Origin of the sequence: Silanimonas sp., from assembly GCF_027530345.1 — a bacterium.
Lineage (GTDB): Bacteria > Pseudomonadota > Gammaproteobacteria > Xanthomonadales > Xanthomonadaceae > Silanimonas.
Genome location: NZ_JAPZQK010000023.1, coordinates 57,672 through 107,579 on the forward strand (window position 1 = coordinate 57,672; position 49,908 = coordinate 107,579).

Sequence of the window (49,908 nt, forward strand, 5' to 3'; positions counted from 1 at the left end):
ACTACGTCGGCGGCTACACCGACTGGCTGCGGCAGCGCCCGGCGGCGAGCGTCGCCGCGACCTCGGGGGCCGTGGCCAAGTCCGCACCGCCAGCACCCGCGGCACGACCGGTGCCGGCACCTGAACCCGCCAAGCCCGCTGCACCGAAGCGCAAGCTCGGGTTCAAGGAGCAGCGCGAACTCGAAGCCTTGCCGGGGCGCATCGACGCCCTCGAGAACGAGATGGCGTCGCTCACTGATGCCCTGACAGCGCCGGGTTTCTACGCGAAGGATAGTGCGGCCCAAGCCGCCCACCATTCGCGGATGGCCGCCGCGCAGGCGGAACTTGATGCCGCGTTCGCCCGCTGGAGCGAACTCGACGGCTGAGGCTGCCGCCGCCGTCGAGGCGGCGACGCGGGTTCAGGCCACGCGCTCGAGCACGAGACCAATTGAACGCGGCGGTTCGCCGCGATTGCGCAGGGCGTCGCCAAGCGAGGCCTGTTCCGAGTAGGCGTTCGCAGCGGCTTCGCGGCGGGCCAGCTCGGCCCGCGCCCGCTGCTCGATCCGGGCGCCCAGCTTGGCGATGGCCAGGTCGGCCCCCGAAGGTTCGGCTGGAGCGAGCGCGGCGGCTTGGATCCGCTCGCCTTTTTCGAGATTCGCTTCTGGATCGTCACTGGTCTCGCTGGTGTCGATCTCGACGCTGCCGCCCACCGCGTAGCGCTTGCCGTCCGGGCCGGTGATGTAGCTGTAGCTGGGGCCGGACTTCAGCAGGCCGCCGGCGGCCGCCATGTGGGCCTGTTCGTGCTGGCGCACTTCGCGGTCGCGGGCCTGGAGCTGCTGGATGGCCACCCGCGTGCGTGCGTCCTCGAGCGGGTTCCGCGGGCTGCCGGCAGTCACCGGGACGGCGGCACGAAGGGTCTGCGGCTGGGTCGATGCCGGCGCCAAGGCCACCGCCGGCAATGGCGCAGCCACCGCCTCCGTCTTGGACGGGGCGGACGCGGGGGCCGAAGGAGCGATGGACGGGCCGATCAGCATGGGCAGTCCGGTGCGCGGAACACCGGCACCTTACGCCCGCCGGAGCCCCCGTGTCGTGATGCGGCGCACGATCGGCCCGGGTCAGCCCCCGACCATGCAGAACGCGTTGAACTTGTTGCCGTCGAGGTCGCGGAAGTAGGCGGCGTAGAAGCCGCCGCCGCGGGGGCCGGGGGCCCCCTCGTCCGTGCCGCCGAGCGCCAGGGCCTTGGCGTGGACCGCGTCGACGTGGGCCGGATCGCGGCAGGCCAGGGCGAGCATGCTGCCGTTGCCGACCGTCGCCGGCTGGCCATCGAAGGGGTAGAGCACGCCGAAGCCGGTGCCGCCGTCCTTGCCCTCCCATGCCTTGAACTTGCCGGGCTCCTCCATGAACACCTTGGCCTCCATCAGGACGAGCAGGGCATCGAAGAAAGCGACGGCGCGATGGATGTCGCGTGTTCCGAGGGTGGCGTAACCGATCATCGCGAGTCACCGGGCGTGGGGAGAAAGGCAGCCTAGCGCCCCGGCTTGCAGGGCACCACCGCGCGGCGCAGCATCGGGGCATCTTCCCGGGAGAGCGACGATGGCGAAACGAGCGGCCAGCGCGGCGATGTGGATCGGATGGGCCCTCGTGGCGGCAGGCGCGGCCTCGGCCGCCGAAGCGTCGAATCCGCGTCGATGGGTGATCACCGTTGACAACGGCACCGTGGCCGGTGAACAGACGCTTGCCTGCGACGCCACCGGCGAATGCCGCGGACGCTTCATCTTCAAGGACAACGGCCGCGGCCCGGAGCTGGACGAGGTGTTCCGGATCGCCGACGACGGTAGCCTGCTCAGCTACCGCGCCACTGGGGCGACGACCTTCGGTTCGAAGGTGGACGAGCGCTTCGAAGTGCTGGGCCAAAAGGCGAGCTGGTCGAGCAGCACGGAGCAGGGCGAAAGCGACGCGCCGGGTGGACGCCTGTACGTGCCGTTCAGCCAAAGCGTGGCGCTCGCCGAAGTGATGTTCCAGGCCGCGGCGAGGCGCGGGAACACCCTCGACCTGCTGCCCTCGGGGCGGATGACCCAGCGAGAGATCACGCGCACCACGGTCGGCGAAGGGGCGAGCCGTCGCGAGGTCGCACTGATCGCCCAGAGCGGCTTGGGGCTCACGCCCTCGTTCGGCTGGGTCACCACCGGGGACGAACCGACCTTTTTCGGGTTCATCGTCCCGGGTTATCTCGCCGCGCTACCCGAGGGCTACCAGGCCGACGAGAAGCGCCTCGGCGAACTCCAGCTGGCCGCGGAGGCCGAGATCCTCGGCGGATTGAACCAGCGGCTCGCGACCCCGATGCCCGGTCTCTCGGTGATTCGAAACGCGCGGGTGTTCGACAGCGAGTCGGCCACCTTGGGCGAGGGGCTGAGCGACGTTTATGTGCTGCGCGGCCGCATCGCCGCCGTGCTGCCCGCCGGCAGCGATGGCCGTGGCGCCGCGCGCACACTCGATGCCGAGGGGCGCGTCCTGCTGCCCGGCCTGTTTGACATGCATGGCCACGTCGGTCGCTGGGAAGGTGGCCTCAACCTCGCCGCTGGCGTCACGACGGTGCGCGACATGGGCAACGACAACGCCACGGTGCAACGCATCATCGACGAGACCGCGCGTGGCGAGGTGTTCGGACCGCAGGTCGTACCGGCCGGTTTCCTCGAGGGCGAGAGCCCGTACTCGGCGCGGAACGGCTTCGTGGTGAGCACGCTGGAGGAAGCGAAGTCCGCCGTCGACTGGTACGCCGCCCGCGGCTATCCGCAGATCAAGGTCTACAACAGCTTCCCGCGCCAGCACCTGCGCGAAACCGTGGCTTACGCCCACTCGCGCGGCCTGCGCGTCAGCGGCCATGTGCCGGCCTTCCTGCGCGCACGCACCGTCGTCGAGTACGGCTTCGACGAGCTGAACCACGTCAACCAGGTGCTGCTCAACTTCCTCGTCAACGACAAGACCGACACGCGCACGCTGGAGCGCTTCTACCTTCCGGCGGCGCGCACTGGCGAGATCGACTTCGACAGCGCGCCGGTCCAGGACTTCATCCGGCTGCTCGTCGAGAAAAAGACCGTCGTCGATCCGACCCTCGCCACCTTCGATTTCCTGCGGCAGAAGGACGGTACGGTGTCGCCGGCCTACGCTGCGGTGGCCGACCACTTCCCGCCGAGCGTGCAGCGCGGCTTCCGCAGCGGCGGCATGGAGATTCCCGACGACGCAACGCAACAGCGCTACGAGAAGAGCTATCTGGCGATGATCGATTTCATCGGCCGCCTGCACCGGGCCGGCGTGCCGCTCGTGGCCGGCACCGACGCCATGGCCGGGTTCACCCTGCAGCGCGAGCTCGAGCTGTACACGATGGCTGGCATCCCCGCGAACGAAGTGCTGCAGATCGCCACGCGCAACGCCGCCCGCTACAGCGGACTCGCCAGCGAGCGTGGCCGCATCGCGAAAGGCTTCGTCGCCGACCTCGCCCTCGTCGACGGCGACCCGACCGCGGACATCACCGCACTCCGGCGTATGGTGACGGTGGTGACGCAGGGCAAGCACATCGACCCGACCGCCGTCTACCGAGAATTGGGCATCAAACCCTTCGTCGATGGCGGCCCGCGATGGGTGGAAACCGGCCCTGCGACGCCGTCGGGAGCATCGAGCGGCCGTTGAGACCGCGTACACTTCGAGCTTTCACTCAGTCGCTGGACCGACCGACCCCATGAGCGCCTCGAACGCCGCCCCCAACCCCGAACTTTCCGCCCTGGCCACGGCTGCAGCGAACTCGGGACCTGACGGGGCGGCGCTGTCGCGCTTCGTCGAACGGTTCTACGCCCGCGTGCCGCAGGAAGATCTCGTGCTGCGCCAAGCCGAGGCCTGGTTGGCGGTAGCCCGGGACATGCTGGCCTTCGCCGAGGGTCGCGCCGCCGGCGCGCCGAAGCTCCGGATGCTGAATCCGGAGACCTCGCCGCAGGGCTTCGGCAGCTCGCCCACCGTGCTGCAGATCGCCAACGACGACATGCCCTTCCTCGTCGATTCGGTGAGCATGGCGCTGGCCGAGCGTGGCATCGGCATCCACCTGCTGGTGCACCCGGTGATCGACGGTGAATCGTTGATGCACATCGAGATTGACCGCCAGGCGACGGAGGACTTCGCCGGCATCCAGCAGGGCATCGAAGGCGCCCTCGCCGACGTGCGCGCCTGCGTGCAGGATTGGGCGGCGATGCGCGACATCATGGTGCGTGCCGCCGACGAGATGTCGACCCGCGCGCTGCCGGTCAACGACGTCATCCGCGCGGAGTCGCAGGATTTCCTCCGCTGGGCCACGGACAACCACTTCACCTTCCTCGGCTACCGCGAATACCGCGTGTCGGGCGACGGCGCGGAGCGCATGCTCGCCCCGGTGGAGGGCAGCGGCCTCGGCCTGATGCGCCACGCCTCCGCCCAGCGCCCGCGTGCGGTCAGCGAGTTCGTTGCGCCCCGCCAGGCGGGCGAGCGCGACGTGCTGATCCTGACCAAGACGAACGCCCGCGCGACGGTCCATCGCCCGGGTTACATGGATTACATCGGCGTGCTGGTCTACGACGAGAACGGCGTCGCCGTGGCCGAGCAGCGGTTCCTCGGCCTGTACACCTCGGGTGCCTACAACCGCCGCCCGTGGGAGATCCCGCTGGTGCGCCGCCGGCACGACCAGATCATGGAGCGTTCGGGTCTCTCCGCCGCCAGCCACAGCGGCAAGGCCCTCCGCCATATCCTCGACACGCTGCCGCGCGACGAACTGTTCCAGAGTTCGGCGGATGAGCTCTTCACCACGGTGATGGGCATCCTCGCGCTGCAGGAGCGGGTGCGCAGCCGCCTCTTCTTGCGCCGCGACCGCTACGGTCGTTTCTTCTCGGCGTTGGTGTACATCCCGCGCGACCGCTTCAGTGGCGAGGTGCGCAACCGCATCGAGACACTGCTGCGCGACGCGTTGCAGGGCGAGCGTCTCGATTCCGGCATCAGCATCGGCGAGTCCCCGCTGGCGCAGATGTACCTCGTCATCCGACCGAAGGCGGGCGCCACGGTCGCCGCCGACGCGGCCGCCCTCGAGCAGCGCATCGCCGCCATCGTCCGCAACTGGCAGGACGGCCTGCGCGATGCGCTGGTACGGGCCAAGGGCGAGAGCGACGGCCTGCGCCTGGCCCGGCGTTTCGCCAAGGGCCTGCCGCCCGGCTACATCGATGCGGTCACGCCGGAGATGGCGGCGCAGGACCTCGTCCGCGCCGACCAGCTCGCGACCGAGAAGGACCTCGCCCTCTCGCTGTACCAGGGCGATGACGGGCTCCGCTTCAAGGCCATGCGCCTCGACCGCGTGATTGCCCTCTCCGACGCGCTGCCGATGCTCGAGAACCTCGGCCTGCGCATCCTGTCCGAACACCCCTACGAGCTCGAAGCCGACGGTCGCCTGGTGGCGATCCAGGATTTCGTGGTGCAGGCCCAGCGCCCGCTTGGCGACCTCGCCGCGGCGCGCGCCGATTTCGAACAGGCGTTCGCGCGCATCTGGTCCGGCGACGCCGAGAACGACGGCTTCAACAAGCTGGTGCTTGCCGCCGGCCTCACCTGGCGCCAGGTGGCGATGCTGCGCGGCTACGCCAAGTACCTGCTGCAGACCGGCGTGCCGTTCTCGCAGACCTACATGGAAGAGACGCTGGTGCGCTACCCGCTGGTGGCCCGTCTTCTCGCGGAGCTCTTCGAGGCGCGCTTCAACCCGGCACGCGGCGGCGCCGATGCCACCCGCAGCGCTGCAACGCGCGATTCGCTCGGCCGCGTGCTGGCCGGGCTCGCCGAGGCCGACCGCACCGCGCTCACTGCCGCCGTCGATGCCGCAGCACAGGCCACCGGACTCGATCGCAACGCCGCGATGGCGGGGATCGAAGAAGCGATGGGCGCCGTGCTGGAGAAGGTGTCGAGCCTTGACGAGGACCGCATCCTGCGCAGCCTCAAGGCGGTCATCCAAGCCACGCTGCGCACCAGCTTCCACCAGACGAAGGGCCGCGACTACATCAGCTTCAAGTTCGACCCGTCGAAGGTGCCGGACCTGCCGAAGCCCAAGCCCTACCGCGAGATCTTCGTCTATTCGCCGTGGGTCGAAGGCGTGCACCTGCGTTTCGGTCCGGTGGCGCGTGGCGGCCTACGCTGGTCGGACCGCCGCGAGGACTTCCGCACGGAAGTGCTCGGCCTCGTCAAGGCGCAGATGGTGAAGAACACGGTCATCGTGCCGGTCGGCTCGAAGGGCGGCTTCTTCCCGAAGCGCCTGCCGTCGAGCGCTGATCGCGACGCTTGGATGGCCGAGGGCATCGCCAGCTACAAGCGCTTCATCAACGGCCTGCTGGACATCACCGACAACATCGTCGAAGGCAAGATCGTCCCGCCGGTTGACGTCGTGCGTCATGACGCGGACGACCCGTACCTCGTCGTCGCCGCCGACAAGGGCACGGCCACGTTCTCCGACATCGCCAACGGCATCAGTGCCGAGCACGGCTTCTGGCTGGGCGACGCCTTCGCCTCGGGCGGCTCGGTCGGCTACGACCACAAGGGCATGGGCATCACCGCACGCGGTGGCTGGGAGTCGGTGAAGCGCCACTTCCGCGCCATGGGCCGCGACTCGCAGACGCAGGACTTCACCTGCGTGGGCGTGGGCGATATGTCGGGCGACGTATTCGGCAACGGCATGCTGCTCTCGAAGCACATCCGCCTGCTGGCGGCCTTCGACCACCGCCACATCTTCCTCGACCCGAACCCGGATTCGGCGAGGTCCTTCATCGAGCGCGACCGCCTGTTCAAACTGCCGCGTTCGAGCTGGGACGACTACGACAAGGCGCTGATCTCGGCCGGTGGCGGCATCTATCCGCGCTCTGCGAAGCACATTCCGGTCAGCCCGGAAGTTCGCGCCGCGCTCGGCATCGAGGGCGACATCGAGCAGATGACGCCCGCCCAGCTGATGAACGCCATCCTCAAGGCGCCTGTGGACCTGCTGTGGAACGGCGGCATCGGCACCTACGTCAAGGCCAGCACCGAGACCCACGCCGACGCCGGCGACCGCGCCAACAACGTCCTCCGCGTGGACGGCCGCGAGCTGCGCTGCAAGGTGGTGGGCGAGGGCGGCAACCTCGGCATGACGCAGAAGGGCCGCATCGAGGCCTGCCTCGCCGCCGGCGTGCTGCTCAACACCGACTTCATCGACAACTCGGCCGGCGTCGACACCTCGGACCACGAGGTCAACATCAAGATCCTGCTGGGCGGAGTGATGGCGCGCGGTGGCCTGACGCTCGAGCAGCGCAACACGCTGCTGGCCGAGATGACCGACGAGGTCGGCGATCTGGTGCTGAACGACAACTACCGGCAGAACCAGGCCATCAGCCTGATGGAGCGGATGAGCATCCCGCGCCTCGGCAGCTTCCAGCACCTGATCCGCACGCTGGAATCGCAGGGCCTGCTGGACCGCGCCATCGAGTTCCTGCCGTCCGACGCGGAGTTCAGCGACCGTCGCTCGCGCGGCCTCGGCCTGACGCGGCCGGAGCTGTCGATCCTTCTCAGCTACGACAAGATCGTGATCTTCAACCAGTTGCTCGACAGCGACGTCCCGGAAGATCCCTACCTGTCGCGCGAGCTGCAGCGCTATTTCCCGAAGGCGCTGCAGGAGCGCTACGCGGCCGACATGGAAGGCCACCGCCTGCGGCGCGAGATCATCGCCACGGCGGTGACCAACTCGATGGTGAACCGCATGGGTTCCACCTTCGTGCTGCGCATGCAGGAAGACACCGGCGAGCAGCCCGCGCAGATCGCCAAGGCCTACACCATCGCCCGCGAGATCCTCGACGCGCGCCAGTGGTGGTCGGCGATCGACGCGGCGGACCTCAAGGTGCCGGAATCCGCCCAGATCGACGCGCTGATGGCGGTTTGGAACCTGCTACGCCAGTACACCCGCTGGATGCTCAACCTGCCGGGCGAGCACCTCGTGATCGCCTCGATGGTCGATCGCTATTCGGCCAGCCTCGGCGAACTGCGCGCGGTGCTGCCGAAGTCGCTGCCGGGCGAAGCCAAGGCGCAATACGACGCCAGCATCGACGCCTGGATCCGCAAGGGCTTCGCGCCGGCACTGGCGGCTGATTTCGCGGCGCTGCCCTTCCTCGCCTACGGCCTCGACATCGTGCAGATCGCCTTGCAGCGCAAGCTGCCGGTCGCCGACGTCGCCCGCGTGTATTTCTCGCTCTCCGACGCGCTGCACACCAAGTGGTTGATGGACCAGGTGGAGCTGCTGCCGGTCGAAGGCCGCTGGCACGCCCAGGCCCGTGGTGCGCTGCGCGACGAACTGCAGCAGCAGCAGAGCACGCTGGTCGGCCAGGTGCTGGCCGGCAAGGGCGCCGCCGATGCCGTCGGTGCGTGGCTCTCGCGGGAGGATTCGACGCTGCGCTACACGCTGGCCATGTTCGCCGACATGCGCAACCTGCGCGGTATGGACTACGCGACGTTGCTGGTCGCGGTACGCCGCCTCGGCCAGATCGCCGCGGCCGGCGGCCGGGTCGGCTGACGGGGCCGGTCGGGATGGCGTTCTCCCGCATCGCGTTCCTGGCGAGCCCCACGGCGGAAGCCGAGGCGGCACGCCAGGCGCTCGAGGCCGTGCACGGTCCCTGCGCGCCGGCCGACGCCGAAGTGCTCGTGGCGCTGGGCGGCGATGGCTTCATGCTGCAGACCCTGCATCGGCACGGCGGGTTGGGCCTGCCGGTCTATGGCATGAAGCTCGGTACGGTCGGGTTCCTGATGAACCAGTACCGCGCTGACGGCCTGCATGAGCGATTGGCCCGCGCCCGCCACAACGTACTGCGTCCGCTCGAGATGGAGGCGGTGACCGAAGGCGGGCAGACCATCAACTCCTTGGCCTACAACGAAGTTTCGCTGTTGCGGCAGACGCGCCAGACGGCGCACCTTCGCATCGCCGTGAATGGCCAGCGCAAGCTCGACGAACTGGTGTGCGACGGCATGCTGGTGGCGACGCCGGCCGGCTCCACGGCCTACAACTACTCCGCGCACGGCCCCATCCTGCCGCTCGGCTCGGAGGTGATCGCGATGACGCCGATCGCCGCGTTCCGCCCACGCCGTTGGCGTGGTGCGTTGCTGCGCTCCGACGCCGAGATCGGCATCGAGGTGCTCGACGCGCTGAAGCGTCCAGTCAGCGCCACCGCCGATTCGCATGAGGTCCGCAACGTGGTCGAAGTGCGGATCCGCGAATCGCGCACGCACACCGTGAACCTGCTGTTCGACCCCGAGCACGACCTCGCGGACCGCATCCTCAACGAGCAGTTCGAGAGCTGATGCGTCCTCTGGTCGTCGCCATCACCGCGCGGGCGCTGTTCGACCTCGAGGACGGCCATGCGCTGTTCGAACGCGAGGGCCTCAAGGCCTATGCGGCCTATCAGCGCGAGCGTGAGGACCAACCGCTACAGCCGGGCATCGCCTTCCCGCTGGTGCGAAAGCTGCTGGCGCTGAACGCGCTGCTGCCGGCGGGCGTGCCGCCGGTCGAAGTGATCCTGCTGTCGCGAAATTCCGCCGACACCGGCCTGCGCATCTTCAACGCCATCGAGTTTTACGGTCTCGGGATCGTGCGCGCGGTGTTCACCAGCGGTGCCGACACGCACCCCTACATCCAGCCGTTCGGCGCACAGCTGTTCCTCAGCGCGAACCCCGCCAGCGTGCGCAGCGCGCTGGAACATGGCGTGGCTGCGGCGACCATCCTGCCGACCGGCCTCCCGCCGGTGGACCGCCATCCGCAGTTGCGCATCGCCTTCGACGGCGACGCCGTGATCTTCGGCGACGAGAGCGAGCGCGTCTCGCAGGAGGAAGGGCTGCAGGCCTTCCACGACCATGAGACGGAACGGGCGCTTGAACCGCTGTCAGGCGGCCCGTTCCGTGGGTTTCTTTCGGCGCTGCATACCTTGCAACAGGCCCTGCCGGCCGCCGATCCGCCGATCCGCATCGCCCTGGTCACAGCGCGTTCGGCACCGGCGCACAAGCGCGTGATCCTCACGCTGCGCGAGTGGGGCATCCGCCTCGACGAGGCCTTGTTCCTCGGGGGACGCCCGAAAGGGCCATTCCTCGACACCTTCGGTGCCGATATCTTCTTTGACGATTCGATGCACAACATCGAGAGCGCGATGCAGCACGTCGCCGCCGGCCACGTGCCGCACGGTGTCTCGAACGAGTAACGCCCGCAGCACCCCACGCGCCGACGCTGGATGCGACGGCGAACCACAGGAGGGCGCGAATGGACGGGGCAGAGGGCAAGCAACCGGACATCGCTCACCTGGCGGAGCAGCGGCTTGTCGGCCACCAGGTCGATCGCCTGTACGCCGGACTGCCCGCCATCCTGGTCAACCTCGCGGTCATGCCCGTCGTCGTCGGCGTCGCGTTCTGGGGCAGCGTGTCCCCGACGATACTCCTGCCGTGGGTGGTGGCGTCGCTGGTGGTGCTCGCGCTGCGCTATGCACTGATGAAGGCCTACCAGCGTCGGCCGCCGGGCGCGCAGGACGCGCTGCGCTAGGCGCACCGGTTCACGTTCACGTCGCTGGTCTCCGGCCTGCTCTGGGGAACCGCGGGCTGGGCCTTCTTCACCCCGGACAGCGCAGCACTGCAGGTCTTCCTCTACACCAGCCTGGTCGGGCTGGCGGCCGGCTCCATCATCGTGACGTCGTACTGGCTGCCGGCCTATTTCGCTTTCGCCGTGCCGGCCGTCGGTATCTCGGCCCTCCGCCTGCTGATGCAGGGCGGGGTCGAGTACACCAGCCTCGCCGCGCTGATGGCCATGTTCCTCGTCATCATCACCCGCGTGGCGCGCGTCCAGCACGCCGCGGGCCAATCGCTGGTTCGTCTCCGCGACGAGAACGTCGATCTCGTCGAGCGTCTCAGCGCCGAGAAATCGGCTGTGGAAGCGGCCAACCATGAGCTCGACCAACGCGTCCGCGAGCGGACTGCCGAACTGCTCGAAGAAGTCGAAGTCCGAAAGGCGGCCGAGCAGCGCCTCGAGCACCTCGCGCACCACGACCCGCTGACCGGCCTGCCCAATCGTCTGGCCTTCGGTCACCAGCTCGACCGCGCCATTGCCCAAGCCTCGCGCCGCCAGCGCCGGCTGGCCTTGCTGTTCATCGACCTCGACCGCTTCAAGGAGGTCAACGACAGCGCCGGACACAATGTCGGCGACCGGCTGCTGCAGTCCGTCGCGGAGCGACTCGCCTACAACCTCCGGCTGAGCGACAGCTTGTCGCGGCTCGGAGGCGACGAGTTCGTCTGCCTGCTCGAGGACGTGGTGGATGGCCGCGAGGCGATGCGCGTGGCGGACAAGATGCTCGCGCTGCTGGCCAGCACCTTCGACGTGGCTGGGCACGAAGTGCACCTCTCGGGCAGCATCGGCATCTGCGTCTTCCCGGAGGACGGCACCGACCGCGAGACCCTCGTGCGCAACGCCGACACGGCCATGTTCCGTGCCAAGGCGGAAGGCCGCGGCCGGGCGCACTTCTACACACCGGCGATGACCGAGGCCGCACGCCGCCGCCTGCAGATGGACGCCGCGCTGCGGCGCGCGCGCGAGGCTGGCGAACTGTCCCTCCACTACCAGATCAAGGTGGATCGCGAGGGGAGGCCGGCCGGCGCCGAGGCGCTGCTGCGCTGGAACAGCGCCGAATTCGGTCCGGTTCCGCCGTCGCAGTTCATTCCATTGGCCGAGGACACCGGCCTCATCGTCCGCCTCGGGGAATGGGTGCTTCGGGAGGCTTGCCTGCAATCCATGCGCTGGCGCGAACACGGGCTCGACCTGCCGTCGATCGCGGTGAACCTCTCGGTGAAGCAGCTGGAGCATCCGGAATTCATGGGTCAGCTCGCCGCCGTGGTCGAAGACAGTGGCTGGCCCACCGACCGGCTCGAACTCGAAATCACCGAGTCGATGATCATGGATGGCGAGCGTGCCATCGATTCGTTGAAGCTGCTGCGCGAAGCCGGCTTCGGCATTGCCATCGACGATTTCGGCACGGGCTATTCCTCGCTGGCCTACCTCAAGCGGCTGCCGGTGACCGCACTGAAGATCGATCGCTCGTTCGTGGACGGGATCGGCCGCGGCGGCGGCGATGAGGCGATCATCCGCACCGTCGTCGCGCTGGCGCAGCGCCCTGGCTGCACCACGGTGGCGGAAGGCGTGGAGACGGAAGAACAGCGCCGCGTGCTTCTGGATGAGGGCGTCGACCTGCTGCAGGGTTATGGCCTTGGGCGCCCCATGGGAGCCGAGGCCTTCGCTGACGACTGGCGTGCCCGTCTCGCCGCTTCAGGCCGGATGTCCTGACCCCGTCACTCTCGCTTGGTGGAGCACCAGCGCCGACGCGGTGAGTGCCGCGCCCCCCAGGAAAGCCGCGACGCCGCCCTGCCACTCCCACAGCACGGCTGCGAGCAGCGCGCCGATAACGCCGCCGAGACCAGACGAGAAGCCATACAGCAGGCCTTGGCCGGCACTGGCTTCGTGGCCGGGGAACAGCGCGGCCATGCGTTGCATCAAGCAGGCATGGAAAAGCGCGAAGCCGAGGGCATGCGTCAGTTGCGCCGCGACCATCAGGGCCATCGATGCCGGGAACAGCGCGACCACGATCCAGCGGGCGACGGTCAGCCCGAGGCACAGCGCCATCAATGCATGGACACCATGGCGGCGGATCAGGCCCGGGGCCCACCAGAACAGCACGATCTCGGCGAACACCCCGACCATCCAGAGCAGGCCGACCGCGAGACCGTCATGGCCGTTGGCCCGCAGGTGCAGGGTATAGAACACATAGAACGCACCGAACCCGGCTTGGACCAGCAAGGCGAGCAGCAGCAGAGGCCGCGTGCCGGGACGATTCCACAACTCGCGCATGGCAACGCGCACGGTTCCCGTGGCAGCGCCCGAGCGTGCTTCATTCCGGAAGGGCCAGGCCGCCCAGACCATCAACGCGAACCACGGCAACGTGGCCCCCACGAACCAGGCCTCGCCCCAAGCGTCGAGCAGGGCGCCGTAGCTCCCGGCGACGACGAGGAAGCCGACCGATCCCCACACGCGCAGTCGGCCATAGCCCTCCGTCTCGCCGGCGATCGCCCCGAGGGTCATGGCTTCGAACTGCGGCATCACTGCGTTGTAGAACGCGCCGAAAAACAGCATGGCAGCGAACAAGCCGGTGACGCTCGCCACCGCGCCGAACGATGCGAAGCCCAGGCTGGCCAGCACGCAGCCGGCCAAGAGCCAAAGACCCGGCCTCGGGCTTTGCGCCACCAACCGCGACCACAGCGGGGGCGCCACGATACGCGACGCGTACCACAGGCCCAACATGCCGCCCGCCACGAGACCGCTGAAGCCGAGGTAGTCCACGAACCGAGCCACGTAGGGCGTGTACGCGCCGAGGGCCGCGTAGAAGCAGAAATAGAAGACGGCGTAGCGACGGAGCGGGGAGGGCATGGGCGGCGGGAGGACGACGGCCCGGGGATGATCGCACCGTCGGCCATGCCGCGGCGCGCCTTCCGCTCCCGACGGTCGCGCAGGCTTGAATATACTTCCATGGTTCTGGAATCATGGAAGCAATGAAAGCCCCCGCCGCCCTCGAGACCCTTGACGCACTGGCCCATGCCACGAGGCTGGCTGCCTTCCGCGCCCTCGTCGTGGCCGGGCCCGAGGGCTTGGCGGTCGGCGAGCTGCGCGAGGCACTGCGTGTGCCGCCCGCCACGTTGACGGCGCACCTCAACGTGTTGCGTGCGGCGAAGCTCGTGCTCGACCGCCGCGAGGGGCGAAGCATCGTGGTTCGCGCCAACTTCGCGCGGATGAACGACCTGGTCGCCTACCTCACCGAGAACTGCTGCGCCGGTGCCACTTCCTGTGGTCCCGGTGTGATCTGTCCACCAGCCCCGAGATCGTCCCCATGAAGAAGCGCGTGCTGTTCGTCTGCGTCGAAAACGCCAATCGCAGCCAGATGGCCGAGGCGTTCGCCCACATCCATGGCGGTGACGCTGTTGAAGCCCTGAGCGCCGGCTCGAAGCCTTCGGGCGTCATCAACCCGAAAGCCATCCGCTTCATGGCCGAACTGGGCTACGACCTCGCCAGCCACGATTCGAAGTCCCTCGACGAGATCGACGGCGAGTTCGATGCGGTGATCACCATGGGCTGCGGCGACAACTGCCCGTGGATCCCCGCCAAGATCAGGGAGGACTGGGGCCTGCCGGATCCGAAGCACATGGACGACCCGGAGTACCGCGTGGTCCGCGACGAGATTTCCTCGCGGGTGAAGGCCCTGCTGGATTCGCTGTGATCCTGCTGCCTCAGCGGCTTCTGGCCGAAAGCCTCGGAACGGCGCTGCTGCTCGCGACCGTGGTCGGGTCCGGGGTGATGGGCGTGGCGCTCGCCGACGGCAACGACGCCGTGGCGCTGCTGGCGAATGCCGGAGCGACGGCGGGGATGCTGTATGTGTTGATCACGACTCTCGGGCCGATCTCGGGGGCGCACTTCAACCCCGCGGTGACCCTGGCGATGGCGTTCCGCGGCGAATTGCCTGTGCGCGAGGCTGCGGCCTACGTGCCCTTCCAGTTGATTGGTGCGCTTGCCGGCGTGGTGCTCGCCCACGCCATGTTCGATCTCGACCTGCTGCAGCCGGGAACGCGGGTGCGCACCGGCGCCTCGCAATGGTTGAGCGAAGGCGTGGCCACCTTCGGCCTGCTGCTCACCATCCTCCTCGGGGCACGACACCGTCTGGCGGCACTGCCCGTGCTCGTCGCCGCCTACATCTTCGCGGCCTACTGGTTCACGTCCAGCACGTCCTTCGCGAATCCCGCCGTGACGCTCGCACGCGCCCTGACGACGACCTTCGCCGGCATCCGCCCGGAGGATGTCCTCGGGTTCGTGCTGGCGCAGTTCGGCGGCGTGGTGGCGGCCTTGGCCGTGGCTCGGGTCTTGGACACCGAGGCGCAGCAAGCCGACTGAGCGCTTGGCAGGGCGGAGTCGGAAAGCGAGACTGTCGGTCCCGGATTTCCCCACCGCGTCCCTCCGATGTCACTCCAAGCCTTCGCCCAACGCGTCGTCCAGGCCACGTCGTTCCATCACTTCATCACCGGCGTCATCCTGTTCGCGGCCGTCCTTGTCGGCGTGGAAACCGACAAGGCGATGGTGGCCGCACACGGCGACCTCCTGCATGCGCTCGACCGCATCGTGTTGGCGATCTTCTGCGCGGAGATCGTGCTCAAGATGGTCGCCCTCTCGCCGAAGCCATGGCACTACTTCCGCGACCCGTGGAACGTGTTCGACTTCGCCATCGTCGTGGCCTGCCTGCTGCCGCTCGGATCGCAATCGGCCACCGTCCTCAGGCTGCTTCGCCTGCTGCGCGTACTGCGCTTGGTGCACGCTCTGCCGCGACTGCAGGTGCTGGTCGGAACGCTGCTGAAGTCGCTGCCCAGCATGGGCTACGTGGGCCTGTTCCTCGCCATGCATTTCTATGTGTACGGCGTGGCCGCGGTCTTCCTGTTCGGCGAGAACGACCCGCGGAATTTCGGCAGTCTGCCGATGGCAGTGCTCACCCTGTTCATCGTCGTCACCGGCGAGAACTGGTCGACCACCCTGTACACGCAGATGTACGGCTGCGAGAACTTCGGCTACGAGGGGATGGAAGCCCTGTGCACCGCATCCAACGCACAGCCGGTGGTGGCATCACTGTTCTTCGTCTCGTTCATCGTGCTGGGCACCATGGTGATCCTCAACCTCGTCATCGGCGTGGTGATGAACTCGATGCAGGAAGCGCAGATCGAGAACGAGCGCATGGACGAGGCCAAGCGGGGCGGCGACGAGCGCCATCCCAGCCTTGAGCACGAGCTTTTCGAACTTCGCCAGTCGATGGCCGCCACCTTGGAGCGGATGGAACGGCTCACCGAACGGGCGAAGGCGGAAGAGCGCTGAGCTCGGCTCCCTGCATCGGGGCCACGCGGGAATCACGGGTTCAGGGGAGGCGGGCGATCGCGTCGAAATCGAGGGGGCGATGGAAGAGGAAGCCTTGGAACTCCGGGGCCCCCAGCGCCACCAGCCGCGCGAACTGGCCTTCGGTTTCGACCCCTTCGGCTACCACCTGCATGTCGAGGGCCGAGCAAAGGTCGACGACGCCGGCGATGAGTCGTGCAGCGCGCGCGTCGTCGGTGACGTCCTTCACGAAACTGCGGTCCAGTTTCACTTTGTGGAAGGGCAGGGTCTGGAGGTAGCTCAAGGACGAGTACCCCGTGCCGAAGTCATCGAGCGCCAGCGTGAATCCTTCGCTGCGCAGCTGGGTGAGTAGCCGGTGGGCACTTTCGATGTCCTGCACCAGGCCGGATTCGGTCACTTCGAGCTCGATGTCTTCCGGCCTGGCGCCTCCGGCCGCCAGCTCGGAGCGCAGGATTTCGCTGAGCATCGGGTCCTGAAGTTGCTTGGCCGCGAGGTTGACGCTGACGAGGGCCTGTCGCCCGGATCGATGCAACTGCGCAGCCAGCGTGACCGCGGCGCGGATCGCAGCGCGACCAATGCGATCGATGAGCCCGTTCTCTTCCGCCAGGGGAATGAACTGCACCGGGCTGACCCAGCCCAGTTCCGGGGAGTGCCAACGCACCAGCACTTCGTACCCGACGATACGACGTTCGGCATCGACGCGGGGCTGGGCGACGAAGCGGAAATCGTCGCGATCGCAAGCGCGACGGAGCAGGCTGACCATCGTGAGGCGCTGCAGTCCATGCTCATCGAGGCTGGGCTCGTAGGCCTCCAACCGCGCTCGTCCGCGGCGCTTGGCGTAGCGCAGCGCGGTCCCGGCGTTGAGCACCAGCACCTCCGCCGACTCACCGTCCTCGGGATACACCGCGAGGCCGGCGCTGGCAGTGAGTGACAGTGACGTGCCCGCTACCGCCAGTGGCTCGGCCAGCGCGGCAAGAAGGGCTCGGCCCACGGAGACGCCGTGCTGGGCATCCTGCCCCGGGGGGCCGATAGCCAGAAGTTCGTCGCCGCCCCAGCGCGCCAGCAGCCAGCCGGCGGGCATCATGCCCAGTGCGCGTTCGGCGCAGTGCGCCAGCACGCCGTCTGCTTCGCGCGCGCCTAGCCCGTCGTTCACGACCTTGAATTCATCGAGGTTGAGCCAGAGCGTCGGCACCGGTCGCTCGCCGGCCTCGGCGATCCTCACCGTCAGCGCGTCGGTGGCCGCCGCCCGGTTGATGAGACCGGTCAGCGCATCGATGCGTGATGCCGTCGCCAGCTCGATCTCCAGACGCTTCGCCTCGCGAAGGTCCTTGATCGACACGATCCATTGCGCGGATCGTTGGCCGGTTCCCGGCAGCATCGTGGCCGAGACATCGACCGGAATGCTGGCGCCCGGCAGCTGCAACCGACAATCGGGCACCCATAGGTGGGTCGCCGCCGAGCCCTCGCGAACGAAGGCCTCGACGAGCGCCGGAATAGCATGGGCGATCGCGACGCGCCGCGCCGAATCATGGGTGAATCCCGAAAGGGCGTGGAACGCCGCGTTGGATTCGAGCAAGCGCCAGGATCCGTCGCACAGGACCAGCGCGTCGCGCGAGTTGGCGAACGCGTGGCCCAGGACGCGAAGGGACTCGTCCTGTTCGCGTTGGCGGGTGATGTCCTTGGTGGTGCCCACCATGCGGCGGGCGATGCCGGACGCATCGCGTTCGATGACCCGGCCGCGGCTGCGGCGCCATGACTGGCCGTCGCGCAGCCGGTACTGCATGTCGTACTCGGCTGAACTGCCGGCAAGGTGGAGCCGCCATGCCAGCACCACCGATTCCACATCGGCCGGATGGATCGCATCCAGCACGTCGATCAGGAGGGCCGAGGTCTCCTGGGGCGGGGCATCGAGGGCGACGTAGCGCGCACTGCGCACGAGATCGGTCTCGGCCTCCCACTCCCAGATCGATTCGCCGCTCGCCCACAGCGCGAGTTCGAGCCGCCGCTGTGACCGCTCGGAGGCCTGCAGCGCCTCGAAGAGTTCGAGGCTCTTGCCCTCGAGCAGCCGTTCGGCCTCCTTCCGCGCAGCGCGCTCCCGCGCCAGACGGCGCTCGTGCAATTCGTCCGCCTTGCTGGCCTCCTCAGGGACGGGGACGGACATGGAACACCGAAACCGGGCGGCCTTCGTACGTTCCGTGTTCCCAATCCACCTGCAGCGACTCACCGAAGTGCCGGATGGCGCCAACGATGAGCCCCTGGGCCAGTGCTTCCATGCCACGCGGCGACTCGTACGCCAGATGGAGCGTGTCGCCCTCGCGGGACATCACGTGGAAGCGCGGCAACCGGGCTTCCGGATAGAGCTTTCGCACGGCGACGTGGATATCGCCATCCAACTGGCACAACAAATCGATCGTGCCGCGCCGTCCATCGATCAGGGACGCGTAGCCTTGGGTGAAGCGCCCGAAGAGATGCTCGCCGAAGGCCTGCACCAGCGCCCCGGCGGGAAGGCCGGTCTGCTCGGACAACGCGACCACGAGGGCGACGATCTCCTCGTGCGGGTAGTAACCCACGGCGGTGTAGGCGCCCTGGTTGGCCGGCGCCGCTTGTTCGATGATCCGATCGAGCACATCGGGCGAGAAGCGCTCTTCCACCATTTCCATGAATTCGGTGAACACGATCCCAAGCATCGACGCGCCTCCTCAGGCAAGGGTGTCGGGAATGTCGATCCCCACTTCGGCCAGTCTCTCGCGGACCCACTGATCGGCCGCACGAAGGGCGGCATTGTCACCGGTGCCAGCGAGCATCGCCTGCGCAGCTTCGCGTTCCGTGAGGTAGCTCGCAAGCGTGCCCTCGGCCGGCGCCGAAGCGTGAAACCGGTCACGGCGCCACGCGTCCCACGCGCGCCGCTGTTCCGTATCCAGAGACTCCGGCCAGTTCCGTGCCTGGTAGCGGAAGAGCAAGGCCTTGAGTCGGGGATCCTGCAGTTGGGCCTCGAACGCCGGCAGGCTGGCCGGTGCGGCGGTGCGGATCCGCGGAAACAGCCGGCGGTCCGCATCGCCGATGAAGCCGCCATAGAGATCGCCGTCGGCATCGGTCTCGCCGAAATCGCGCGACTCCGAGAACAGCGACACGCAGCGCGCAATGAACTGCGGGTGGGCGGCCAGCCATCCTGCGCGCTCCTGAGCCATCGAGGCGTCCAAGTGCAGGCGCTCGAGCTCCGCCGGCCGCACGTGGGCCAAGGGCAGCACTGCCGGGCAGCGGTTGGTGTGGATCTCCTTCAGGGGCAGGCGCTGGACGCCCTCGGGCAGCTGCGCCCGTGGCGTGAATAGGCGAGCCTTCAGCGTCGCGTCGTCCAGCAGCGCGAACCCGGCGGGATCGACCCCGAGGTCGTAGGCGATCACGCGCGTGCCGATCAACGGATGCACGGCGAGCGGCGCCACAAGCGCGGCGTGCCGCTGCCCGGGCGGGAAACGCCCCGAGACGTGCAGCAGGGGGGTGTGAGCCACGAGGTCGCAGAGGCCGCGCACGGTCTTCTTGTCGCGAAGCTTCAGCACGTAATCCCAGAAACGGGGCTGCGCGTCTTTCAACTTCCGGGCGAGGCCGATCAGCGCGCGGACGTCGCTGAGCGCCTCGTGGGCCAAGCCTTCGCGGACGCCATTGGCGTTGGCGAGTTCCTCGAGCTTGAAGCTCGCGTGCCCATCCTCGCGAAGCGGCCATTCGAGGCCTTCGGGCCGCAGCGCCCGGGCGAGACGCAGCACGTCCAGCAGGTCCCAACGGCTGTTGCCGTTTCGCCACTCGCGCTCGTAGGCGTCGTAGAAATTGCGATACAGCCCGAAACGGATGAATTCGTCGTCGAATCGAAGGCTGTTGTAGCCCACGGCGCAGGTGCCCGGTTCGGCCATCAGCTCGTGGACACGGGCGAAGAACTCGGCTTCGAGAAGGCCCTCCGCCATGGCGCGCTGCGGCGCGATGCCGGTGATCGCCGTGGCGACCGGTGAGGGCAGCACGTCGCCGGCCGGTTGGCAGAACAATGAAACGGGCGTATCGACCTCGCGGAGGTCGTCGTCGGTGCGGATCGCGGCGAACTGCGCGATGCGCGAGCGGCGCGGATCGCGGCCGAAGGTCTCGAGGTCGTACCAGAGGAAGCTCAACGCGCCAGCTCCAGCCAGTCCTCCGGCAAGGGGGCGAGGCCATCGACGATGCGCGCATCGAGCGCCGTGAGGTCGATCGAGGAAAGGTCGTCGATGCCGCGGGTTGCCTCCACCAGCAGCTCGCGCTGCCAGCGGCCGCGCTCCAGCGCAACGGCATAGGGCGTGCGGGTGAAGCTCACCATCGAGTAGCGCGGGACGAAGCGGCCGGGATGGCGCTCGGCGAGCTGCAGTTCCAGCGCCCGCTGGCGCCGCCAGTCCGGGTTGTCCACGGAATCGCGCATCTCGACGTAGTTTTCCAGCGCCATGGCCTGGATCGCCTCGGCATTCGGGCGACGGTCCGCCTCGAAGGCCGCGAAGGCATCGACGCTGTCCTCGTGCTCAGCCATCAGTCGGTCCAGCGCCGCCACGTCCTCGAAGGCGCAGTTCATGCCTTGGCCGTGGAAGGGCACCATGGCGTGGGCCGCATCGCCAATGAGCACGGCGCGCCCGTCGAGATGCCAGCGCCGCAAGCGCAACGTGGCGAGGCCACTGGTGGGGTTGTCGGCCCAATCGGCGGCCAGACCCGGCATCAGCGCCAGCGCATCAGGGAACTCGCGTTCGAAGAAATCCCGCGCTGCGGCCGCATCGGGCAGTTGCTCGAAGTTCGGGGTGCCGTCGCGGTGGGCGAGGAAGAGCGTCGCGGTGAACGTGCCCTCGGTGTTCGGCAGCGCGATCAGCATGTAGCCGCCGCGCGGCCAGATGTGCAGCGCGTCGCGGGCGATGCGGAAGCCGCCATCTTCGAGCGGCGGGATCTCCAGTTCCTTGTAGCCGTGGCCCAGCGGCTCGAAGTGCTCGTGGAGGTCGACATGGCGTTGCATCGCGGCGCGCAGCGCGCTGCCGGCGCCGTCGGCGCCGATCAGTGCATCGAAATCGATCCACTGCACGCTGCGGTCGTGGTCGTTGACCAGTTCGGCGCGACGTGCGGCGAAGTCGACGTAGTTCAAGCGCTGGTGGAAATGCAGGCGTGCTCCGGCACGTTCGGCCGCGTCGAGCAGCAGGAGGTTGAGATTGCCCCGATGCACCGACCAGATGCATTCGCGATCAACCCGGCCATACGGCTGGAAGTTGATCTGCCCTTCGCGCGGATGGACCATGCGACCGCGCATCGCCACCGCCTGCGCCAGCACGGCGTCACCAAGGCCGGCTTCGCGCAGTACGGCAAGGCCACGCGCCGCGAGCGCCAGGTTGATCGAGCGCCCGCCCTCGTAGCCGCGCAGCCGCGCGTCCGGCCGGCGCTCGAACACATCGACCCGGTGGCCGCGACGGGCGAGCAGGGCGGCGAGCAGCGCACCGGCCAGTCCGCCGCCAACGATCGTGTAGGCGCGGCTCATGACGGGCGCCAGTCGCGCACGGCGCGGACGAAGGCGAGGACGTCGGTGAAGCGGTTGTAGAGCGGCGCCGGGCTGATGCGGATGACGTCCGGCTCGCGCCAGTCGCCGAGCACGCCGTTCGCGGCCAGATGCTCGAACAGCGCCCGGCCCATGGCACGGCCCCCGACCACGCGCAGCGACAGCTGGCAGCCGCGGCGCGCGGGATTAGCAGGCGTGAGGATCTCGATGCGCCCTGCGAGATGCGCGTTGACCAGGGCTTCGAGGTAGCCCGTGAGCTTCAGCGACTTCGCCCGCAGGGCCGGCATCGTGGCCGCGTCGAACAGTTCGAGCGAGGCCCGGATCGGTGCCATCGCGAGGATCGGCGGGTTGCTCATCTGCCAGCCTTCGGCGCCCTCCGCGGGTTCGAACTGCGGCGCCATCAGGAATCGCGTGTCGGCGCGATGCCCCCACCAGCCCGCGAGTCGCGGCAGGTCGCTGCGGCGGCCGTGACGCTCGTGGACGAAGGCACCGGCGACCGCGCCCGGCCCGCTGTTGAGGTACTTGTAGGTGCACCAGGCCGCGAAATCGGCGCCGCTGTCGTGCAGGGCGAGCGGCAGGTTGCCAGCGGCATGGGCGAGGTCGAAACCCACGGCGCAGCCCTGCGCCTTGGCCAGGGCAGTGATCGCCGCGAGGTCGAAGGCTTGGCCCGTGCGGTACTGCACCCCCGGCCACAGCACCAGCGCGATGCGGGAGCCGTGCTCGGCCAGCACGCGCTCGATGGCCGCCATGCTGATCAGGCCGTTCGGCTCGTCGCCCTCGAGCTCGATCAGGTCGGTGGCGGGATCGAAGCCGTGGAAGCGGATCTGCGACTCGACGGCGTGGCGGTCCGACGGAAACGCGCCGGCTTCGATGAGGATGGCCGGCCGTTCGCGCGTGGGCCGGTAGAAGCTCGCCATCAACAGGTGCAGGTTGACGGTGAGGGTGTTCATCACCACCACTTCGGAGGGCAGCGCCCCGACGACGCGCGCCATCGGTTCGCGGAGCGTGGCGTGGTAATGCATCCACGGACGGTCCCCGCGGAAATGCCCTTCCACCGCATTCGTCGCCCAGCTCGCCAGTTCCTCGGCGATGGCCGTGGCCGCGGCGCGAGGCTGCAGTCCCAGCGAATTGCCGACGAAGTAGTGCAGGTCGCGCCCCTCGTGCTGGGGCACGTGGAAGGCCGCGCGATGTCGCGCCAAGGGGTCGGCGGCATCCTGGGCGAGGGCCCAGGCGTCGTGGTCGAGCGAAAGATCCATCGAAATCCTCAAGCGAATCGTGACGCCGGCAGGCCGAGCCAACGCAGGGCCGTGCCGTGGAAGAGTTGGGCCTGCTCGGCCTCGGAAAGCCCGAGCGCGGCGATGCCCGAGCCGGGCTCCTGCTCGCCGAGCGGGAAGGGGTAGTCGGTGCCCAGCATGACGGTGTCGGCACCGGCGACGTCGATCAGGTAGCGCAGCGCGCGCGGGTCGTGCACGCAGGAGTCGAAGAACAGGCGGCCGAAGTAGTCACGCGGATTCCGCGGGTTGTCGGTGGCGACGAGGTCGGGCCGCATGTGGAAGCCATGCTCGATGCGCCCGATCGTGTACGGGAAACTGCCGCCGCCGTGGGCGAGGCAGACGCGCAGGCGCGGATGGCGTTCGAGCACGCCGCCGAAGATCAGCGCACAGGCGGCGCGGGACTGCTCGGCCGGCATGCCCACCAGCCACGGCATCCAGTACTTGGGCATCGATTCCGCGCCCATCATGTCCCACGGGTGCACGAGGATCGCCGCGCCGAGGTCTTCGGCCGCCTGCCAGAACTCGGTGAGTTCCGGTGCATCGAGATTCCACTCGTTGATGTGGGAGCCGATCTGCACGCCTTGCAGGTCGAGGCCATCCATGCAGCGCTCCAGCTCGCGCACGGCGAGGCTGGGCGACTGCAGCGGCACCACGCCGAGCCCCGCGTAGTGGCGCGGATGCTCGCGGCAGGCCTCGGCGATGTGGTCGTTCAGCGCGACATGCAGCTCCAGCGCCTGGTGGCCCTTCGCCCAGTAGCTGAACATCACCGGCACCGTGCTGATCACCTGCACCTGCACGTCGAAGCGGGCGTAATCGGCGATGCGGATCGCCGGGTCCCAGGTCTTCGGCCAGATCTCGCGGAAGAACTTGCCGTCCTTGTAGATGCGGCAGCGCCCGTCGTCACCGTGGTGGATCACCGGGAAACGGGCATCGCCGTACTTGGCCGCGAGGTCGGGCCAGCGGTCCGGAAGGTAGTGCGCGTGGGTGTCGATCTTCAGCATGTCAGGCCCCGAGCCAGGCGGCGAACGCGAAGTAGATCGGAATGCCGATCGCAAGGTTGAACGGGAAGGTGATGCCGAGCGCCGCGGTGATGCAGCGCCCGACGTTGGCTTCCGGCAGCGAGGCGCGGACCGACGCCGGCGCGGCGATATAGGACGCGCTGGCCGTCATCGTGCCGAACACGGCCGCACCCGCGGGGGAAAGGCCCGCCCAGTGTCCGAGCGCGGTGCCGATGATCCCGTGCAGCAACGGCAGGGAAACCCCGTAGACCGCCAACCGGAAGGCGCCCCGGCCGATGCCGCGCAGCTGCGCGGCGGCCACCATGCCCATGTCGAGCATGAACAGCATCAGCGTGCCCTGGAACAGCTGGCCATACATCAGGTTCACCGCGTCCGTGCCGTGCTTGGTGGCGATGGCGCCGATGACCATGCCGCCGATCAGCAGCAGCGCCGTCTTGCCGACCAGCACCTCGCGCACCTGGTGCCACTGCAGGCCGGCGTCGCGTTTGGCCAGCGTCAGGCCGAGCAGGATGGCCGGGATCTCCAACGCCACGACCAGGGCCACTAGCACGCCTTCCGGGGCTTGGCCGCTGCGCTCGCCGAATTGCTGCGCGGCGATGAAGGTGACGGCCGAGACGGAGCCGAAATGCGCGGCGATGGCACCGGCTTCGAGCGGGCCGTCCTTCAACCACAGCCGCGCCATCGCGTAGGCCGACGCGCAGGTGACGATACCCGCGACGATGGTGACGCCGAGCAGGATCGCCACGTCGCCGAAGGAGGTGCTGCGCAGGGCCACGCCGCCCTTCAGGCCGATGGCCAGCAGCAGGAAGATCGACAGGTAGCTCTGGATCGCCGGAGGGATGGTGAGATCACTGCGCAACGCGCGGGCGATCAGGCCCAGCGCGAAGGCCAGCACCACCGGGGAGAGCAGGTTGCTGACGAGCAGTTCGGGGGAGAGGATCACGCCGCCTCCCCGCTGTAGCGCGCCGGCGCGGGGTTCACGTGGCCGCACTGGCCGCAGCTCCGATTCGCGAGGGAGCGGTAGTAGCGGTCGAAGACCGCGCCGAACTGCGTTTCGATGTTGTCCAGCACGAAGAACTCCTCGTAGACGGCGTGGTTGCAGGCGGCGCAATACCAGCGCAGCCCATCGAGTTCACCGGCCGTGCGCTTGCGCTCGATGACGAGGCCAACGGACCCGGGCTTGCGCTGCGGCGAGTGCGGCACGCGCGGCGGCAGGTAGAAGCACTCGCCAGCACGGATCGCGATGTCACGCACGCGGCCGTCCTCCTGCACGCGCAGCACCATCTCGCCCTCGAGCTGCTGGAACCACTCGGGGCCCTCCTCGATGTGGAAATCGTCGCGCTCGTTGGGCCCGCCGACGATCATCACGATGTAGTCCCCGGCGACGATGCACTTGTTGCCCACCGGCGGCTTCAGCAGGTGGCGGTGTTCGTCGATCCAGGCCTGGAGGTTGAAGGCGTTGCCGAGCATCGGGGCCTCGGGAAGGGAAGGGGATTCAGCGTCGAAGCGCGGCGACGCACTTCAGTTCGATGGCGATCGGCGTGGGCAGCGCGGTGATGCCGAGCGTCGTCCGGCAGGGCGCGGTGTCGACATCGGGGAAACACTCGGCCCACACCGCGTTGTAGGCCGGAAAGTCGCGCGCCATGTCGGTGAGGTAGACGGTGACATCGACGAGGTCCTCCCAGCGCGCCCCGCTGGCTTCGAGCACGGAACGCACATTCGCGAACACCGAGTGGCACTGGGCGACAATGTCGTACGTCACTAAGCGCCCATCCGCATCCAGCACGTTGCCTGGCACGCCGTTCGTGGCCGGATCGCGCGGCCCGATGCCGGAGAGGAACAGCAGGTCGCCCACGCGCCGCGCATGCGGATAGCGGCCGACGGCCTTCGGCGCCGCACTGGCGTGCACCGCCCCGCTCACGCCAGAACCTCGCGCTTCTGCAGGCGGGCGATGGCTTCGGCGTAGGTGGGCTCGACCGCGTCGCTGCTGCGCACGTCCATCGCGAGCTCGCGCACCCGGCCGTCATGGAGGCTGTACACCCAGCCGTGCACGGAGAGGTTCTGCCCGCGCGCCCAAGCGTCCTGAACGATCGTCGTCAGGCAGACGTTGCGGGTCTGCTCGATCACGTTCAGTTCGCAGAGCCGCGCATGGCGCAGGGATTCGAGCTCGCACTGGGCCAGGCTGCCCGCATGCTTGTCGGCGACGTCGCCGACATGGCGGATCCAGTTGTCCGCGAGCCCGAAACGCTGGCCCTTGAGCGCGGCATGCACGCCACCGCAGCCGTAGTGGCCGACGACGAGGATGCAGCGCACCTTCAGCACGTCGACGGCGAACTGGATCACCGACAGGCAGTTCAGGTCGGTGTGGACGACGACATTGGCGATGTTGCGATGGACGAACACCTCGCCGGGCAACAGGCCGCAGATCTGGTTGGCCGGCACGCGGGAATCGGAACAGCCGATCCAGAGGTACTCCGGCGCCTGCTGGCGGGAGAGCCGCTTGAAGAAATCGGGGTCCTCGGCCTTGACCTTGGCCGCCCACTCGCGATTGCTCTGGATCAGGTGGCCAGGCATACCGTCCTCGGTTCGGTGAAGAAACGCATCGCCTCCCAGCCGCCTTCGCGGCCGACGCCGGACTGGCGGTTGCCGCCGAAGGGCACGCGCAGATCGCGCTGCATCCAGGTGTTGATCCACACAAGGCCGACATCGAGCGAAGCGGCGACGCGGTGCGCGCGGGCGAGGTCGTTCGTGAGCACCGTTGCGGACAAGCCATAGGGCGTGGCATTCGCCATCGCCAGTGCCTCGGCCTCGTCCTCGAAGGCGTGCAGGGTGAGCACGGGGCCGAAGATCTCCTCGGTCGCGCAGCGGCTGCCGATGCCGACGCCGTCGACCACGGCCGGCGCCTGCCACCAGCCGGCGGGGTCAGCACTGTCGAGCACGCGACCCTGCACCAGCACGGCTCCGCCTTCTTGGGCGGCGAGTGCCAGGTAGGCGCGCACTTTCGTGGCCTGCACCGCCGATGCCAGGGGGCCGATCCGCGCCACGGCATCGGAAGGCGGCCCGGCCGTCCACGAGGGCAGCTCTGCCCGCAGGGCGTTCCGCCATTCATCCAGCCTCGAGCGCGGCACCAACAGCCGCGAGCCACACAGGCAGATCTGTCCGGCGTTCTGGAACGCGGCTCGCGCCACCAGCCCGACCGCCTCGCGCGGCTCGATGTCTTCGAAGGCGAGCGTCGCGTTCTTGCCGCCGAGCTCCAGCGAGACCTTCTTCAACTGCTCGCCGCAAAGCGCGCCGATGCGTCGGCCGACCGCCGTGCTCCCGGTGAAACTGACCGCCTTGACCGCCGGGTGCCGCACCAGCGCCTCGCCGACGACGGCGCCTTCGCCGTGCAGCACGTTCAGCACGCCTTTCGGCAGCCCCACGCGCGTCGCCAGCCGGGCAAAGGCCGTGGCCGTGGCCGGCGTGACCTCGGACGGTTTGGCGACCACGGTGCAGCCCGCCGCCAGGGCCGGCGCCAGCTTCCAGGTGAAAAGGTATAGCGGCAGGTTCCACGGGCTGATCGTCGCGACGACGCCGAGCGGCGGGCGCAGCACGATGTTCAGCCCCACCTCGCCGTGGTGCGATTCGCTGCCGAAGGTGCGCGCCGCTGCGGCGAAGAAGCGCAGGTTGGCGACCGCACGGGGAATCTCGATGTCGCGGCACAGCGCGAGGGGCTTGCCGGTATCGCGCGATTCGAGCGTGACGAAGGTCTCGGCGTCGGCCTCCAGCGCATCAGCGATGCGCTCCAGCCATCGGGCACGCTCGGAAGGCTTCTGCGCGGCCCACGCCGGAGCGGCGCGCTGCGCCGCAGCAACGGCAGCCTCGGCATCCGACGCATCAGCCGCCGCCACCTCGGCCCAGGCCGCGCCCGTGCAGGGATCGAACACCGGCAACCACGCGTCGCGCGCCGAGGCTCGGTCCTCGCCATCAGTGTGCAGGGCGAAACGCGGGGTCATCCGCGAAGCGTAGCCGCTACGCGGCCCGTACGGACAGGTTCGGGCCCCTCAGGCCTGGCAGCGCGGGCACCAGTACAGCCGACGCGTGCCGACCTCCTGCCGCTCGACCGTCGTGCCGCAGGCGATGCAGGGCTCGCCTTCGCGATCAAAGACCATGAAACGGAAGCCGCCCTTGGCGCTGTAGGCCTTCCCCCGGCGCCCGCGGGTGGCGTAGCTGAGGCGCGGGATGCGCAGGCAGGCGTCGGCCAAGCGCTGGCGCTCGTCGGCATCGAGGTCCTTCGGCCGACGCATCGGCAGCAGGCCGGCGTCGAACAGGATTTCCGAACGCAGGTAGTTCCCGAGACCGCCGAGGAAGGATTGGTCCAGCAGCAGCGCCCCGAGTTGGCGCCCGGCGAAGGCCGGCTCACCGAGGCGCCTCCGCACGGCCGCCACCGTCGTGTCGGCATCGAGCACGTCGGGACCGAGCTTGGCGAGAAAGGGATGCGCCGCGACGCCCGCATCGTCCAGCAGGGCGATATCGGAAGCCGAATAGAGCAGCAGGGCCTTCTGCGCCGACTCGAGAACGACACGCAGGCTGCGCGTGGTGTCCGGACGCTCGCCGGCGTTCGCGACGCGCCACACGCCGTAGAGCTGGTTGTGCGTGTACAGCGTCAGACCGTGGTCGAAACGCGTCAGCAGCGCCTTGCCGCGCGGCATGATCGACACCACGCGCTGCCCGACCAGCGACCCGGCGCGCTTCGAGAGCGTTGGCAGGTTCAGCTCGGCATGGACGATCGGCGCACCGACGATGGCCTCGGCCAACTCGTCGGCGGCACGGCGGATTTCCGGACCTTCAGGCATGCCCGCATCGTCGGGGATCGACGATGCAGACGACGTCGACGGGACTCAGCCGCGGGCGGCGGCCGGGGCCGTCGCGTGAAGCGAGGGCGGCACGGTCTGCTCGTCGTGGTATTCGAAGCCGACATCGCGCGGGCCCATACGCGCCACGCGTGCGCCAACACCCGGGCCCGGGCCGTTGCGGGTGAGGAAGTACAGGGTCACGACCGCGCCGATGTGCAGCTCGAAACCGGCCGGACGCAGCAAGGCGCAGCCGCCCGGGGAAAGGTCGAGCACCGCGCTGCGCCAGCCGCGGTCCGGGCAAGCCACCAGCACCTCGGCGGCGAAAGGCAGTCGTTCGTTGTCGCGTCGATTCTGGGCGTCCATGGCCTCGTCCCGGGGCATTGCGGTCACAGCGCCTTGGTCCGGCCGCCGTCGACCGCGAGCGTGGTGCCGGTAATGTAGCCGGCGGCGGGCGAGGCATAGAAGGCCACCGCCGCCGCCACTTCGGCGGGCTCGGCAAAGCGCCCGGCCGGAACCACCGACAGGAACTCCGCTTCGACCTCATCCAAGGTCCGGCCCGTCGCACGGGCCCGGTTCTCGAGGATCTGGGCCAGTCGCGCGGTCTTGGTGAAGCCCGGCAGCACCGAGTTCACGGTGATGCCGTCGGCGGCCACTTCCGTGGCGAGCGTCTTGGCCCAGGCAGCGACCGCGGCACGAACCGTGTTCGAGACTCCGAGGTTCGGGATGGGCTCGCGCACCGACGTGGAGATGATGTTGATGATCCGCCCGAAGCCTTGGGCGCGCATGCCCGGCAGCAGGTGCTGGGCGAGGCCGTGCGCCGCCAGCAGCTGTTGCTGGAGCGTGTCGAGGAACTGCGCCGCGGTGGCGTTCGCGATGGCGCCCGGGGGCGGACCCGCGGAATTGTTCACGAGCACGGCCACCGGCTCGTCGCCGAGGGCGGCGTGCACGTGCCGCGCCAGCGATTCCGGCTGCGCGGCGTCGGCCACGATGAACCCGTGACCGTGGCCGGGCAGGGTGGCGAGCGCGGCGCGCAGGGTCGCCTCGGTGCGTGCCAGCAGGCGCACCCGGGCGCCTGCGGCGGCCAAAGCCTGTGCCGAGGCGAGGCCGATGCCTGCCGAGCCACCGCAGACCAGCGCGAGGCGTCCGTCGAGCGTGCTCACCGCTGTGGCACCTCGAGGGCCCGCATCATATGCGGCACGAGATCGTCGTCGTGCTCGCCCTCGGGCGGGATCAGGTCTTCGAGCAGGATGCCCCAGCCGGCCACGTCGTCATCGTCGAGGCCATCGAGGGCGCGGAACTCCGCGTCCATCAACGCGGCACGTGCGGTGTCCTCGCTGTCGTACACCAGCACCTGGCCGTCGCAATCCAGCACGTCGCCCACGCCGGATTCGCGCACCTGCAACCGCGCCCAGACGAGCATGCGCGCCGGGCAGGCCACCCACCACGCGGTCGTGACGACCGGGCTGCGCTCGTCGTACTCGCCGTCGAAATCGCTCTCGATGCCGCTGTTCATGCTCATGGGAGTCTCCAAATCAGGGGTACTGGCGCATCACGATCATCACCGCCGCGCAGGCGATGGCGACGGCGGCGATCCAGCCGGAAAGCATGGCCCAAAAGCCGAAAAAGCCCATGTCGCGGTCGGCGTCGCGCACGTAGCCGCGCTTCATCAGCCAGGCGCTGTAGCCCCATTGGCCGTCCTCGGTGCCTTCGGCGAAGGGCCAGCCGCGGTCGCGGTGATGGCGGTGCGCCAGCAGGCGGAAGCCGATGTGGGCCGGGCCGGCGGAACCGGCCAGACCAAGCATCAGGAAGAGGATGAAATCATCCATGGCGCGTCGAACCCAGCCCTGGCATCAGAACGTCGCCAGACCCGGTGCGCGCGGGTAGGGGATGGCATCGCGGATGTTCGACAAGCCACAGGTGTAGACCACGAGGCGCTCGAAACCGAGGCCAAAGCCGGCGTGCGGCACGCTGCCGTAGCGGCGGAAGTCGCGGTACCACTCGTAGTGCGACGGGTCGAGGCCGAACTGGCGCATGCGGGCGTCGAGCACGTCGAGACGCTCCTCGCGCTGGCTGCCGCCGATGATCTCGCCGATACCCGGGGCCAGCACGTCCATCGCCGCGACGGTCTTCCCGTCGTCGTTGATGCGCATGTAGAAGGCTTTGATCTGCTCCGGGTAGTTCATCACGACCACCGGGCGGCCAACGTGCGTCTCGGTGAGCCAGCGCTCGTGCTCGGTCTGCAGGTCGAGGCCCCATTCCACCGGATACTCGAACTTGTGCGGCGCCTTCTGCAGCAGCGACACGGCCTCGGTGTAGTCGATGCGCTCGAAGGGCTCGTCGATGAAGGCCTGCAGACGGGTGATGGCGTCCTTCTGCACGCGCTCGGCGATGAACTGCATGTCATCCATGCGCTCTTCGAGCACGGCTTTGAACACGTACTTCAGGAAGCGCTCGGCGAGGTTGGCGTCGTCGTTGAGGTCGGCGAAGGCGATCTCCGGCTCGACCATCCAGAACTCGGCGAGGTGGCGGGCGGTGTTCGAGTTCTCGGCGCGGAAGGTCGGGCCGAAGGTGTAGACCTTGCTCAGCGCGAGGCAGTAGCCCTCGACGTTGAGCTGTCCGGAGACCGTCAGGAACGCTTCCTTGCCGAAGAAGTCGCGCGAGAAGTCGATGCTGCCGTCGGGCTTCCGCGGCAGGTTCATCATGTCCAGCGTCGAGATGCGGAACATCTGGCCGGCGCCTTCCGCGTCCGAGGTCGAGATGATCGGCGTGTTGACCCAGAAGAAGCCGTCCTCGTGGAAGAAGCGGTGGATGGCCTGGGCGAGGCAGTGGCGGATGCGGGTGACGGCGCCGAAGAGGTTGGTGCGCGGGCGCAGGTGGGCCACTTCGCGCAGGAACTCCAGCGAGTGCGGCTTCGGCTGGATCGGGTAGGTCTCCGGGTCGTCCACCCAGCCCAGCACCTCGACCTTCGTGGCCTGGATCTCGAAGCTCTGGCCCTGGCCCTGCGAGGGCACCAGCGTGCCGGTGGCGACCACCGAGCAGCCGGCGCTCAGCTTCGCCACTTCGCTCGAATAGTTGGCGAGGTCACCGGTGCAGACCAGCTGGATCGGCGCGAAGCAGGAGCCGTCCGACACATTCACGAAGCTCAGGCCGGCCTTCGAATCGCGGCGGGTGCGGACCCAGCCCTTCACTGTGACGGTGCTGCCGGGGGCGGGCTGGCCGGCGAGGGCCTGCTGGATGCTGATGACGCTCATGCGATGGGCCTAGGACATGGACCCGCGAGGATACCGTGCAGCCCGCCTTCACGCAGCCTGCAGTGGCCCGCCGGACGGGCAGCGCTACACTGGTACTCTAGCCATCCCGGCCTGATCCGCTCCCCAAGCCCGCATGCCCGTTTCGCTCACCCCTGCTGCCGTTGATCGCGCCCGCCAGTACATCGCCCAGCAACCGGGCGGCACGGGCCTGCGTTTCGGCGTCCGGAAGAACGGCTGCTCCGGCTTCGCCTACGTCATCGACGTGGCCGCATCGGCCGGCCAAGGCGATACGGTGGTCGAGGCCGACGGGGTCCCGGTATTCATCGATGCCGCCAGCCTCCCGCATGTGGACGGGACCGAGATCGATTTCGTGCGCCGCGGGCTGAACCAGGAGTTCGTCTTCCGCAACCCGCAGGCCACCGGCGAGTGCGGCTGCGGCGAGAGCTTCACGACCCGGGACGACCTGCCTGCCTGAGCCTGACTGGGGCGAGGCGAACGAAAACGGCGCCCGAGGGCGCCGTTTTCTTGCCGGTGCCGCGAAGCCGGGGCTCCGCGGACCCGAAGACGATCAGCGGAAGGACGAGATCGTCGCCCGCGTGTTGTTGAGGACACGGGCGTTGTCGCTGCGCGTCGACGTGCCCATCACCTGGCCACCATAGGTGCGCAACGGCGACGACCAGTAGTTGATGCGCGGGCAGCTCGGCGAGCAGTTGTACGCCATGATCGTGCGCCAGGCCTTGGTCGGCGACTGGTAGCCGTGGCCATAGGCGTAGGGACGGGTGGTCGGGTCATTGGCGGGGTCGTGACGTGCCGACTGCAGATGGCCGATCTCGTGCGCGAACGAGTAGTAGCCGGTGGTGCAGGTGCGCGACACCGAGGCGAAGGCCGTGGTGGCCGTGGCACCGATGGCCGAGGCGAGGCCGCAGGACGTGCTGTTGTTGAGGACGATCATGGCCACGTCCGCCGTGTTCTGGTTGCGGAGGCTGTGGATGTTGTCCATGAAGCCGTCCGTCGTGCCGCGAAAGCGCGACAGGTCGGTGCTGAAGCTGCCCGACTCCGTGTACGTGGTGGTGGAGAGGCCGGCGAGCTGCAGCGTGATCTGGACACCGCTGTTGGTGTAGCCCTGGTTGCTCTCGGTGATGGCGAGGTTGATCAGGCCGGTGAGATCGCCGCTGGCGTTGGCCGCGGCTTGGGTGGCGACGACCATCACGCGGATCACGGTATTGGCCTTGGCCACGGCCGTCGGGCCCACGGCGGCGTCGCCGAAGACTTCGTTGTAGCGCGTCGGCTCATCCGCCTCCGGTGTCCAGTTCCAGCGCGGCGCGCGGAAGCCGTAGGGACGGTCGGGCAGGCTGAGGCTGCCGCCCGCGTAGGAGTAGGGATGGTCCGGCGGCATGCGCGACTCGTCCACCTTCACCGCCACCTGCGTGCCGTCGTGCAGCGGGAGGATGCGATAGAGCTGGCCTTCCACGCGCACGCTGCCGGTGATCTTGCTGCCGTTGCGCACGAGGATGGCGCTGTTCATCGGATCGTCGGCGATCTCGGTGGCACCGGAGACGAGGTCCGCAGTGTCGGTGACAAGGCCTTGCCACACTTCGACGCCGCCGCTGGTCACGTGGCTGCGCAGGCGCATGGCTTCAACCTGGCGGCCACGGCCTAGGTCGAGCTGCAGGAAGGTGTCGTCGACGAGGCTCGCGTTGCTGCGCTTGGCCAGTCCGGCATCGAGCAGGATCGGCTGCGCATCGGCGGTCGATGGGTCGCGGAGGATCGCCTGCCACGCCGCGTCGTTCGGATCCGGCGCCGCAGCGGCGATGGACGAGACGGCAAGCGCCAAGGCGCCGACCGCCCGGGTCAGAATCGGGTTCACGCTCATTTCGTTGGTTCCCCTGGAGTGGCGACGCCCCATTCCGGCCCGGGTGGGGGCAGCGCCTGAAAGGAAGTGGCCCCGGGCCGGCTCCCTGCCCACGGGGATACGCCGCCTTCACGCCGTCGTCAAATGAAGGTAACTCAATGAAATCAAATACTTAGGTGTAACACTGTAACACCGCCCTTGGGCTGGCATTCACGGAAGCGCTTGATCAGAAACGCTTTTGCCGGAATAATCGCGGGCTGCCCACGGGCAGACCTTGCTCCACGGCAACCGCCGGGGGCTGACCGGCCGCAAGGCCGCCATCCGAAAGGAACATTCCATGCGTCACTACGAGATCGTCTTCATGGTCCATCCGGACCAGAGCGAGCAGGTGCCGGCGATGATCGAGCGCTACAAGGCGTCGATCGAAGCCGCCGGCGGTGCCATCCACCGTCTGGAAGATTGGGGCCGCCGCCAGTTGGCCTACCCGATCAACAACCTCGTCAAGGCCCACTACGCGATGCTCAACATCGAGTGCGGCCAGGCCACGCTCAAGGAGCTGGTCGAGAGCTTCCGCTTCAACGACGCCGTCCTGCGCCACCTCGTCATCGCCCGCGATGAAGCGGTGACCGAGCAGTCGGCCATCCTGAAGAGCAAGGACGAGAAGAGCGAGCGCGGCGAACGCCGTCGCCGTGACGAAGACGGCGAAGGTTCGGCCGACAACGACAACGACAGCGTGGAGGCTGCCTGATGAAGCCCAAGACCCCCCGCGGCAAGGGCCGCAGCGACGGTGGCTCGAAGTTCTTCCGCCGCCGCAAGTTCTGCAAGTTCACCGCCGAAGACGTGGTGGAGATCGACTACAAGGATCTCAACACGCTCCGCCAGTACCTGACCGAGACGGGCAAGATCGTCCCGGCCCGCATCACCGGTACCAAGTCGAAGTACCAGCGCCAGCTCGCCGCCGCCGTCATGCGCGCGCGCTTCCTGGCCCTCCTGCCGTACAGCGACAGCCACCGCAATTGATCGCGTGTGCCGCCCCCGGGCGGCGCCGCGTGACTCGTCCGAACGGACAGCACCCGCTGCGGGCCCAAGGGCCCGCTAACGTTTAAGGAATAGAAATGGAACTGATCCTCCTGCAGAAGGTCGTCAACCTCGGCGGCCTCGGCGACAAGGTCCGCGTGAAGCCGGGCTACGGCCGCAACTTCCTGATCCCGTACGGCAAGGCCGTGCCGGCGACGGAAGCCAACATCGCCGCGTTCGAAGCCAAGCGCGCCGAGTACGAAGCCAAGGCCAAGGCCCTGCTGTCGGGCGCCGAAGGCCGCAAGGCGCAGCTGGACGGCGTCGACGTGACGCTGGGCGCCAACGCCTCGCCGGAAGGCAAGCTGTACGGCTCGATCACCTCGCGTGACATCGCCGAGGCGCTGACGAAGGCCGGCCACCAGGTCGCCAAGTCGGAAGTCGTGCTCGCGGGCCCGATCCGCGCGCTGGGCGAGTACGACGTGGTCGTGCACCTGCACGCCGACGTCGAAGCCACCGTCAAGGTCGTGGTCAAGGCCGAAGCCGCCTGATCCCTGCCGTACACGGTCGTTGAAGACGGGCGCCTCGCGGCGCCCGTTTTCTTTGGCGCCGTCGCAAAGCGTGAGACGCCAGGCGACGACGATTCCCACCGCTTATCCACAGACTTGTCTGCAACGGCACAGGCACCAACGCGCCTACGCTGTACGACCGCTGGGACGCCCCGAGTAGAACCCCCGAGATGGCTGCACGACTTCCTCCCCGAGCCTCGATCGATCCCCGCGTGGAGGCGCTGCGCGTGCCGCCGCACTCGATCGACGCCGAGCAGGCGGTGCTGGGCGGCCTGATGCTCGATCCCTACGCGCTCGAGAAGATCCTCGACCTGCTGTCGTACACGGACTTCTACCGCCGCGACCACCAGCTGATCTTCAAGGCCATCTCCGAGCTCTCGGAGAAAAGCAGGCCCTACGACGCCGTCACGCTCGGCGACTGGTTCGAGTCGCACGCGCTGGCCGACCAGGTCGGTGGCACGCCGTACCTCGTCGAACTGGCCCAGACGACGCCCTCGGCGGCCAACATCCGCGCCTATGCCGAGATCGTCCGCGACAAGTCGGTGCTGCGCAGCCTGATCGAAGTGGGCACGCAGATCGCCGAGGACGGCTTCGCCCCGGGCAACCGCGAAACGCCGGACCTGCTGGCCGAGGCCGAGCAGCGCGTCTTCAAGATCGCCGACCAGAACCGCAGCGGCCGCAAGGACATGGTCTCGCTGAAGGAGGCCATGAAGGAGGCCTTCGAGCTCCTGCAGGTGCGCTACGAGACGCAGGGCACGGTGACCGGCCTGCCAACGGGTTTCACCGACTTCGACGAGATGACCGCCGGCCTGCAACCCTCCGACCTGATCGTGCTCGCCGCGCGACCGGCGATGGGCAAGACCACGCTCGCGCTGAACATGGCCGAGTACGCCGCGCTGAAGTCGAAGAAGGCGGTGGTGATCTTCTCGATGGAAATGTCGGCCAGCCAGCTGGCCTTCCGTCTGATCTCTTCGATCGGCCGCATCAACGCCGGCCGGTTGAAGACCGGCCAGCTCGAGGACGAGGACTGGTCGCGCGTCACCATGGCGATGAAGATGCTCTCGGAATCGAAGATCTTCATCGACGACGAGCCGGCGCTGTCGCCGGCGAAGCTGCTGTCGAAGGCCCGCCGCCTGAAGCGCGAGCACGACCTCGGCCTCGTGGTCGTCGACTACCTGCAGCTGATGCAGGTGCCGGGCAACAGCGAGAACCGCGCCACCGAGATCTCCGAGATCAGTCGCTCGCTGAAGGCGCTGGCGAAGGAACTCAACCTGCCCGTGATCGCGCTGTCGCAGCTCAACCGCGGCCTCGAATCGCGCACCGACAAGCGGCCAGTGATGTCCGACTTGCGCGAATCCGGCGCCATCGAGCAGGACGCCGACATCATCCTGTTCATCTACCGCGACGACTACTACAACAAGGACAGCAACGACAAAGGCCTGGCCGAGGTGCTGATCTCCAAGCACCGTAACGGCGCGACCGGCACCGTCAAGCTGAAGTTCTTCGGCGAGTACACGCGCTTCGACAACCTCGCCCGCGATTCGGTGGGCAGCTTCGAATAAGCGGTGATCGGGGGCCGCGCGCTTCGCCGGCTCAGCCGCCGACGTACCCGCGGGGGATGCGCTCGTTGAGGCCGGTGAGGATCTCGTAGGGGATGGTGCCGGCCCGCTCGGCCACCGCTTCCACGCGGATCGACTCGCCGTCCTGTGCGCCGATCAGCACGACCTCGTCCTCGTTGTAGGCGGTGCCCTCGGGCCCGAGATCGACCATGAACTGGTCCATGCACACGCGCCCGACGATCGGCTTGCGCAGGCCACGCACCAGCACCTCGCCCTTGGACGACAGCGCGCGCGGCCAGCCGTCGCCGTAGCCGATGGGAATCGTGATCACCCGGGTATCGGTGCCGGCCGTCCACGTCGCGCCATAGCTCACCGTCGCGCCGGCACGGACCACCTTGAAGTAGACGACGCGCGAGGTCAGCGCCAGCACCGGCTTCAAGCCGATCGGGTCGTTCGAAGCCGGGTCGGGCAGGGCGCCGTACAGCGCGATGCCCGGACGAACCATGTCGAGCCAGGTGTCCGGGAAATGCAGCACGCCCCCGGAGTTCGCCAGATGGCGGATCGGCATCGGCGCGCCGCTGCGGGCGCAGGCCCGCTCGACGTGGGCGCAGGCCTCCGCAAAACGGGCGGTCTGCTGTGCGGTCATCGGGTGTGCGGGGTCGTCGGCGCAGGCCAAGTGCGAATAGACGCCCTTGACGACGCAGCCGCGCGAGGCGAAGGCGGCGTCGATGAGGCCTTGGCACGAGTAGCTGTGCACACCCACGCGCTCCATGCCGGTGTCGATCTTGAGGTGGACGACGGCCTGTCGACCGGCCGCCTCTGCGGCGGCTTCCGCAAGGCGCAGCTTGTCGACCGACGAGACGGTGATTTCGAGATCGTGGGTGACGAAGTCCTGCAGCTGCTTGCCGTACACCCCGCCCATGACGAGGATCGGCGCCCGCACGCCCGCACGGCGCAGGGCGATGCCTTCCTCGACGAAGGCCACGCCCAACTGGTCGATGCCTTGGGCTTCGAGGTGTCTTGCCACCGGCACGAGGCCATGGCCGTAGGCGTTCGCCTTGACGATGCCCATCACCGGTTTGCCGGTATGGCGGCGGATGCCCCGCAGGTTCTCGGCGAGGGCGTCGAGATCGACGCGGATGCGGGTGGGGCGCTGGCTGGCGAGGTCGCTCATGGCGCAATTGTAGGGGGGTGGCATGGCGCGCTGCGGGCAGGAAAGGGCCGTCGGCCACGTGCCCTGCACGCCGCGCTGTCCAGACTCCGCCCATGCCCCGCGCGCTCCGCCATCTCGTCCTCGTCCTCGGCGACCAGCTGAACCTCGACGCGGCGGCCTTCGATGACTTCGACCCGGCGATGGATGCGGTATGGATGGCCGAAGTCGGCCACGAGGCCACGCAGGTGTGGTCGACGAAGCCGCGGATCGCGGTGTTCCTTTCGGCCATGCGACACTTCCGGGACGCACTTCGCGCCCGCGGTGCCACCGTCCACTACCGGGCGATGGACGATCACCACGCTCCGACGCTGGAGGCGGCGCTGGCCGAAGACCTCGCCCGGTTGCGTCCGGAGGCGGTGATCGCCGTGACGCCTGGGGAATGGCGACTGACGCAGTCTCTTCCGTCGACCTGCCGCGACGCCGGCGTGCGCTGGATCGAGCGCGACGACGCGCACTTCCTCGCCAGCCGCGAGGACTTCGCGCGCTGGGCCAAGGGCCGGAAGGAGTACCGGATGGAGTACTTCTACCGCGAGATGCGCCGAGAGCACGCCGTGCTGATGGACGGCGACCAGCCGGCCGGCGGGCAGTGGAACTTCGACCACGACAACCGCGAGGCTTTCGACGCCCGTGGGCCCGGCTTCCTGCCGGCGCCGATCCGCTTCGATCCCGATGCGACCACCCGCGAGGTGATCGATCTCGTCGAACGCCGCTTCGCCGCGCATCCGGGCCGGTTGGCATCGTTCGACTGGCCGGTGACGCCGGAGGACGCCGACGCTGCGGTGCGCGACTTCATCGCCCACCGCCTGCCGCTGTTCGGTCGCTACCAGGACGCGATGTGGACCGGCGAGCCGTGGCTCTACCATTCGCGGATCAGCGCCGCGCTGAACCTCAAGCTGCTCGACCCGCGCCGCGTCATCTCGGCGGCGGTCGCGGCCTGGGAGGAGGGGGGGGCGCCGCTGGCGGCGGTCGAGGGCTTCGTGCGGCAGGTGCTGGGCTGGAGGGAGTTCATCCGCGGCATGTACTGGCTGCGCATGCCGGTCTTCCTCGAAGACAACGCGCTCGACGCGCACGAGCCCCTGCCAGGGCTTTACTGGACCGGCGACACCGAAATGCGCTGTCTCGCCGAGGCCGTGGGGCAGACCCTCGACCACGGCTACGCGCACCACATCCACCGACTGATGGTGACGGGCCTGTTCGCACAGCTCGTCGGCGTGGAGCCGAAGCGCGTCCATGAGTGGTACCTCGCCGTCTACGTCGACGCGGTCGAATGGGTCGAACTGCCGAACGTGCTGGGCATGAGCCAGTACGCCGACGGCGGCAAGATGACCAGCAAGCCCTATGTGGCCAGCGGTAAGTACATCGAGCGCATGTCGAACTACTGCGCGAATTGCCCCTACGACCCGGCGAAGGCCATCGGCCCGAAGGCCTGCCCGTTCACCACGCTCTACTGGGACTTCCTCGACCGCCACCGCGAGCGCTTCGAGCGCCACCCGCGCACGGCCCTGCAGTGGAAGAACCTCGCACGCAAGCCCGAGACCGAACTCGCCGCCATCCGCGAGGCCGCCGCTGCGCTGCGGACGAGGCTGCGCGCCGCACCCACCCCCGACCCCGCATTCCAGACGGGCCCCGTGCCCGAGGAGACAAACCCATGACTTCGACCTGCCTCATCACTGGCGGCTCCGGCGGCATTGCCCGCGCACTGGCGGCGACGCTGCGCACGCAAGGCTGGCGCGTGGCCCGCGCCGGCCGCTCGCTGGATCGACTCGACCCGGCGGACGACGACGTGCTGATCGAGGCCGACGTTGCGACGGAGGCCGGTGCAATCAAGGCCGTGAACGAGGCGACCGCCGCGTTCGGCGCCGTGCCCGACGCGGTGGTCAACGCCGCGGGCGCCATCCTGCTGGCGGGCATCACCCGCACCAGCGAGGCGCAGTATCGCGATTGCCTCGCCGCCAACCTCGACACCGCCTTCTTCACCGCCAAGGCCTACGTGGCCGCGCTGCAGCAGGCGCAGAAAGAGGGCGGCAGCGGGGCCGGGCGCCTGCTGATGTTCTCCTCCGTGGCCGCGGGCATCGGCGTCGGCAACCACGCGGCCATCGCGATGGCCAAGGGCGCCATCGAAGCCCTGGTCCGTTCGCTGGCTGCCGACCATTCGGCGATGGGCCTGCGCGTCAACGCCATCGCGCCAGGCCTGATGGCCACGCCGCTGACCGCGAAGCTCGTCGCCAACGAAGCCTCGAAGAAAGCGATCAGCGCGCAATACCCGCTCGGCCGCCACGGCGAAGCCGAGGACGCCGCGGCGCTCGCCGCCTTCCTGCTCGGCCCGGGCGGCGATTGGATCAACGGCCAGATCATCGCGCTGGACGGCGGCTTCACCGCGGTGCGGCCGATGGTGAAGGTGGCCGGATGAGCCGCGCGCTCGTCTGGTTCCGCCGCGACCTGCGTCTGGACGACCACCCGGCGCTGCAGGCCGCGCTGAAAGCCGGGCATGCCCCGGTGCCGGTCTACATCCACGCGCCGGAAGAGGAGGCCCCGTGGGCGCCCGGTGCCGCTTCGCACGCGTGGCTGGAACGCTCCCTGCGCTCACTGCGCGAGGCACTTCGCGCGATCGGCAGCGACCTGATCATCCGTCAGGGCCCAAGCACCGAGACGCTTCTTGCGCTGGCGAAGGAGTGCGAGGCCGAAGCGGTCTACTGGCACCGTCTTTACGAGCCCGCAAGCATCGCCCGCGACTCTGCGACCAAGGCGGCCCTGAAGGCCGCCGGACTGCAGGCCGAGAGCCACAACGGCGCGCTGCTGGCCGAGCCTTGGACGGTCAAGACCGGCAACGGCGATTCGTACCGGGTGTTCACGCCATTCTGGAAGAACGCGCGGCAGGCGCTGGACGGCAACACCACCCATGGGGCCCCGACGAGCCTCCCGACGGTGCCGAACGTCCACTCGCTCGACATCGATGCGCTCGGGCTTCGCCCGCACGCGCGAGAAGGCGGATGGGAGCTCGGCTTCTGGCGGCACTGGCAACCCGGCGAAGCCGGCGCCGCGGAACTGCTCGAGGCCTTCATCGACGGCGCGCTGCACGGCTACAAGGAGCAGCGCAACTTCCCCGACCGCACCGGCACCTCGAAGCTGTCGCCACACCTGCACTTCGGCGAGATCTCGCCGCGGCGCATCGTCGCGGCGCTGCAGTCGGCCCGCGTGCCCGCCAAGTCGCAGCCGGATCTGGACCATTACTACTCCGAGCTTGGCTGGCGGGAATTCAGCCACCACCTGCTGTTCCACTTCCCACATACCAGCAACGACAACATGAACCCGCGCTTCGCGGAGTTCCGCTGGGCGGACGTAGACGAGGCCCGCCTCGCGGCATGGCAGCGCGGCCGCACCGGCGTACCGATCGTCGACGCCGGCATGCGTGAGCTCTACGCCACCGGCTGGATGCACAACCGCGTGCGCATGGTGGTGGCCAGCTTCCTGACGAAAAACCTGCGCTACCACTGGATCCACGGCGCACGCTGGTTCTGGGACACGCTGGTCGACGCCAGCCTGCCGAACAACACCCAGGGCTGGCAGTGGACGGCCGGCACCGGCGCCGACGCGGCGCCGTACTTCCGCATCTTCAGCCCGGTGGCGCAGGCCGAGAAGTTCGACCCGAAGGGGGCCTACATCCAACGTTGGGTGCCCGAACTCGCCAAGGTCCCCGGCGCGGCGCTGGGCGAGCCCTGGGCCCACGGCGATTTGCTGCAGCGCACGGCGCCGGGCTATCCGCGCCGCCCCATCGTCGACCTGAAAGCCAGTCGCGCGGAGGCGCTGGCCGCCTATTCCGGCCCGAAGTCCTTGCCGCACGACTGACAAGCGCGGCATCCTGCGGTCAACAGGGGAGGGGACGATGGCGACGCGGAAATCCACGCGGGACACGGCATCCAGCGCACCGGCCAAGGCCCGGACGCCCGCGCAGCGCACCGGGGCACCGGAGCCGTCGGCCGAAACACCGCCGCCACGTCGCCGTCGCCGCGAGCCGATGTCGCGGGTCGACACGGCGTGGTTGCGCATGGAGCGCAGCACCAACCTGATGATGATCACCTCGGTGATGATGTTCGAGTCGCCGCTGGCGCTCGATCGCCTGAAGAAGGTCATCAAGGATCGATTCCTCGCCTATCCCCGCTTCCGCCAGAAGGTGGTCGAGACGGCGATGGGGCCGCACTGGGAAAACGATCCCGATTTCGACATCGACTGGCATGTGCGCCTCTCGGCGCTGCCAGGTCGCGGCGGCAAGCGCGAGCTCGAACGCTTCGCCAGCCACATGGCGAGCACGCCGCTCGACCAGACCAAGCCGCTCTGGCAGTTCCATCTCGTCGAGCGCTACGGCGGCGGTTCCGCCGTGGTCTGCCGCATCCACCATTGCTACGCCGACGGCATCGCGCTGGTGCAAGTGCTGCTCTCGATGACCGACGTCGAGGCGCAGCCGCAGAAGTCCGAGCCGCTGACCAAGCGCTGGCTCAAGAAGGAAGAACACGCCAAGGTCGCGCAGCGCGTCGGCGCCATCGGCCGTTACGTGCAGATGGGCGAGAAGGTGCTCGAGAAGGGCATGGATTTCGCCCGCGACCCCTCGCTCGCCGGCGTACTCGCCAACGAGGGCATGGAGCTCGCCAAGGAACTCGCTTACGCGCTGGCGCTCGAGGACGACCCGTCCACCGTGCTGAAGATGCCGCTGGGCGTCAGCAAGCGCTGCGCCTGGGCCGAGCCGCTCACGCTCGCCGACGTCAAGGCCGTGGGCCGCGCGTTCCAGTGCACCGTCAATGACGTGCTGCTCGCTTCCGTCGCCGGCGCACTTCGCAGCTACCTGATCGAGCGCGGTGAGGTCCTCGACGGCCGCAACATCCGCGTCACCGTGCCGGTGAACCTGCGCCCGCTGGAACACGCCAAGCAGCTCGGCAACCACTTCGGCCTCGTGTTCCTCGAGCTGCCCGTCGGCGAGCCGAACCCCGTGGCCCGGCTGCAGAAGGTCGCGGCAAACATGCGCCAGCTGCGCAAATCGCGGCAGGCGATCATGGCCTTCGGCCTGCTGGCCGCGCTGGGCATGGCGCCGGTGCCGCTGCAGCGCGTCGCGCTGGAGCTGTTCTCGCGCAAGGCCACGGCGGTGGCGACGAACGTGCCGGGGCCGCAGAGCCCGCTCTACCTCGCCGGCAGCAAGATCAAGGACATGATGTTCTGGGTGCCGCAGACCGGCGGCATCGGCATCGGCGTCTCCATCCTCAGCTACAACGGCCGCGTGCACTTCGGCCTCATCGCCGATGCGAAGCTGATGCCCGACCCGGATTCGGTGATCCGTCGCTTCGAGCCGGAGTTCGAGAAGCTGGTCTATCTGGCGCTGATGGCGGGCTGGGAGCACGACTTCGGCCCGGAAGACGCCGAGGCGCTGATGCCCCTCTCCGACGAGCCCGCCTGAGTGGCCGAGTTCTGCCCGATCCCCGGCCAAGGCCTGCAGGTGGCACCTGACCAGGTGCCGATGCCGGCCGTGGACCTCGCACGCGACGACGACATGGGTGTGGCGGTACTGGCCGGTGGCTGCTTCTGGTGCACCGAAGCGGTGTTCGCCGCGCTCGACGGCGTGCTCAACGTGATGCCGGGCTACATGGGTGGCGATGCTGCGACGGCGAACTACGACGCGGTGTGCAGCGGGCGCAGCGGCCATGCCGAAGTCATCCGCATCAGCTACAACCCGTCCAAGCTCAGCTTCGGCGCACTGCTCCGGGTGTTCTTCACCGTCGCCCACGACCCGACCCAACGGAACCGCCAGGGCCACGACGTCGGCACGCAGTACCGGTCGACGATCTTTCCGCTCGACCACCGCCAGCACCAGGTCGCGGCGGGCTACATCGCACAGCTCGACGCCGCCGGGGTGTTCGCCGCCCCCATCGCGACCACGCTCGAATCGCACGGCGCGTTTTTCCCCGCGGAGGCTTACCATCACCGGTACGCCGAGCGGAACCCCGGCCAGCCCTATGTGGCGGCCGTCGCCCTGCCCAAGCTCGACAAGCTCTACGAACATTTCGGGACATGGACCCGGCGTCAGCCGGATTGATTGCCTCACCTGGAGATCTTCAGGATGACGCTCCAGAACCATCGCGCCCCTGCAGCCGTGCCGCAGCACCACCGATCGCCGGTCGAGGCCTCGAGCATCCTCGGGGCTGCGCACGTGGCGATCGTCGTGCAGGGCCCCGACGGCCAGATCGTCCACTGCAATGCCGATGCGGAACGCGTGCTCGGATTGAGCCGCGAGCAGATGCTGGGGCGCGACTCGCTCGATCCGCGCTGGGGCGCCATCACCGCGGACGGGGCCACGTTGCCGGGCGATCGCCATCCAGGGCCGGTCGCACTGCGCACCGGCGAGGCGCAACTCGGCGTCACCATGGGCATCCGGCTGCCGAACGGCAAGCGCCGCTGGTTGCTGGTCGATTCCGACGTGTTCGAGGCCCCTGGGCTCGGCACCTGCGCGGTGTCGAGCTTCATGGACATCACCGAGCGGCGCCGGCTGGAAGCCTGGCAAGCCCTCACCCTGACCCTGCTCGATGAGATGGGGCGCCGCGCACCGCTGGAGAGTCTGCTGCTTCGGCTCGTGGGCTTCGTGGAAGCCCAACTCGCCGGCGCCCGTTGCTCGATGCAGTTGCTGTCGGAGGATCGGCGGCGGATGCAGACGAGCCTCTCACCGTCCTTGCCCAGCGCTTACGTCGCCGCCCTCGAAGGCCTGGAGATTTCCCCGACGGTGGGTTCCTGCGGCGCCGCAGCCTCGCTGGGGAAGACGTTCATCGTCCCCGACGTCTACAACCACCCGAATTGGGCGCCCTACCTGTTCCTCGCCGAAGCCCACGGTTTCCGCGCCTGCTGGTCGGAGCCGGTCTTCGACGATGCAGGGCGTCCGATGGGCACGTTCGCCGTCTACTACGACGAGGTGCGCGAGCCGGAACCGGACGACCTCCTCCTGCTCAGGCAATCGGCCAGCCTCGCGTCCTTGGTGATCCAACGCGCCTCGGCCCACGAGGACCTGATGCTGGCCGCGGCGCTGTTCGAACAGGGCACGGAGTCGGTGGTGGTCACCGATGCCGGGCACCGCATCGTGCGGGTGAACCGTTCGTTCGAGCGCCTCACGGGCTTCGCCTCCGAGGAGGTCATCGGCCGGCGCCCTCCCGACCTGCACGCCGCGTCGCCGCTGGCGACGCAGGGCCGCAGCATCGAGGAGGACGCGGAGACGGAGGGCCAATGGCAGGGCGAACTGCTGCTGCGCCGGAAGGACGGCGCCGTGGTGCCGGTGTGGCTGTCCGTCGTGGCGCTTCATGGGCCGGACGGCCACATCAGCCACTACCTGCGGACCGCCGTCGACTTGCGCGAGACCAAGGCGCAGGCCGAACGCATCCGCCAGCTGGCGTTCTTCGATCCGCTCACCCGGCTGCCGAACCGCGCCCTCGTCACCGATCGCCTGCGTCAGGCGCTGGTGAGCGCGGAGCGGCGCCGGCAGCCGCTCGCCGTGCTGTTCATCGACCTCAATCGCTTCAAGGAAGTGAACGACACCCTCGGCCATGACATCGGCGACGGCGTGCTGGCCGCTGTTGCGCGGCGATTCGCCACCGTGGTCCGCCCGGATGACACGCTGGGCCGGCTGGGCGGCGATGAGTTCATCGTGATCGCGGACGGCGCCAGCGAGCCCGAAGCCACGCTGTGCGCGGAACGACTGATGGAGGCGCTGGCCGAACCCATCGTCGTGCAGGACCACCCCTTCGCCCTCGGTGCCAGCGTCGGCATCGCGATGTACCCGGGTGACGGCCAGGCGCCCGAGGAACTGATGAAGCACGCCGACATCGCCATGTACCGCGCCAAGAGCGCGGGCGGCGGTTTCCGCCTCTACCAGCCGGAGATGAGCAGCGGCCTCGGCGAGCGCGTGGCGCTGGCCCGCGATCTCCGCTACGCCCTGATGCGCGGCGACGCCCTCAGCCTGCATTTCCAGCCGCAGTTCGAGCTCGCCACCGACCGGCTGAGCGGCGCCGAAGCCCTGATCCGTTGGAACCATCCCACGCTCGGCCCGATCTCGCCGGCTTCCTTCATCCCGCTCGCGGAAGAGCGCTCGATGATGCTCGAGGTCGGTGAATGGGTGCTGCGCGCGGCCTGTCGGCAATTGGCGGCTTGGAAGGCGCAGGGCAGGGCGCTTCCCGGGCGGCTGGCCATCAACGTTTCGGCCCAGCAGCTGGACGCGCCGGACGCGCTGGCCCGCGCACGCCGGACGATGGAAGCCCACGGCATCGGCGCCGACGAGATCGAGATGGAGCTGACCGAGAGCGCGCTGATGCGCAACATCGACCACGCACTGGCGGTGATGCGGGAGCTGCGCGACGCCGGCATCGCCCTGGCGATCGATGATTTCGGCACCGGCTACTCGTCGCTGGCCTACCTCAAGCGCTTCCCGGTGGATCGCCTCAAGATCGACATGAGCTTCGTGCGCGACATGCTCTCCGACCAGAACGATTACGCCATCGTCGGCAGCATCGTCGGCATGGCGCGCCCGCTGCGGCTTGCCACCGTCGCCGAGGGCGTGGAGCATGCCGGCCAGGCCGAGGCCCTTCGCGAACTCGGCTGCACCCACGCGCAGGGCTACCTCTTCGGACGGCCCGTTCCGGCCGCGGAATTCGCCGAGCGCTGGCTTCCCCTCTCTCCTTTGACTCCCTCCCAATGAAACTCTTCCACAGCCCCGCCAGTTGCTCGCTGTCGCCCGCCATCGCCCTGTTCGAAGCCGGCCTCCCGGTGGAACTGGTGAAGGTGGACTTGCGCAGCAAGACCACCGAGCACGGCGCCGACTACCGCGCCATCAATCCGCTGGGCTATGTGCCTGCCCTGCAGCTCGACGATGGCGAGATCCTGGTGGAAGGCCCGGCGATCGTGCAGTTCATCGCCGACCTCGCACCGGCCAGTAGGCTGGCGCCGGCCAATGGCACGCGCGAGCGCTACCGCCTGCAGTCGGCGCTGGCCTTCATCAACAGCGAGCTGCACAAGGGCATCGGCGTGCTGTTCGCGCCCGGCCTCTCCGACGAGGAGAAGGCCGGCATGACGAAGCGCATCCGCTACCGCCTCGACCAGCATGAAGCGCAGTGGGGCGAGCGCACGTGGTTCCTCGGCGAGGGGTTCACCGTGGCCGACGGCTACCAGTTCGTGGTGCTGAACTGGCTGCAGTTCGTGGGCATGGACCTCGCCGACTGGCCGAAGCTGGCCGCGCACAGCGCACGCGTCCGTGCGCGCCCCGCCGTGCAGGCCGCGATGAAGGCCGTGGGCCTCGGCTGAGCGCGCAGGCGCTTTTCCCCAAAGCCTGTGGATAGCTGTCTGGACAGTTCCGGGAATGCGGCCGGAACGGCTGGCGCGGCAAGGGTGTCAAGCGGTCTGCTGGTTTTTTGACCAGCCCGAAAACGCGGTTTCCTGCTTTTCCACACGCGTTGTGGATAAGCGTCTGGACAGCCTCTGGAGCAAGCGCGGCGCGGCCTTGCGGCATCGGCGTGTCAAGGTGGTTTGCTCAAGGATTGACCAGCCGGCGGAGACGATTTGACCGCCACGGGGTGAAGCCCGTATTCTTCGCGTCCCGATTTACGGGCGGTTAGCTCAGCGGTAGAGCACTGCTTTCACACGGCAGGGGTCACAGGTTCGAAACCTGTACCGCCCACCAGAACAAGGCGCCCCCGGGCGCCTTTTCTTTTGCCCGGCATCTTCGCCGCGACCGAACGAATGGAGCAGAGCAGGGTGGTCCCCATCGCGTTCTCCGTCCGCTTCTTCGATCTCGATGCCGTCCTCGTGGATGAGGCGCTGCTGTCGGCCGAGGAGCGCGAGCGCGTCGGCCGCAAGGCGACACCGGTCCTGCGCCAACGCCAAGCCGCGTCGTTCCAGTGCCTGCGCCTCACCTTGGGCGAAGTGCTTGGTGCCGATCCGTCGTCCCTGTGCTTCCGCATCGAAGCCACCGGCAAGCCGGTGCTGGCCTGCGGCGGGCTGCACTTCAACGTGAGCCACAGTGGCGGCGTGGGCCTGTTGGCCTGGGGGCCGCGCGAGCTGGGTGCCGATGTGGAAGCCCTGATCGCCCGGCCGAGCGACAGTCTCGCCGAGGAGATCCTGGCCCTCCCCGAGCTGGAGGCCTGGCGGGCACTGCCCACGACGCTTCGCCAAGCCGCACTGACGCGCGCATGGACGCGGAAGGAGGCGACGCTGAAAGCCATCGGCAGTGGTCTCCGCATCCCGCCGCGCACGATCGAGGTCGGCGGGTTCTGGCACGAGCCTGACGCCCCGGGGGCCCCGACGACGCTGCGTTGGACCCACGAGCACGAGGGCCGCCGGTGGCAGGGTTTCGAGGGCTTCAATGGCGTGCCCGAGGGCTACCGGGCGGCCGTGTGCATCGAGGCCGGCGGTGGCTGAGCCGGAACGCTGGTTCGTCTACGTGCTCCGATGCCGCGGTGATCGCCTGTACTGCGGCATCGCCAAGGACGTCGAAGCGCGATTCGCCGAGCATCGGGCAGGGAAGGGCGCCAAGTTCACCCGCGCATTCCCTCCGGAGGCGGTCGTCGCCACGCTCGGGGTTACCGGCAAGCCGCAGGCCTTGCGCGAAGAGGCCGCCTTCAAGGCCTTGGACCGCGTCAAGAAGCTGCAGCGGCTGGCGGAATGGGCGACGCCTGCAAACGCTGGTCAATCCGCGACGCATCGCACGCCAAGCCCGAGGACGGCCGAGCACGATTGACCGATGCTCCCGCCGGTCTTTGGCCCCGCCTTGGGGCCCGCGCTGCCCATCGCCGCCTTCCGGCCGACGCCCATCGGCACGCCGGAAGCCCTCGCGACGCCGGCGCCCGCGGCCCGGCCCTTGCCGCCCGTGCGCTCGCCGGGCATCGACGAGGTGGGCGCGATGCTCGCCTCGATGGTGCAGCAGCTCGATCCCGCCCGCACGACGGCCGCGAATGCGGCGAAGATCTACAGTGCGGTGTCGCGGCTTCCGCCGGGCTGAGCGAACACCGCGCTCCTCAAAACACCGTCGGTGATTTCGGCTCTTCATGCAGGCACTGAAGTACCTCGTTGGCTATCCCGAACCGGTGCAGGAGCGGGTGCGCGCCTTGATCGAGCAAGGCCGGCTGGACGCGATGCTGGCGCAGAAGTATCCGGATCGGCACGCCGTTCGCAGCGATGGCCAGCTGTACGAGTACGTGCAGGAACTGAAGGACCGGCACCTTCGCCAGTCGCCGCCGTTGGGCAAGGTGGTTTACGACAGCAAGCTGCAGGTGCTGAAGCACGCCCTCGGGACGCACACCACGGTGTCGCGGGTGCAGGGAAGCCGACTGAAGGTGAGCCGCGAGATCCGCATTGCCGCCTTGTTCAAGGACGCGGCACCGGAGTTCCTGGAGATGATCGTGGTGCACGAACTGGCGCATATGCGGGAGAGCGACCACAACAAGGCGTTCTACCAGCTGTGCACCCACATGGCGCCGGAGTATCACCAGTGGGAATTCGATCTGCGGCTGTATCTGACGCAGCGGGACTTGGGTGGGTAAGTAACGGCAGAAGAACAGGGCATTCCGATGGGCATGGCACCCATGAGGCCGGAAGCGATAGTTCGCATAATGAATATTATGTCGTGGTTCGGCAGCACCCGTAACCTCCCCCGTCAAGCGGACAGTTCGAAAGTAGAGCTTCTGGCCTCGTGGTGATTTCGGAACTCGGCGGGCGTCATGCCGCCAAGGGCGTCGTGGGGGCGGTGCTCGTTGTAGTCGATCAGGAAGCGCCACGTG

General features: G+C 68.6%; 50 protein-coding genes and 1 tRNA gene (1 of these 51 cut by a window edge). 28 read left to right on the forward strand and 23 right to left on the reverse strand.

Annotated features, from left to right (window positions below; translation table 11 throughout):
* Positions 1-365, forward strand: partial view of an ATP-binding cassette domain-containing protein gene (locus O9255_RS12380; protein WP_297867173.1) — the end only. Its footprint begins 1,537 nt before the window's first position; only the last 365 of its 1,902 coding nucleotides appear in the window; its start codon lies beyond the left edge, outside the window; its stop codon occupies positions 363-365.
* A gap of 33 nt (positions 366-398) precedes the next feature.
* Here the strand turns inward: O9255_RS12380 and O9255_RS12385 are convergent, their stop codons facing one another.
* Together O9255_RS12385 and O9255_RS12390 are read right to left on the reverse strand one after the other, a co-directional pair.
* Entirely contained in the window at positions 399-1,013 is a 615-nt protein-coding gene (locus O9255_RS12385; RefSeq protein ID WP_297867174.1) for a putative metalloprotease CJM1_0395 family protein, read from the reverse strand.
* 81 nt (positions 1,014-1,094) lie between these two features.
* Positions 1,095-1,472, reverse strand: a complete 378-nt coding sequence (locus O9255_RS12390) for a VOC family protein (RefSeq protein WP_297867175.1) — start codon at positions 1,470-1,472, stop codon at positions 1,095-1,097.
* Positions 1,473-1,572: 100 nt separating this feature from the next.
* Between O9255_RS12390 and O9255_RS12395 the strand changes: the two genes are divergently transcribed.
* The 6 genes from O9255_RS12395 to O9255_RS12420 all read left to right on the forward strand — a co-directional run bounded on the left by O9255_RS12395 (position 1,573) and on the right by O9255_RS12420 (position 12,358).
* Entirely contained in the window at positions 1,573-3,666 is a 2,094-nt protein-coding gene (locus O9255_RS12395) for an amidohydrolase family protein (RefSeq protein WP_297867176.1), read from the forward strand.
* Between the two features lie 49 nt (positions 3,667-3,715).
* Positions 3,716-8,563, forward strand: coding sequence for an NAD-glutamate dehydrogenase domain-containing protein (locus O9255_RS12400; protein WP_297867177.1), 4,848 nt, complete (start codon positions 3,716-3,718; stop codon positions 8,561-8,563).
* A gap of 14 nt (positions 8,564-8,577) precedes the next feature.
* Positions 8,578-9,345, forward strand: a complete 768-nt coding sequence (locus O9255_RS12405) for an NAD kinase (RefSeq protein WP_297867178.1) — start codon at positions 8,578-8,580, stop codon at positions 9,343-9,345.
* Positions 9,345-10,235, forward strand: a complete 891-nt coding sequence (locus tag O9255_RS12410) for a 5'-nucleotidase (protein WP_297867179.1) — start codon at positions 9,345-9,347, stop codon at positions 10,233-10,235. Before O9255_RS12405 ends, O9255_RS12410 begins: the two co-directional genes overlap by 1 nt.
* 59 nt (positions 10,236-10,294) lie before the next feature.
* Positions 10,295-10,570: a hypothetical protein gene (locus O9255_RS12415; RefSeq protein ID WP_297867180.1), complete on the forward strand. Its 276-nt coding sequence runs from the start codon at positions 10,295-10,297 to the stop codon at positions 10,568-10,570.
* Between the two features lie 141 nt (positions 10,571-10,711).
* On the forward strand, positions 10,712-12,358 hold the full coding sequence (locus O9255_RS12420; protein WP_297867181.1) for an EAL domain-containing protein: 1,647 nt from the start codon (positions 10,712-10,714) through the stop codon (positions 12,356-12,358).
* Here O9255_RS12420 and O9255_RS12425 read toward each other — a convergent pair.
* The gene (locus O9255_RS12425; protein ID WP_297867182.1) at positions 12,341-13,495 is read right to left on the reverse strand and encodes an MFS transporter; all 1,155 of its coding nucleotides are present in this window, start codon (positions 13,493-13,495) and stop codon (positions 12,341-12,343) included. The two genes, O9255_RS12420 and O9255_RS12425, sit on opposite strands and share 18 nt — an antisense overlap.
* A gap of 122 nt (positions 13,496-13,617) precedes the next feature.
* Here O9255_RS12425 and O9255_RS12430 point away from each other — a divergent pair, with 122 nt between their 5' ends.
* The 4 genes from O9255_RS12430 (at position 13,618) to O9255_RS12445 (ending at position 15,973) form a co-directional block, all read left to right on the forward strand.
* Positions 13,618-13,956, forward strand: a complete 339-nt coding sequence (locus O9255_RS12430; protein ID WP_297867183.1) for a metalloregulator ArsR/SmtB family transcription factor — start codon at positions 13,618-13,620, stop codon at positions 13,954-13,956.
* Positions 13,953-14,339 (forward strand): arsenate reductase ArsC, encoded by a 387-nt coding sequence (locus O9255_RS12435; protein WP_297867184.1) that lies wholly within the window; start codon positions 13,953-13,955, stop codon positions 14,337-14,339. Before O9255_RS12430 ends, O9255_RS12435 begins: the two co-directional genes overlap by 4 nt.
* Entirely contained in the window at positions 14,336-15,007 is a 672-nt protein-coding gene (locus O9255_RS12440) for an MIP/aquaporin family protein (protein WP_297867185.1), read from the forward strand. Before O9255_RS12435 ends, O9255_RS12440 begins: the two co-directional genes overlap by 4 nt.
* 66 nt (positions 15,008-15,073) lie before the next feature.
* Positions 15,074-15,973, forward strand: a complete 900-nt coding sequence (locus O9255_RS12445; protein ID WP_297867186.1) for an ion transporter — start codon at positions 15,074-15,076, stop codon at positions 15,971-15,973.
* A 40-nt stretch (positions 15,974-16,013) separates the two neighbouring features.
* Here the strand turns inward: O9255_RS12445 and O9255_RS12450 are convergent, their stop codons facing one another.
* The 17 genes from O9255_RS12450 to asnS form a co-directional block, all read right to left on the reverse strand.
* Positions 16,014-18,152 carry a GGDEF domain-containing phosphodiesterase gene (locus O9255_RS12450; protein ID WP_297867187.1) on the reverse strand — a complete coding sequence of 713 codons (2,139 nt, stop codon included), beginning with the start codon at positions 18,150-18,152 and terminating at the stop codon, positions 16,014-16,016.
* Positions 18,133-18,678 (reverse strand): heme NO-binding domain-containing protein, encoded by a 546-nt coding sequence (locus tag O9255_RS12455; protein ID WP_297867188.1) that lies wholly within the window; start codon positions 18,676-18,678, stop codon positions 18,133-18,135. The genes O9255_RS12450 and O9255_RS12455 overlap by 20 nt, the downstream gene beginning before the upstream one ends.
* Positions 18,679-18,690: 12 nt before the next feature.
* On the reverse strand, positions 18,691-20,142 hold the full coding sequence (sbcB, locus tag O9255_RS12460; RefSeq protein WP_297867189.1) for an exodeoxyribonuclease I: 1,452 nt from the start codon (positions 20,140-20,142) through the stop codon (positions 18,691-18,693).
* Complete coding sequence (locus O9255_RS12465; RefSeq protein WP_297867223.1) at positions 20,139-21,524, reverse strand: NAD(P)/FAD-dependent oxidoreductase; 1,386 nt, start codon at positions 21,522-21,524, stop codon at positions 20,139-20,141. The genes sbcB and O9255_RS12465 overlap by 4 nt, the downstream gene beginning before the upstream one ends.
* Positions 21,509-22,786, reverse strand: coding sequence for a kynureninase (gene kynU / locus O9255_RS12470; protein ID WP_297867190.1), 1,278 nt, complete (start codon positions 22,784-22,786; stop codon positions 21,509-21,511). Before kynU ends, O9255_RS12465 begins: the two co-directional genes overlap by 16 nt.
* Before the next feature lie 8 nt (positions 22,787-22,794).
* The gene (locus O9255_RS12475) at positions 22,795-23,805 is read right to left on the reverse strand and encodes an amidohydrolase family protein (RefSeq protein ID WP_297867191.1); all 1,011 of its coding nucleotides are present in this window, start codon (positions 23,803-23,805) and stop codon (positions 22,795-22,797) included.
* 1 nt (position 23,806) lies between these two features.
* Positions 23,807-24,766, reverse strand: a complete 960-nt coding sequence (locus tag O9255_RS12480) for a sodium-dependent bicarbonate transport family permease (RefSeq protein ID WP_297867192.1) — start codon at positions 24,764-24,766, stop codon at positions 23,807-23,809.
* On the reverse strand, positions 24,763-25,293 hold the full coding sequence (locus O9255_RS12485) for a 3-hydroxyanthranilate 3,4-dioxygenase (RefSeq protein WP_297867193.1): 531 nt from the start codon (positions 25,291-25,293) through the stop codon (positions 24,763-24,765). The genes O9255_RS12480 and O9255_RS12485 overlap by 4 nt, the downstream gene beginning before the upstream one ends.
* 25 nt (positions 25,294-25,318) lie before the next feature.
* Positions 25,319-25,744 carry a RidA family protein gene (locus tag O9255_RS12490; protein ID WP_297867194.1) on the reverse strand — a complete coding sequence of 142 codons (426 nt, stop codon included), beginning with the start codon at positions 25,742-25,744 and terminating at the stop codon, positions 25,319-25,321.
* Positions 25,741-26,397 carry a carbonate dehydratase gene (gene can, locus O9255_RS12495; RefSeq protein ID WP_297867195.1) on the reverse strand — a complete coding sequence of 219 codons (657 nt, stop codon included), beginning with the start codon at positions 26,395-26,397 and terminating at the stop codon, positions 25,741-25,743. Before can ends, O9255_RS12490 begins: the two co-directional genes overlap by 4 nt.
* A complete protein-coding gene (locus O9255_RS12500; protein WP_297867196.1) occupies positions 26,382-27,818 on the reverse strand; it encodes an aldehyde dehydrogenase family protein in 1,437 nt (478 codons plus the stop codon). Before O9255_RS12500 ends, can begins: the two co-directional genes overlap by 16 nt.
* Before the next feature lie 48 nt (positions 27,819-27,866).
* Positions 27,867-28,658, reverse strand: coding sequence for an endonuclease VIII (gene nei / locus O9255_RS12505; protein WP_297867197.1), 792 nt, complete (start codon positions 28,656-28,658; stop codon positions 27,867-27,869).
* Between the two features lie 45 nt (positions 28,659-28,703).
* Positions 28,704-29,021 (reverse strand): PilZ domain-containing protein, encoded by a 318-nt coding sequence (locus O9255_RS12510; protein WP_297867198.1) that lies wholly within the window; start codon positions 29,019-29,021, stop codon positions 28,704-28,706.
* A gap of 23 nt (positions 29,022-29,044) precedes the next feature.
* The gene (locus O9255_RS12515; RefSeq protein WP_297867199.1) at positions 29,045-29,818 is read right to left on the reverse strand and encodes an SDR family oxidoreductase; all 774 of its coding nucleotides are present in this window, start codon (positions 29,816-29,818) and stop codon (positions 29,045-29,047) included.
* A complete protein-coding gene (locus O9255_RS12520; protein ID WP_297867224.1) occupies positions 29,815-30,078 on the reverse strand; it encodes a hypothetical protein in 264 nt (87 codons plus the stop codon). Before O9255_RS12520 ends, O9255_RS12515 begins: the two co-directional genes overlap by 4 nt.
* Before the next feature lie 112 nt (positions 30,079-30,190).
* Positions 30,191-30,484, reverse strand: coding sequence for a hypothetical protein (locus tag O9255_RS12525; protein ID WP_297867200.1), 294 nt, complete (start codon positions 30,482-30,484; stop codon positions 30,191-30,193).
* Positions 30,485-30,508: 24 nt separating this feature from the next.
* Complete coding sequence (gene asnS / locus O9255_RS12530) at positions 30,509-31,909, reverse strand: asparagine--tRNA ligase (protein WP_297867201.1); 1,401 nt, start codon at positions 31,907-31,909, stop codon at positions 30,509-30,511.
* A gap of 133 nt (positions 31,910-32,042) precedes the next feature.
* Here asnS and O9255_RS12535 point away from each other — a divergent pair, with 133 nt between their 5' ends.
* Positions 32,043-32,384: an iron-sulfur cluster assembly accessory protein gene (locus O9255_RS12535; RefSeq protein WP_297867202.1), complete on the forward strand. Its 342-nt coding sequence runs from the start codon at positions 32,043-32,045 to the stop codon at positions 32,382-32,384.
* A 93-nt stretch (positions 32,385-32,477) separates the two neighbouring features.
* Here the strand turns inward: O9255_RS12535 and O9255_RS12540 are convergent, their stop codons facing one another.
* A complete protein-coding gene (locus O9255_RS12540) occupies positions 32,478-33,767 on the reverse strand; it encodes a M12 family metallo-peptidase (protein WP_345781377.1) in 1,290 nt (429 codons plus the stop codon).
* A 331-nt stretch (positions 33,768-34,098) separates the two neighbouring features.
* Here O9255_RS12540 and rpsF point away from each other — a divergent pair, with 331 nt between their 5' ends.
* From rpsF to O9255_RS12560, 4 genes are all read left to right on the forward strand, one after another.
* On the forward strand, positions 34,099-34,509 hold the full coding sequence (gene rpsF / locus O9255_RS12545) for a 30S ribosomal protein S6 (protein ID WP_297867204.1): 411 nt from the start codon (positions 34,099-34,101) through the stop codon (positions 34,507-34,509).
* Positions 34,509-34,781, forward strand: coding sequence for a 30S ribosomal protein S18 (gene rpsR / locus O9255_RS12550; protein ID WP_297867205.1), 273 nt, complete (start codon positions 34,509-34,511; stop codon positions 34,779-34,781). The genes rpsF and rpsR overlap by 1 nt, the downstream gene beginning before the upstream one ends.
* A 95-nt stretch (positions 34,782-34,876) precedes the next feature.
* Positions 34,877-35,326 (forward strand): 50S ribosomal protein L9, encoded by a 450-nt coding sequence (rplI, locus tag O9255_RS12555; protein ID WP_297867206.1) that lies wholly within the window; start codon positions 34,877-34,879, stop codon positions 35,324-35,326.
* Positions 35,327-35,514: 188 nt separating this feature from the next.
* Entirely contained in the window at positions 35,515-36,906 is a 1,392-nt protein-coding gene (locus O9255_RS12560) for a replicative DNA helicase (protein ID WP_297867207.1), read from the forward strand.
* Between the two features lie 31 nt (positions 36,907-36,937).
* Here O9255_RS12560 and alr read toward each other — a convergent pair whose 3' ends face one another.
* Positions 36,938-38,077, reverse strand: a complete 1,140-nt coding sequence (gene alr, locus O9255_RS12565; RefSeq protein ID WP_297867208.1) for an alanine racemase — start codon at positions 38,075-38,077, stop codon at positions 36,938-36,940.
* Between the two features lie 92 nt (positions 38,078-38,169).
* Between alr and O9255_RS12570 the strand changes: the two genes are divergently transcribed.
* The 12 genes from O9255_RS12570 (at position 38,170) to O9255_RS12625 (ending at position 49,671) form a co-directional block, all read left to right on the forward strand.
* Positions 38,170-39,768 (forward strand): cryptochrome/photolyase family protein, encoded by a 1,599-nt coding sequence (locus O9255_RS12570; RefSeq protein ID WP_297867209.1) that lies wholly within the window; start codon positions 38,170-38,172, stop codon positions 39,766-39,768.
* Complete coding sequence (locus tag O9255_RS12575) at positions 39,765-40,526, forward strand: SDR family oxidoreductase (protein ID WP_297867210.1); 762 nt, start codon at positions 39,765-39,767, stop codon at positions 40,524-40,526. The genes O9255_RS12570 and O9255_RS12575 overlap by 4 nt, the downstream gene beginning before the upstream one ends.
* Positions 40,523-41,962, forward strand: a complete 1,440-nt coding sequence (locus O9255_RS12580) for a deoxyribodipyrimidine photo-lyase (RefSeq protein ID WP_297867211.1) — start codon at positions 40,523-40,525, stop codon at positions 41,960-41,962. Before O9255_RS12575 ends, O9255_RS12580 begins: the two co-directional genes overlap by 4 nt.
* A gap of 37 nt (positions 41,963-41,999) precedes the next feature.
* A complete protein-coding gene (locus tag O9255_RS12585; protein WP_297867212.1) occupies positions 42,000-43,559 on the forward strand; it encodes a wax ester/triacylglycerol synthase family O-acyltransferase in 1,560 nt (519 codons plus the stop codon).
* Entirely contained in the window at positions 43,560-44,195 is a 636-nt protein-coding gene (msrA, locus tag O9255_RS12590) for a peptide-methionine (S)-S-oxide reductase MsrA (protein WP_297867213.1), read from the forward strand.
* A 24-nt stretch (positions 44,196-44,219) separates the two neighbouring features.
* Positions 44,220-46,835 (forward strand): EAL domain-containing protein, encoded by a 2,616-nt coding sequence (locus O9255_RS12595; protein WP_297867214.1) that lies wholly within the window; start codon positions 44,220-44,222, stop codon positions 46,833-46,835.
* A complete protein-coding gene (locus O9255_RS12600) occupies positions 46,832-47,437 on the forward strand; it encodes a glutathione S-transferase N-terminal domain-containing protein (protein WP_297867215.1) in 606 nt (201 codons plus the stop codon). Before O9255_RS12595 ends, O9255_RS12600 begins: the two co-directional genes overlap by 4 nt.
* 301 nt (positions 47,438-47,738) lie before the next feature.
* Positions 47,739-47,813, forward strand: a tRNA-Val gene (locus O9255_RS12605).
* 74 nt (positions 47,814-47,887) lie between these two features.
* Positions 47,888-48,550 carry a 4'-phosphopantetheinyl transferase superfamily protein gene (locus tag O9255_RS12610; protein WP_297867216.1) on the forward strand — a complete coding sequence of 221 codons (663 nt, stop codon included), beginning with the start codon at positions 47,888-47,890 and terminating at the stop codon, positions 48,548-48,550.
* The gene (locus tag O9255_RS12615; protein ID WP_297867217.1) at positions 48,543-48,869 is read left to right on the forward strand and encodes a GIY-YIG nuclease family protein; all 327 of its coding nucleotides are present in this window, start codon (positions 48,543-48,545) and stop codon (positions 48,867-48,869) included. Before O9255_RS12610 ends, O9255_RS12615 begins: the two co-directional genes overlap by 8 nt.
* Positions 48,870-48,872: 3 nt before the next feature.
* Positions 48,873-49,130: a hypothetical protein gene (locus O9255_RS12620; protein WP_297867218.1), complete on the forward strand. Its 258-nt coding sequence runs from the start codon at positions 48,873-48,875 to the stop codon at positions 49,128-49,130.
* Positions 49,131-49,176: 46 nt separating this feature from the next.
* Complete coding sequence (locus tag O9255_RS12625) at positions 49,177-49,671, forward strand: M48 family metallopeptidase (protein WP_297867219.1); 495 nt, start codon at positions 49,177-49,179, stop codon at positions 49,669-49,671.
* Between the two features lie 113 nt (positions 49,672-49,784).
* On the opposite strand, the gene O9255_RS12630 is transcribed toward O9255_RS12625, so the two are convergent.
* A partial coding sequence (locus tag O9255_RS12630) for an integrase core domain-containing protein (RefSeq protein WP_297867225.1) occupies positions 49,785-49,908 on the reverse strand: 124 nt, incomplete at its 5' end.

Bases quoted from the DNA above. Each gene is read 5' to 3' on its own strand.
- O9255_RS12385 (WP_297867174.1), bottom strand. From the start codon at position 1,013: ATGCTGATCGGCCCGTCCATCGCTCCTTCGGCCCCCGCGTCCGCCCCG.
- O9255_RS12390 (WP_297867175.1), bottom strand. From the start codon at position 1,472: ATGATCGGTTACGCCACCCTCGGAACACGCGACATCCATCGCGCCGTC.
- O9255_RS12395 (WP_297867176.1), top strand. From the start codon at position 1,573: ATGGCGAAACGAGCGGCCAGCGCGGCGATGTGGATCGGATGGGCCCTC.
- O9255_RS12400 (WP_297867177.1), top strand. From the start codon at position 3,716: ATGAGCGCCTCGAACGCCGCCCCCAACCCCGAACTTTCCGCCCTGGCC.
- O9255_RS12405 (WP_297867178.1), top strand. From the start codon at position 8,578: ATGGCGTTCTCCCGCATCGCGTTCCTGGCGAGCCCCACGGCGGAAGCC.
- O9255_RS12410 (WP_297867179.1), top strand. From the start codon at position 9,345: ATGCGTCCTCTGGTCGTCGCCATCACCGCGCGGGCGCTGTTCGACCTC.
- O9255_RS12415 (WP_297867180.1), top strand. From the start codon at position 10,295: ATGGACGGGGCAGAGGGCAAGCAACCGGACATCGCTCACCTGGCGGAG.
- O9255_RS12425 (WP_297867182.1), bottom strand. From the start codon at position 13,495: ATGCCCTCCCCGCTCCGTCGCTACGCCGTCTTCTATTTCTGCTTCTAC.
- O9255_RS12430 (WP_297867183.1), top strand. From the start codon at position 13,618: ATGAAAGCCCCCGCCGCCCTCGAGACCCTTGACGCACTGGCCCATGCC.
- O9255_RS12435 (WP_297867184.1), top strand. From the start codon at position 13,953: ATGAAGAAGCGCGTGCTGTTCGTCTGCGTCGAAAACGCCAATCGCAGC.
- O9255_RS12445 (WP_297867186.1), top strand. From the start codon at position 15,074: ATGTCACTCCAAGCCTTCGCCCAACGCGTCGTCCAGGCCACGTCGTTC.
- O9255_RS12450 (WP_297867187.1), bottom strand. From the start codon at position 18,152: ATGTCCGTCCCCGTCCCTGAGGAGGCCAGCAAGGCGGACGAATTGCAC.
- O9255_RS12455 (WP_297867188.1), bottom strand. From the start codon at position 18,678: ATGCTTGGGATCGTGTTCACCGAATTCATGGAAATGGTGGAAGAGCGC.
- kynU (WP_297867190.1), bottom strand. From the start codon at position 22,786: ATGGATCTTTCGCTCGACCACGACGCCTGGGCCCTCGCCCAGGATGCC.
- O9255_RS12475 (WP_297867191.1), bottom strand. From the start codon at position 23,805: ATGCTGAAGATCGACACCCACGCGCACTACCTTCCGGACCGCTGGCCC.
- O9255_RS12485 (WP_297867193.1), bottom strand. From the start codon at position 25,293: ATGCTCGGCAACGCCTTCAACCTCCAGGCCTGGATCGACGAACACCGC.
- can (WP_297867195.1), bottom strand. From the start codon at position 26,397: ATGCCTGGCCACCTGATCCAGAGCAATCGCGAGTGGGCGGCCAAGGTC.
- O9255_RS12500 (WP_297867196.1), bottom strand. From the start codon at position 27,818: ATGACCCCGCGTTTCGCCCTGCACACTGATGGCGAGGACCGAGCCTCG.
- nei (WP_297867197.1), bottom strand. From the start codon at position 28,658: ATGCCTGAAGGTCCGGAAATCCGCCGTGCCGCCGACGAGTTGGCCGAG.
- O9255_RS12510 (WP_297867198.1), bottom strand. From the start codon at position 29,021: ATGGACGCCCAGAATCGACGCGACAACGAACGACTGCCTTTCGCCGCC.
- O9255_RS12520 (WP_297867224.1), bottom strand. From the start codon at position 30,078: ATGCTCGTCTGGGCGCGGTTGCAGGTGCGCGAATCCGGCGTGGGCGAC.
- O9255_RS12525 (WP_297867200.1), bottom strand. From the start codon at position 30,484: ATGGATGATTTCATCCTCTTCCTGATGCTTGGTCTGGCCGGTTCCGCC.
- asnS (WP_297867201.1), bottom strand. From the start codon at position 31,909: ATGAGCGTCATCAGCATCCAGCAGGCCCTCGCCGGCCAGCCCGCCCCC.
- O9255_RS12535 (WP_297867202.1), top strand. From the start codon at position 32,043: ATGCCCGTTTCGCTCACCCCTGCTGCCGTTGATCGCGCCCGCCAGTAC.
- rpsF (WP_297867204.1), top strand. From the start codon at position 34,099: ATGCGTCACTACGAGATCGTCTTCATGGTCCATCCGGACCAGAGCGAG.
- rpsR (WP_297867205.1), top strand. From the start codon at position 34,509: ATGAAGCCCAAGACCCCCCGCGGCAAGGGCCGCAGCGACGGTGGCTCG.
- rplI (WP_297867206.1), top strand. From the start codon at position 34,877: ATGGAACTGATCCTCCTGCAGAAGGTCGTCAACCTCGGCGGCCTCGGC.
- O9255_RS12560 (WP_297867207.1), top strand. From the start codon at position 35,515: ATGGCTGCACGACTTCCTCCCCGAGCCTCGATCGATCCCCGCGTGGAG.
- alr (WP_297867208.1), bottom strand. From the start codon at position 38,077: ATGAGCGACCTCGCCAGCCAGCGCCCCACCCGCATCCGCGTCGATCTC.
- O9255_RS12570 (WP_297867209.1), top strand. From the start codon at position 38,170: ATGCCCCGCGCGCTCCGCCATCTCGTCCTCGTCCTCGGCGACCAGCTG.
- O9255_RS12575 (WP_297867210.1), top strand. From the start codon at position 39,765: ATGACTTCGACCTGCCTCATCACTGGCGGCTCCGGCGGCATTGCCCGC.
- O9255_RS12580 (WP_297867211.1), top strand. From the start codon at position 40,523: ATGAGCCGCGCGCTCGTCTGGTTCCGCCGCGACCTGCGTCTGGACGAC.
- O9255_RS12585 (WP_297867212.1), top strand. From the start codon at position 42,000: ATGGCGACGCGGAAATCCACGCGGGACACGGCATCCAGCGCACCGGCC.
- O9255_RS12595 (WP_297867214.1), top strand. From the start codon at position 44,220: ATGACGCTCCAGAACCATCGCGCCCCTGCAGCCGTGCCGCAGCACCAC.
- O9255_RS12600 (WP_297867215.1), top strand. From the start codon at position 46,832: ATGAAACTCTTCCACAGCCCCGCCAGTTGCTCGCTGTCGCCCGCCATC.
- O9255_RS12620 (WP_297867218.1), top strand. From the start codon at position 48,873: ATGCTCCCGCCGGTCTTTGGCCCCGCCTTGGGGCCCGCGCTGCCCATC.
- O9255_RS12625 (WP_297867219.1), top strand. From the start codon at position 49,177: ATGCAGGCACTGAAGTACCTCGTTGGCTATCCCGAACCGGTGCAGGAG.